Raw genomic sequence first — 55,221 nt, 5'->3', positions numbered from 1 at the left:
AGGCCGGCCGTATCGAGCAACGTAACCGGCAATCCGGCCAGGTCCATTCGCACTTCGATCACGTCGCGGGTGGTTCCGGCGTATTCGGATGTGATTGCTGCGTCGCGCCCTGCCAGTGCATTTAGCAGCGTGGACTTCCCCGCGTTCGGAAGGCCAACGATAGCCACCTCAAACCCGGTTCGGATACGTTCGGCAATTTGGACGCCGTCCGCTTGTTTTTGCAGATCAGTCAAAACGCCAGACATCAGTGCGCGAACCTCGGGCGTGACGTCCGTCGGTACCTCTTCATCCGCGAAGTCGATCACCGCCTCCAACAACGCGGCCGCCCGGATCAGATCCCGCCGCCATCGCTCCACCAGAGACCCCAGCGCTCCGGCCAAAATCGATTGCGCCTGCTTGCGCTGTACTTCGGTTTCAGCATCAATCAGATCTGCCAGGCCTTCGACCTGCGTCAGATCCATCTTTCCGTTTTCCAGTGCCCGCCGCGTGAACTCTCCAGGTTCAGCCAAGCGCAGTCCATCGATATCGGAAAGGCAGCGCATAACCGCGTCGGTGGACGCTGTGCTGCCGTGGATCTGCAGCTCGGCAACGTCTTCTCCGGTAAAGCTGGCCGGGGACTTGAAGGTCAGGACCAATCCGTCATCCAGCCGAGACCCTTCGGCGTCGTGCAGGCTACACAGCTTCATTCCGCGAGAAGGCAATTCCTTTCCAGCCATTCTGGAAGCGGCAGAATGGGCAAGCGGACCCGACAGTCTTATAACTGCTACGCCAGCTTTGCCCTGCGCGCTGGCCAAGGCGAATATCGTATCCATTCGGCGGCCCCGCGTTGCTCAAGACCCGGATCAGGTGTTCATCGAATCGAAGAACTCACCGTTTGTCTTGGTCTGTTTCAACTTCGACAGCAGGAATTCGATCGCGTCGGTGGTCCCCATCGGGTTGAGGATACGGCGCAGAACAAAGGTCTTGGCGAGATCGCCTTTGTCGACTAGCAGATCCTCTTTCCGGGTGCCGGACTTGAGGATATCGATGGCCGGGAACACGCGCTTGTCCGCGATCTTGCGGTCCAGCACGATTTCCGAGTTACCGGTACCTTTGAATTCTTCAAAGATCACCTCGTCCATCCGGCTGCCGGTATCGATCAGTGCGGTGGCGATGATGGTCAGCGAACCGCCCTCTTCGATATTCCGCGCCGCACCAAAGAACCGCTTGGGTCGTTGCAGCGCATTGGCGTCCACACCACCGGTCAGAACTTTACCTGATGATGGCACCACAGTGTTAAACGCCCTACCAAGTCTTGTGATCGAGTCCAGCAAGATCACAACATCTCGTTTATGTTCGACCAAACGCTTGGCTTTTTCGATCACCATTTCCGAAACGGCTACGTGGCGGGTCGCGGGTTCATCGAAGGTCGAGGAGACAACCTCACCCTTTACCGACCGCTGCATATCGGTCACCTCTTCCGGGCGTTCGTCGATCAGCAGGACGATCAGATAACACTCGGGATGGTTCTGTTCGATCGAGTGCGCGATGTTTTGCAAGATCACGGTTTTACCGGTCCGCGGAGGCGCCACGATCAGCGAACGCTGGCCTTTACCGATCGGCGACACCAGGTCGATTACACGAGCCGATTTATCCTTGATTGTGGGATCTTCGATTTCCATCTTCAGACGCTCATCCGGATACAGAGGCGTCAGGTTATCGAACAGGATCTTGTGCTTGGCTTTCTCGGGGTCTTCAAAGTTGATCTTGGTGACTTTGGTCAGCGCAAAATAGCGTTCGTTCTCATCGGGTGCCTTGATCTCGCCCTCGACGGTGTCGCCAGTGCGCAGCGAGTGCTGGCGGATCATATCAGGCGAAACATAGATGTCGTCAGGGCCGGGCAGATAGTTCGCCTCGGGCGAGCGCAGGAAGCCAAAGCCGTCTTGCAGCACCTCAAGCACGCCATCGCCACCAACAGTCCAGCCTTCATCTGCGCGTTCACGCAGGATCTGGAACATCATCTCGCCTTTGCGCATGGTCGAGGCGTTTTCGATCTCAAGCTCTTCGGCCATCGCCAGTAGATCTTTGGGGCTTTTGGCCTTGAGATCAGCCAGATTCAGAGAGTCAGTCGACATGATAGATACCTTCACCGCTGACAGCGCGGCTTGCAGTGGAATTTCAGTACGGAAAATACGCCGCCCGGACGGGCGTGTTATTCGCTAAGTAATCTCTTACATGCCAAGAGTCAAACAGCCCCTCAGAACTTCAGAACGACCGCCAGAACGATGATAACCATCAATACGGTCGGAACCTCGTTCATCATGCGATACTGCCGCCCACTGAGCGTATTTCGCCCCGCAGCGAAGTCCTTGCGGCGTGCCAGCAGCCAATGATGAAACCACGTCATCGCAATCACCGCCGCACCCTTCACCCAAGGCCAGCTCCAGTCCCAACCGACAACACCAGGCGTGAACACCATGATCAGACCGCAGACCCATGCCGCAATCATCGCCGGGCGCATGATCACACGCAGCAGTTTTTCTTCCATTTCAAAGAAGATTGGTTCCGCACCTTCGACAGCTTGCGCCTTTTCAACGTGATAGACGAACAGGCGCGGCAAATAGAACAAACCTGCCATCCACGAAATCACGGCCATGATATGCAGAGCCTTCACCCAAGGGTAAATTGTAAAAAGAAGGTCTGTCATCCTGGCTCCGGGCTCTGGTCAGGTCATCCCTAATAAAAAAATATAGAAAGAAAAAGGATGATGGTTTTGTAGGGAGGAGAAATTCCGTGGATTAGTTTTTTACTCAGGGCTTTTCCCCATGAGGACAAATCCTAAAGGCAGATTTTCCGATCCCGTGATTCTTTGAAAAGAATATTAATAACAAATACTTAATCGACCTCTGATCCTTCCCTTCTGGGGATAAGTCCTGGGGAAAAACGGGACAAGTCACTTATCCATACTGATGGACTTATCCTTGTCCCGTTTGGATTGAATTGGAACGACTCGCAGATGTTTTCAGCAAAATTCCCGGGCTTGCGTGTCAACAGGAAAACCATACAAACCATCCCGGACCACTCAACGAATTGCTCAGGGGGTTTTCCACATGTCTGTCCCCATTATCCTTGCTTCGGGCTCGGCCATTCGCGCGCAGATGTTGCGCAACGCTGGCGTGCCGTTTGACATCCAGACAGCCCGGGTGGACGAAGACACCGCCAAACGCGCTCTGCTGGCAGAAGGTGCGCCGCCGCGCGATATTGCGGATACGCTGGCCGAGATGAAAGCCCGCAAGGTCAGCGACAAGAACCCCGGCGCTTTGGTGCTGGGCTGCGACCAGGTGCTGGATTTCGAAGGGCACCTTCTGTCGAAACCCGAAACCCCTGAGGAGGCGTTGGCGCATCTCAAGATGATGCGCGGCAAGCGGCATATGTTGTTGTCCGCCGCGGTCATCTACCAGAACGGCGAGCCGCTTTGGCGACATGTCGGTCAGGTCAGGTTGCGTATGCGAGCCAGTTCGGACGCTTATCTGCGCGACTATGTTTCGCGCAACTGGGACAGCATTCGCCATGCGGTTGGAGCCTATAAACTCGAAGAGGAAGGCGTACGCCTTTTTGCCACAATTGATGGCGACTATTTCAATGTCCTGGGGATGCCCTTATTGGAACTTCTGAATTTTCTGGCGGTGAAAGGTGTGATTGACCAATGACGGACCATCGTATTCCTCTGGCCGGTGTCATCGGTCACCCCGTGGCGCATTCCCGGTCGCCGAAACTGCATGGTCACTGGCTAAAAACATATGGATTGTCAGGGCATTATGTCCCGATGGACGTGACGCCCGCCGACTTGGAAGAGGTTTTGCGGACATTGCCAAAGATGGGTTTTGTCGGCGCAAATGTCACTGTCCCGCATAAAGAAGCCGCGCTGCGCCTGGCCGATCACGTGTCTGATCGCGCATCAGTCATTGGCGCTGCAAATACGCTGGTCTTTCGCGAAGATGGCTCGATCCATGCTGACAATACGGACGGGTATGGCTTTCTTGAGAACCTGCGTGCCGGCGCTCCGGACTGGGTTCCACAAGACGGCCCGGCGGTGGTCTTTGGGGCTGGTGGCGCCGCGCGCGCGATCCTATGGGCGCTGGCAGATGCAGGCGTGCCCGAGATTCTGTTGACCAACCGCACCCGCACCCGCGCGGACCATTTGAAAGAAGAGTTCGGCCAGCGCATCACCGTTGTTGACTGGGTGCAGGCCGGGAATGTCATCGAAACCGCCGAGCTGGTGGTCAACACCACGTCGCTTGGCATGCAGGGACAACCGGAATTGCGGGTGCCTCTGGACGGGCTGCAACCGGGCGCAGTGGTGACCGATCTTGTCTATACCCCACTCAGAACCCGCTTGCTGCAAAGCGCAGAAGAGGCCGGATGCACCACGGTCGACGGCCTGGGCATGCTGCTGCACCAGGCGGTTCCCGGCTTTGAACGCTGGTTCGGCGTGCGACCGCAGGTGGATGCGGCAACACGCGCTGCGGCTCTGGCATGAGTTTCGCACTTGGCCTGACCGGTTCCATCGGCATGGGCAAAAGCACAACCGCGCAGATGTTCGTCGCCGAGGGCTGCGCGTTGTGGGATGCCGACGCGGCCGTTCACCGGCTATACGCCGTTGGCGGCGACGCGGTTGATCCTATCAGAGCTGCGTTTCCAGCCGCAGTCGTCGACGGGTCCGTCAGCCGCGAGGCACTTAAACGGATCATCTCGGATGACCCGTCTGCGCTGAAGGCGATCGAGTACATTGTTCACCCTCTGGTCGCGCAGGATCGGGCTGCGTTCCGGGAAAGCGCAACGGCGGATATTCTGGTTTTCGACATCCCGCTGCTGTTTGAAACCGGAGGTGAGGCCACGATGGATGCGGTGGCCTGCGTGTCGGTTTCCGCCGATGAACAAAAGCGCCGCGTCATGGCGCGCGGCACCATGACCGAGGCGCAGTTTGACCAAATCCGTGCCAAGCAGATGCCGAACGAAGAAAAATGCGCGCGCTCGGATTATGTGATCGTGACAGACACGCTGGACCATGCCCGCGCGCAGGTGCAGGATGTGGTCAGGCAGATCAGGGCGGGAATGGCAGATGCGTGAGATTGTACTCGATACCGAAACCACAGGATTCGATCCCGAAGGTGGCGACCGGATCGTCGAGATCGGCGCGGTCGAACTGTGGAACCATGTGGCAACGGGTGAAACATATCACGTTTACATCAATCCCGAACGATCGATGCCGGAAGAGGCCTTTGGCGTTCATGGCATCGGGCCGGACCTGCTGGAAACCCCGCGCCCACCCGAAAAGGGTGAGGTCACGCTCAAGGACAAGCCGGTTTTCTCCAAGGTTGGCCAAGGGTTTCGCGATTTTATCGCCGACGCGAAGTTGGTGATCCACAACGCAGCCTTCGACATGAAATTCCTCAACGCCGAGCTGGGATGGATGGGTGTTCCGCTGATTCCGATGGAACAGGCCATTGATACGCTTGCAATTGCGCGCAAAAAATTTCCGGGCTCTCCGGCATCGCTGGATGCATTGTGCCGCCGGTTCAATATCGACAATTCAAACCGGGTACTGCACGGGGCACTGCTCGACTCGGAAATTCTGGCCGAGGTCTATCTGGAGCTGATCGGCGGGCGACAACCGGACTTCGGGCTGTCCTCGACAGCCGCAAGCAACAGCGGCGGCGCCGAGGATTGGAGGCCAACACCCCGCGCAACGGCCTTACCCGCGCGGATCACCGAAGACGAGCGCGCTGCGCATGAGGCATTTGTGGAAAAACTGGGCGAAAACGCCCTGTGGACCCGCGCCTGACGTCAGCCAGGCGCGGGTCAAAGCATCAAGCTTCGGTCTTTTGTGCCTGCGCAGCCTGGCGGCGCGCCAGCTCGTTGCGGTACAGCGCGACAAAGTCGATATTGTCCAGGTTGACCGGCGGATAGCCACCGTCACGTGTGATGTCGCTGACAACACGGCGCAGGAACGGGAACAGCATGCGCGGGCATTCGATCAGCAGGAACGGGTGCATTTGATCCTCGGGAACGCCTTCCACGTGGAACAGACCGCAATAATCGATCTCGCACAGAAACAGAACGTCATCCATGCCTTTGGCCTTGGAGGTCAGTTTCAGCTTGATCGATACTTCATACTGATGGTCCGGCGCGCGCTTCTTGGCGTCCAGATTGACCTGTACGTTGATCTCGGGCTGCACTTCGCCCGAAACGCCCTTCTGCGCCATAACGTTTTCAAAAGACAGGTCGCGAATAAACTGTCCCAGAACGCGCATCTGAACCTGCGGGGCGGCCTTTGCCGCGGTGTTTTCTTTGGCGTCTTCTTCGGCCATGGAGCTACTCCAAAAATGAAATTTGCCACTGCTTAGCAAGTTGGGCGGGGCACCTCAATGCTGGTGCGGGCCCTCCACCCATTTTGAGGGTTTTGACGGGTCCCTGCGGGGCTTGACCTCGGAAAACTCTCCGTCAATCACGTCGCCCTGGTCATATTGCGCTGGCCCGTCACGAAACTGTGTGCCGGCACCCATGCGGAACTGTGTCACTGTTACCTTGGATTTCAGATAACGGAACACAGCCACCCGCACGCCCGGAATTAACAAAGCAAAACCAACCGCATCTGTAAAAAATCCGGGCGTCAGCAACAAGGCACCGGACAGCAGGATCATGGCCCCGTGCGCCAGCGGCTCGGTCGGGTCGTCCAGCTCGGCAAAGGACCGCTGTAAGCTGGCCAGCGCCATGCGACCTTGTGTCCGCACCAAAAAGGTGCCCAAAACAGCGGTCAGGACCACGATGGCAAGCGTTGGCCATAGCCCGATCAGACCGCCAACCTGAATAAAAAGCGCGATCTCGATGATGGGCACCAACAAAAATGCCAAGAACAGATACATTTGCGTTATCCTTTACCATAGGCCGGGCTGTGGACTTGCCCCCCGGTGTCACCTACATAGTGGCTTGAGGCCGTGTACACAAAGTCCCGGCGCTGAAAAGAGTATGAAATGAGCGACAACCCTATGATCCAGTTGCTGGTCCTGGCCGGAATTGCCGTTTTCCTGATCCTGCGCCTGAAAAGCGTATTGGGCACGCGCGAAGGTTTTGAGAAACCACCCTTGCAGCAGCAGCCAGATACCAACTCTGCGCGGCGTGATTTCGAAGTGATCGAAGGTGGTCCGGATCATGACATCACCGACCACGTGGCCGAAGATAGCGAACAGGCTCAGACATTGGCCGCGATGAAGCGGGTCGAGCCCAGCTTTTCCGTCAGCGAATTTGTTCAGGGTGCACGCGGCGCTTATGAGATGATCGTGATGGGGTTCGAGAAAGGGAATCTGGATGAAATCCAGCCTTTCCTGTCCGAAGAGGTTTTCGACAGCTTCGTTTCGGTCGTGGCTGATCGAGAAGACAAGGGTCTGACAATCGAGGCCGAGTTTATCGGTGTGCGCGAAACCACATTGGCGGATGCCCATTTCGACAAGGACACCAACCAGGCCGAGATCACCATGCGGTTTATCGGCGAGCTGACATCGGTCGTGCGGGATCGCGGTGGTGATATCATCGAAGGCAACCCCAACACCGTCAAACGCCAAAAGGACAGCTGGACCTTTGCCCGCGTGATGGGCACGGATGATCCCAACTGGCTGCTTGTCGCAACGGACGCATGATTGCCACGCTCCGGTCGCTTTTTCTGGTGGGCGCAATGACCGCTGCCAGCGCCGCCGGAGCCGAGGCGACGCGGACAATCCTGTCATTTGACGCTCTGGATGGCTGGGCCGCCGACGATCACGGGGCGGCCCTTTCGGTGTTCCTCAACACCTGTGGTGATTTGAAAGACCCTGATTGGCAGGCCCTATGCGCGGTGGCCCGTAGTTATGAACCCGAGGCCGCGCGCGCGTTCTTTGAGCTGTTCTTTCGCCCGGTTCTGATCGAGGACGGCAACGACGCCCTGTTCACCGGGTATTTTGAGCCCGAACTGGACGGGGCGACCTCGCCTTCGGACAGGTTCCGCTATCCGCTATACCGTATACCGCCCGAGGCACGGCAGGCCGGACAATGGCTTAGTCGGCGTGAACTTTTGACCTCGGACGTGATGAAGGGCCGCGGGCTCGAGATCGCCTGGGTCGACGATCCGGTCGAACTGTTCTTTCTGCAAATTCAGGGCTCTGGCCGTATCCGCCTGCCGGATGGCAGCGCCCTGCGGGTGGGATATGGAGGCGCAAACGGACACCCCTACCGCTCGATCGGGTCCGAACTGGTGCGGCGCGGCGCGCTGGGCGCACATCAGGTCAGCGCCCAGATGATCCGTGCCTGGGTCCGTAAGAACCCCGAAGCCGGGGCCGAATTGCTGTTCCATAACCCCTCGTATGTGTTTTTCCGCAAGATCACCCGGGTCGCACCTGAGTTTGGTCCGCTGGGGGCGATGAATCGATCCGTGACCACATTGCGCAGCATCGCCGCCGATCCAGCATACACGCCACTGGGCGCGCCTGTCTGGATCGAGAAAGATGGTCAGAACCCGATGCGCCGCCTGATGATTGCGCAGGACACGGGGTCGGCCATCAAGGGTGCGCAACGTGCGGACGTATTTTTTGGCACCGGCGACGAGGCGGGCGAAGCCGCCGGCCGCCTCAAAGACCCCGGTCGTATGGTTGTTCTGCTGCCGATCCAACGCGCCTATGCTCTGCTTCCGGACGAATTCTGATGACCCGGCGCAAACTGACGGCGGACGAGATCGAGCTTTGGCGCAAGGTTGCAAAACAGGCCGAACGAATGCATCCCGAGGTTCCGCAATCCATACACCCCACAGTGTTGCCCAAGCCCAAGCCCGCAAAGCCTCCGAAGCCGAGGGTCGAGGCGTTTGACGTTGGGCAAAAGGCGACGCCCGCTCCGGCCCGACACACTCTGAAACCATCACTTGCAGAAGAACTGCGGGGCAGCCCGGTGCAGATGGACCTCAAGGCGTTCGGGCGCATGAAGCGCGGCAAGCTGAAACCCGAGGGCCGGATCGACCTGCACGGCATGCGCGTCGACACGGCGCATTCGTCGTTGATCCGGTTCATTCTCACTGCGCAGGCGCAGGGTAAAAGGTTGGTTCTGGTGATCACTGGCAAGGGCAAGGACCGCGACGAACCTGGCCCGATCCCCACGCCACGGGGGGTTCTGCGCAATCAGGTGCCGCGATGGCTGGCGTTGCCTCCGCTGGCACAGGCAGTGCTACAAATTGCGCCAGCGCATATCAGCCACGGCGGAGATGGCGCATACTACGTCTATCTGCGGCGCAGCCGTTAACCGGTCGGAATTGCGTTACTACCAGGTATCGTTTGAGCTAAGGCTACGCTCGAACGACATGGTCCGCGGCTGTCCGGTACCGACCACGAGTATCAACTATCAGGCGGGCATGCTTTTTGATCAGGTCGTAGTCGAAATCATCGTGGTTAGTTGCCAGTATGACGGCGTCCTGATCCGACAAGATTTCAGGCGTGAGGTCTGAAGAGGAAAGTTCAAAGAAATGTTCCCGCATTATCGGGAACTCGGGCACGTGGGGGTCGGAGTAGCTGAGCACGCCACCATTGTCACGGATCAGTTCCATCAATGTGACAGACGGGCTTTCGCGCATGTCATCGACATTCTTTTTGTAGGCGATGCCCAAGACCATAATTTTGCTGCCTCTGACCGATTTGCAGCGCTCGTTTAGGGCACTTGCCAGCTTACTAAATACATACTCTGGCATAGCCGTATTTACCTCGCCGGCAAGCTCAATGAAACGCGTGTTGATCCCGTATTCACGTGCCTTCCACGTCAGATAAAACGGATCAATCGGAATGCAGTGTCCGCCAAGACCAGGCCCTGGATAATATGGTGTGAAGCCAAAGGGTTTTGTGGCAGCGGCTTCTATGACTTCGAAAATATCGATGCCCATTTTGTCGGCGACAATCTTCATTTCATTGACAAGGCCAATGTTTACAGCCCGGTGAATGTTCTCAAGAAGCTTGGTCATTTCCGCAGTTTCGGTTGAGCTCACAGGAACCAGTTTGTCGATGGCCTGTTCATACAGCGCTAGACCGACCTCAAGGCAGGCTTCGGTATGCCCGCCGACAACTTTAGGGATTGTATTCGTCGTAAATTCTGGGTTTGCCGGGTCTTCTCGTTCAGGTGAATACACCGCAAATACGTCTTGGCCGACCTGAAGCCCATTCTTTTGCAGTCGCGGCAACACTTCTTCTTTAGTTGTTCCGGGGTATGTGGTGCTTTCCAGGGCGACGACTTGTCCCGGCCTCAGGTAGTCTGCGATCTGATCGCAAGTATTCGTCACAAAACTAAGGTCGGGTTCGCGGTATTGGTTCAGCGGGGTCGGCACACACAACATGATGCCGTCGGCCTCGGCAATCCGCGAAAAATCCGTCGTCGCTTCAAATCCCGCATCGCATGCGGCCGCTATTCTGGTATCCTGAATGTGCTCAATAGCGCTGCGACCCGCATTCAGTTCATTGACCTTTGTGGCGTCCAGATCAAAGCCGATAACTCGATAGCCGATCTCGGAATACCGCAGCGCCAAAGGTTGTCCGACGTAGCCCAGACCGACGATACCGATGACGGCTTTCCTTTCAGAGAGTTTTTCAAGCAAAACGTTCAAGGTTTCTTGTGTCATAAATACGCTTCTCTCAATCTGTGCTTGCAAACCCGGGACGACCTGGAATGCTAACTTCAGTCCACAGCGGGGACCGTGGTTCTCATAGTCGCTTCGACAAAAAACGCAATGAATAATTGTTTCGTGATCCTTTCGCCGCTAATCGCTTGATGGACACCGTCCGGTTTTCGGAAGAGTTTCTAAGTGAAGATGGTCGAATCGCGGTCTGTTGGCACCCACTTGATATTAGTCGCTGCATCGAAGGCGATGAACTATAGGTCAGAATCGAACAGATGATTACCGCTCTGGTGCCGAACCGAAAGCATTCCTGCTTCTGCCAAGAAAGCACTGGCAGACCACGCATGACCCAAGAGTCGATTTAACTCGCTTCACAGTCTCGCCGGAGACGTTTTGCATCGGCCGCAGTGGCCCGACCACCTCTGAACGGAATGTGGCTCAAACCAGCATTGGTGCAACACAGAAATGAGACAGTTTCAAGATATCCGTAGAAAGCTAAATGGTGATGTGTTAGCGCATGATTCAAAGAACTCTCAACATGGATCAATCGTGAAAATTGCAGTAGTAGTAGGCGCCCGCCCACAATTCATTAAACTCGCCCCAGTCAGCAGAGCGCTCCGTTCATTTCCGACGATTGAAGAGACCATAATTCACACCGGACAACACTATGATAACTCAATGTCCAGTGTTTTTTTCGACGAGCTAGGCATAGCTGAGCCTGACATAAACCTTTCCGTAAATTCCGGTGGTCATGGAGCTATGACCGGGCTTATGATGCAAAAACTTGAGCCGGTCCTAACAGATTCCAGACCGGATGCGCTTCTTGTGTTTGGTGACACGAATTCTACACTGGCTGGAGCGCTTGTAGCAGCAAAACTCCATATTCCAGTTGCTCATATCGAAGCGGGACTGCGGTCGTTCAATCGAAAGATGCCCGAAGAGACCAACAGAGTGCTTACGGATCACGTTTCTGAGCTACTCTTCACTACCTCTGTTGATGCTGTTCAGAACTTGCAAAACGAAAACATTGCGGCTGAAAAAATATTTAATGTTGGCGATGTTATGTATGATGCAGCGCTGCAATTTCGCGAATCTGCTCGAGAAAAATCTAGTATAATTAATGATATAGGGGTTGATGCCAAGGGCTATGTCCTCGCCACTATCCACAGAGCTGAAAACACAGACTCACCTCAGTTGTTGGCCAATATCGTCGATGCCCTAGAAACTGTCGCAGAGACTTGCCCTGTTGTGTTACCGCTACATCCACGTACGGCAAAACGTCTAACTGAGACAGGCCGCCAGTTTCGTAAGGTGAAAACCATAGATCCGGTTGGTTACCTAGATATGGTTGCCTTGGAAAGCAATTCGACCCTAGTTGTTACGGATTCCGGAGGGGTTCAGAAAGAGGCGTATTTTTATGACGTTCCCTGTGTGACCTTGCGAAATGAAACTGAGTGGGTCGAACTTGTAGATAGCGGTTGGAATCGTCTCGTTTCTCCGTCCGATAACGATATCGCAGAACAGATCCTAGGAGCGATTGGCACCAAAGGTGAACAAGTTGAGTTCTATGGCGATGGAACTGCGTCTGAACAGATTGCAAAGGTATTGGCGGCCCAAGCTTAAATTGTTTCGTACACCGTTGCTAACCTCTTAGCTTGTGCGGGCCAGCTATATGTTTCCCAGAGCTTTTCAGTGTTGCCGATCGTCATTCTATAGTTGTCTGGATGATCCAGAACATCTCTGATGGCATTGGCAATACTCTTTGGGTCTGTCTGATCCATGACTCTGCCGAAGCCTAGATCTTCCGCAAATCTCCGCATCTCGGGAAGGTCGGAAATGCAGATAGGAAGACCTGCAAATGCGGCCTCGAAGAGTTTGTTCGGCATCGCGTAGCGGTGGTTAAGTGACACGTCCTGGAAAGGGCATATTGCAAGGTTGGCCGTGCTGATTGCCACCGGGACGTCTGGCGCGGCCACAGGTGGGAGCAAGGTAATCCTGTCGCTTACACCAATATCGCGCGCCGCGTTCATAAACCACTCGTCGTTCACTGCGTGTCGCGGGCCCATGGTAGCCAAATGAACATCAGGCAGATGAACTAAGGCTTCCAGCACTTTGTCCATGCCACGATGAGCCATCTGGACTCCGCCAGTAAAGATCACCAACGGAGTTTCGCCAGAGACTTTGGCTTGGGCACGTATTGAAAGCTGATCCAGAGCCTCCTTCTTTCTTTGCGCAACGAAGTCGGGATCTATTTCCGGCGCGTTGAGGATAAGGGTCGGTCTGTTCTTGAAGCGTTTTGAATAGAAGTCAGCAAATGATGGTGAAACCGTAATCATATGATCGACATATTCAAGGCAATCGTCTTCAAGCTCTTCGGCGAAGTTCGATCCATCCGAAGGGTTCTTTGTTGCTCTTGCAGGTTCATATTCGTGGGCGTCATACACCAGTTTGGCTTTGAACTTCTTAGCAAGCAGTACCCCGGCGGGTAGGCAATAGATATCGTGGGCGTGGATGACGTCCGGAACTTCGTCAAACCGTAGACTGCACAGATTTTCCGCAAAGATTAGCGAACTGAGTTGGTATAGTTCGCGTCTGCCCTTGTTCCGCGCACGTCCTTCGGATTTCAAGAGCTTCAGCTTTTGGGCAGCATCGACTGAACCATGCTTGAATCTGATCTTTAGTCGCAGCAACTTATGTTTGAACTTTCGAGCCCTTCGCTCTTTCCCTGTGAATTTCTTGTAATATTTTGGATCCAGGACCGGCACGTCTTCGACAGGAAGATGTTTCTCAAACCACCGAGTTAGCTCGTTCACCAAGATTGCGCTTTTAGCATACGGAACAAAGCGTTTGTTTACCTCGTCAGAGATCTTGTTGGCGAAAAAGAACCGCTTCAGCGTATCAGCTGAGATTTGCTCAGGCGACTGCCAATCGAAACGCGTGATGCGGATGCCGTCGATATCATCCTGACGAGGAAATCCTTCTGGCCAATCACAGAAGATATGAACGTTGTGTCCTGCCGCCTTCAAAGCCCGGGCTTCTTTCAACACTCGTGCGTCGGCTGTAATCTCATGATAAGTCAAACAAAAAACAGTTTTTGGCTTGGACGTGATTACAGAGGACATTAGTTTATTCACCAATTCAGTTAGGTAATTCTTAACGTGCTCTAGCAGAGCCTGAGCCCTGTTGCCAGAACGATCGGAACCACCGAATACCAAAAGCGAACTATTGACTTCGACGTAGAATTCTTAGATGCGCAAAACTACGGTCATCCAAACTGGACTATACTTGATGAGCAATTTTGCATTGATAGGAACCGCTGGCTATATCGCTCCGCGTCACATGAAGGCGATTACTGACACCGGTAACAACTTGCTGGCGGCGTTGGATCCCAGTGACTCGGTCGGGATCATAGACAGCCACTTTCCCGCGGCGCACTTTTTTACAGAATTCGAACGGTTTGACCGTTTTGTCAGCATGTTGCGACACAGCGCTTCAGAAAAAATCGAATATGTTTCGATCTGTTCGCCCAACTATCTTCATGACAGTCATATGCGTTTTGCACTCCGTTCAGGCGCTGATGCGATCTGTGAAAAACCTTTGGTGCTTAATCCGGAAGATATCGATGGGCTCGAAGTTGTTGAGAAGGAAACCGGTCAGAAGGTCAATACGATCCTTCAGCTACGGGTCCACCCGTCAATCATCGCACTGCGGGAAAAAATCCAAAACAGCCCTAAAGACACCAAACACGAAGTGGATCTGACTTATATCACGTCGCGTGGGCGCTGGTATTTGGAAAGCTGGAAAGGTGATGTGCGCAAATCCGGAGGTATTGCCACGAACATCGGTGTTCATTTCTTTGATATGTTGCACTTTTTGTTCGGTGATTTGCAGCAGAACAATATCCACATGAATACGCCAACAAAAGCTGCTGGTTACCTTGAGTTCGAACACGCACGTTGTCGTTGGTTTCTGTCGCTAGACGTGGATGACGTTCCAGTTGATGCCCGGAAAAGTGGGGCTCGGACCTACAGGTCGATCACAATTGATGGAGAAGAAATCGAGTTCTCAGGCGGTTTCGCAGATTTGCATACCCGCAGCTACGAGGAAATCCTTGCCGGCAACGGGTTCGGATTAAACGAAAATCGGCCTGCGATTGAAATGGTTAGCAGTATCCGCAACTCTCCGATCGACGTGACCAAAGGTGAGTTGCATCCGAAAATAGCTGCCGGCACGGGCAGATGATCGCTGTATTTGCCTATGCGTTCGCCCATCGTAAGTCGCATGATTTTCTGATTGAGTTAGCGTTGGCGGGTTACCAAGAGGTAACCGTTATCGGAGCGCCGTTCCAGAAATTACCGGCGATGGATCGTACAGTCTATTTTACGCGCACCCTGAATGCTGTTCCTCCTATCGACACCAAAGAACTTTGCAGTCGCCTGGGCTTTGGTTTTGTCGAGATGGCACACGATAACATTGAGGCAATCACGAGTCTGGTTGCCAAACGTAACTTGGAGCTTGGCATCATCTCAGGCGCGCGTATTCTCAAGCGACCAGTGATCGAAGCCTTCAAGCAAGGTATTGTAAATTTTCATCCTGGAAAGATCCCTGAAACGTCCGGGCTCGACGCTTTTTTCTACACCATCAAGAACAACGTCGATGCAGGAATTACCGCTCACCTGATTGATCCAAGAGTGGACGCGGGACATTTCCTTGCATTTCATGCTGTTAAGGTCGGGTTGACTGATACCCCCGAAATTGTTCAGGAGAATACCTACCGTTTACAGATAGTTGCGCTTAGGCAGTTCCTTGAAAGCTGGAAAAAAGGGGCCCTTTTACCCAAAGAACTTCACCGGCCGCAAAAAAATATTCCGATGGAACCGGCGGAGAAGTGGCAGATGTTGTTGCGGTTTCCGAGTTGGCTTGCGGCGCGCAATCGAATGCAGACATTTGAGAGATTGCGAGTTGCGTGTGAATCCGGAGATACCCAATCGGCCTCAGAGATTCTAAACGATCAACCGAACCTGCTGGAGGAACAAACCGCCGAAGGATGGACGCCGCTAATTCTGGCTGCCTTCCACCAGAACGTTGATGTTGTTCGAATATTGCTTAACATGGGTGCAAATCCAAATGCCACCGGGCGGAATGGCACGTCTGTGTTAATGTATGCCAAAACTGCCCTTATGGAACGGCCAGAAGCAGATTTCGATTTGCTGGATATGTTAATAAAAAATGGTGCAGATATACATCGCGCTGACAAGCACGGGTTAAATGTGCTCGATTACGTTGCGCAGGCGGGTGCTGATCACCTGGTTCAGTATTTCAAAGGAATAGGAAAGGCGCAGTAGAACGATGCAGTTTATCGATCTGGGAAAGCAGCAAAGCCGTATCAAAGACCAGCTGGATGAACGTATTTCTGCGGTACTGTCACACGGAAAGTATATTCTTGGCCCAGAAGTGGTACAGCTCGAAGAGAAGCTTGCGGCGTTCACAGGTGCCAAGTACTGTATTACTTGCGCCAATGGCACTGATGCTCTGCAAATTGCATTGATGGCTCTAGGTGTCGGTCCAGGTGATGAGGTGATTACGCCTGGGTTTTCCTATATTGCAACGGCCGAGGCCGCTTGTGTGTTGGGAGCAGCGCCGGTCTATGTCGACATTGAACCGGTTACCTACAATTTGGACCCCAATAAGCTTGAGGCAGCGATCACACCGAAGACAAAAGCGATCATACCCGTGTCGCTCTACGGGCAGCCTGCGGATTTCGACGAAATCAACGAAATCGCTTCAAAGTACAATTTGCCCGTGATCGAAGACGCTGCCCAGAGTTTTGGAGCGATGCTAAATGGAAGACGTTCAGGAAATCTGTCCACGATTTCCTGCACGAGCTTCTTCCCCTCTAAACCCTTGGGTTGTTACGGGGACGGCGGCGCAATTTTCACGTCAGATGAAGAGCTTAGTGTTGTCCTTCGCCAGATCGCGCGTCACGGTCAGGACCGCCGTTATCACCATATTCGCGTCGGAGTGAACAGCCGTCTGGATACCGTGCAGGCCGCAATTTTGCTATGCAAACTCGATGTCTTTGAAGAAGAGCTTGAACTGCGCAATGAAGTGGCGGATCGATACAAGACACTGCTGAAAGATGCTGGGCTGGTCGCTCCAAGTCTGACAAAAGGCGCAACAAGTGTTTGGGCGCAGTATACCACTCGCGTCGAAAATCGAGAAATGGTTCAGGCCAAGCTTAGTGAAGCGGGTATTCCGACAGCTATTCACTATCCATTGCCCTTGAATAAACAACCTGCGGTTTCAGACCCGAATGCAAACTTGCCAGCCGGGGATTCTGCTGCAGCGCAGGTCATCAGCCTGCCAATGCATCCCTATCTGGAGCAAGAATCACAGGTGCAGATTGTCGAGGCTTTGGCGCGCGCCGTCAGACATTGACTAGCAGGAATGTATCGTCAGCGCGTTAGTGACGCGGCTAGATCACGGCGCGCTGACCTGAGCCTGCCCGGTTTCTGTCAGTACGATCTCAGTCGCGCCGTCGGGGTTGCGCTCGCTGGCGGGTACAAGCACGTCGATACCGGGTCGGTCAGGTCCAAACGTGTTGCTGACGCGGCGCACCGAGCTGAGAATCGCCAACAACGCCGGAGAGGTTGCTGCCACGAAATGCGACGATCCTGCGTCGCTGTTGAAGGCCGTCGTGTCGATCACGTTGATCGGATAGTCCGCCAAAGCCTCGACCGAGCTGATATTGCCCAGACGCTCACTGTCTGCGGTGCCGCGCAACCGGGCCGAGATATTGAGAATTTTGTCTTTCTGCGACACCATGACCACGAAGGGCTCGGGCGGAGACTTGATGCTGTCCATCTGCGAGCGGAACAGATCGACGTCCAGATCGGGCGAGATCAGAATGACCCCTTCGATATTTCTTGCGGACCAGCCCGGTTGCCGAAGTTCCGCCTGTCGCATCATCTCCATCGTCAGGGCGCTGCCCATGGAATGCGCTATCACGACCACGCGCTTCACGCCCATCGACTTCAGCGTGCGAATCGTCTGTTCCAGCCCGTCGCGGGCGAACAGCATGCTGTCCAGATCATAGGCATAACCGGATCCCTTTGCGCGGCTTGGCCAGGAATAGATCAGGGTCGAACCGGGGATCCCGATGTCATGCGAAAGCTGAGCGGCCCGAAAAGCGGTTTCTGTCTGCGTCGCGTTGTAGCCGTGGACAAAGATGGACACTTCGTCGACACCGCGCAGACGTGATGCCAGCGCCTGCGGTCCCGAAAACTCGGATACGTCGGCCAGTACAAACTGCTTTTTGGGATTCGGGTTGGCGTATGAAAAATCCAAGGTTCCCGGCGTGTGGTTCGGTGGTATCGAAACCGTCATTTCCAGAAACCGCAGGCCATCGCTGCGACGATAGCCATAAGAACCGTCCGCCTCGCGCGCGCGTGTGGTTGCGGCAAAGACGGTTTCGGGGACTCCGATCCGCAGCGCGTCTGGTACCGTCTCGGACACCGAGCGGTCGACACAGGCGCCCAAAAACGCAAGCATCAGAGACAGGATCAGGTAGCGCAGCACGTCATGACCTCAACGAAGACTGGTTGCCACGCTACCGCATTCTGAACCCGCGTCCAGAGACGGTTTCAAGAAGTGCAATCTGAACCGGCAAGAACCGGCTGCCATTGTTACAGAACGTAACGGCTGAGATCGGAGGATTTGGTCAGTTCACCCAGATTGTCGCTGACGAATTGAGCATCAACGGTGATCTCGGCACCGGCTTTGTCGGGGGCCTCGAACGAAAGCTCTTCGAACACGCGTTCCATCACCGTGTAAAGCCGCCGCGCGCCGATATTCTCGACGCTTTGGTTCACATCCGCCGCGATACGCGCAAGGGCTGCGATGCCGTCTTCACTGAAGGTGACCTTGACCTCTTCGGTATCCATCAGCGCGGTGTATTGCAGGGTCAGGGCGTTGTCGGTTTCGGTCAGAATGCGCACGAAATCCTCTTCGGTCAGCGCCCGCAGTTCGACCCGGATCGGCAGGCGACCCTGAAGTTCCGGCAGCAGGTCCGAGGGTTTGGCGATATGAAACGCGCCCGAGGCGATGAACAGGATATGATCGGTCTTGACCGGGCCGTGCTTGGTGCTGACGGTCGTGCCCTCGATCAGAGGCAGCAGATCACGCTGCACGCCTTCGCGGCTGACATCGCCGCCGCGCGCATCCGAGCGGGCGCAGACCTTGTCGATCTCGTCCAGAAACACGATGCCGTTCTGTTCGACGGATTCCAAAGCGATCCGATTGACGGTTTCGTCATCCAGCAGTTTGTCGGCCTCTTCCCCGATCAGCGCATCATAGCTTTCCGCGACGGTCATGCGCTTTTTCACGGTCCGCCCACCAAAGGCTTTGCCGAAGATATCGCCAAGGTTCATCATGCCCATTTGCCCACCAGGCTGTCCGGGAATGTCAAACATCGGCATCGGGTTCGAGGTGTCGGCTAATTCCAGTTCAATCTCGGTGTCGTCCAGATCACCCGCTTTCAGCTTCTTGCGGAACATCTCGCGCGTGGCTTCACGGGCGTCGGTGCCGGCGATGGCCTCGATCACGCGATCCTCGGCGGCCTGATGCGCCTTGGCCTTGACGTCTTCTCGCATCCATTCGCGGGTTTGCAGGATCGCGGCATCCGCCAAATCACGCACGATCTGTTCCACGTCGCGACCGACATAGCCGACTTCGGTGAATTTGGTGGCCTCGACCTTGATGAAGGGCGCGCGGGCAAGCTTGGCCAGGCGGCGGCTGATCTCGGTCTTGCCGACGCCGGTGGGGCCGATCATCAGGATATTCTTGGGATAGACTTCCTCGCGGATATCATCGGACAATTGTTTACGCCGCCACCGGTTGCGCAGCGCCACGGCGACGGCGCGTTTGGCATCTTTCTGGCCGATGATGAAACGGTCCAGTTCCGAGACAATCTCGCGCGGGGTCAGGTCGGTCAAGGTGCGGTCCTTTCGGTCGGCATGGCAAAGCTTGGGCTTAGGTAGTCACGCGCCGCGCGAAAACAACAAGCCCTTTTCCTTGGCCGCGTTGGTTAGCAACGCCCCACCCGGTTTGCAAACGCTTTCCATAGGTGAAACGCAATGGCTCTGATACAGTGATTTCAAGGTGTTGTGGGTCAGGAGCGCGCAGATGACGAAAATTGCCAAGATCACCCTGCTGTTTGTGGTCTTCGTCGACCTGATCGGGCAAGGGCTGGTTTTCCCCATCATCAACTCGTTGATCATGGAAACCAAGTCCGGGTTCCTGCCCGAAAGCACGCCGGATGGCCGCCGTCATTTCTACTATGGGCTGGTGATCGGATGCTTCTTCCTGTCTTGGTTTCTGGGTGTGGTCTATGTCTCAAAGGTATCAGACTCGATCGGACGCAAGAATGCGCTGCTGGTCTGTTTGGGCGGCGCTTTGGCTGGCTACGCGATCACCATCGCCTCGCTGTACATGGATAGCCTGTTGCTGCTGATCCTGGGGCGGTCGATCACCGGTTTCACGGCTGGCAATCAGCCCATCGCGCAGGCTGCGATGATCGATGGCAGTACCGATGCCGCCGACCGAGACCGGAACATGGGTTACATCGTGACCGGTGTCAGCTTTGGCCTAGTGGGTGGCCCGATTATCGGAGCGGTCCTGTCCGATGCCGCCCTGCTTGGCAGCATCGCAACGCTCAAGACGCCCTTCTACGGTGCGTTCGTATTGGTACTGATCGCCATTTTCCTCGTGCTGTTCTTTTTCAAGGATACCCGGACCGAGCGTGCACCGTTCGTTTTCCGCCCTCGCGACATCACCGACAGCCTGATAGCAGTGCGCGGGCATCCGATGGTTCTGAAGATCCTGCCGGTCTATTCTTTCTTCATGATCGCAAACGTCACCTTCTATGTGTTCGTCGACAACTTTCTGACCAGCCGTTTTGGCTATGGCGTGATCGGCGGCAGCGTGGCGATGGTGGTAATCGGCTTTGCGCTGGCGTTCTCGAGCACATTCCTGGTGAAACCGGCGCAGGAAAAGTTCAGCAAGCACCAGATCATCTATACCTCGCTGATCATCATGGTGATTTGCGGCGTGGCTTTTGCGTTCAGCCCCAATGGTGTGCTGAGCTACGTGCCGGTCTTCTTCTTCTATTTCTTCTTCGGCGTCTCTTATCCGACCCTGCTGGGCCTGTTCTCATCCAGCGTGGCTGAGACGGATCAGGGCTGGGTCATGGGGGTGACCACAGCCGTCTTCTGCCTGGCCGGGGGTGTCATGTCCCTGATCGGCGGTGGGTTGATGAGTATCGATATCCGCGTGCCCTACTACATCGTGGTCATCGCTGCGATCTTTGGTCTGATCGGGATGCACCGACGTTGGAAAGGCAAAGAGATCAAGGCATTGTTAGCCTGAGATCGTCTCGACCGTCAGATTGCCGTTGGTGTAGACGCAGATATCGGCGGCAATCGCCATTGCCTCGCGCGCAACAGCCTCTGCCGGTTTGTCGCTGTCCATCATCGCCCGCGCCGCTGCCAGGGCAAAGTTACCACCCGAACCGATGGCGGCCACGTTATGTTCAGGCTCCAGCACATCCCCTGCCCCGGTGATAACCAGAAGGTCCTTGCCATCAGTGACGATCAGCATCGCCTCAAGCTTTTGCAGGTACTTGTCGGTGCGCCAGTCCTTGGCCAATTCAACCGAGGCGCGGGCCAGCTGACCGGGGGTCGATTCCAGCTTGGCCTCGAGCCGCTCCAGCAAAGTAAAGGCGTCTGCGGTGGATCCGGCAAAACCCGCGACAACCTCGAACCCGCCGGGTGACAGGCGGCGTACCTTGCGGGCGGTGCCTTTGATCACGGTCTGGCCCAGGCTGACCTGTCCGTCACCTGCGATGACCACCTGGTTGTCCTTTTTGACGCCGATGATCGTCGTCCCGTGCCATCCGGGAAAATCGCTGTCTGCCATGGAAGCCTCCGTTCTCACAGTCGCTATATATGGGCCGGGCGCGGGGTGGGCGCAACCCGTTCCAAAACTGCCCAAAAGATATGCAAAAAATGCAGATCGGGGCTGTTGAACCAGCATTTGTGAGTCTCGGTGCGCCGTCTTACATGAGCATCACAACCGACAACGGGTCGGCTGTTTCAACTCAAAGGACTGCGCACATGGCACACACAGCAACAAAACATGCGCCGCTCGGAGCAGCTAGCATCCTGCACATCGCGGACGTATTCATCTCGGCCTTCGACAACGTTGTCGAATGGAACCAAACCCGTAAGACCCGCGCGATGCTGAGCGAACTGACGGACGCACAGCTGAACGACATTGGTCTGGATCGCGCGGATATCGCAAAGATCTAAGCTGTCTACGAGATCAGCAATCTGGAACAGCCGCCCGGACCCCCGAGCGGCTTTTTCTTTTTTTGACAATAATGACATCTGACACCGTGATCAGTTATGTGCTTAGTTTTCAAAGCAGCAAAGGCCAGACAGCTCGCCATAAATTTCAAAGTCAGAAACCGGATGCTCTCAACAGATTCATAATTATCCGCTGGGCTCACAAGTGTGTTTCGGCGAGGACGCGGTAAGTCAGATACGTCGCAAAAATCCATCCGGAGCTACCGATATTTGCAATTTGTGATCAATGGATTTGTCGATTGCAAACTCGGGATTGTCTTTTAGCCAAGCATGAACTGCGGTTTTGGGATTGTTTCCGGGAGCCCATGGCCGGTCGGAGAACATATCCACCGGCATGTCTTCAACGATAGTATCGAAAACGATGCAATAGCTACCAGGTGAAACCAGTGAGGCATAGGCGTTCAGTTCGGCTAGAACATGCTCATGGGTATGGTTGCTATCCAAACAAACCAAAACACGTTCGTACTTTTGAGCGACAGCGCGGACCTGGTTAACAATAGACTCCTCAATGGAAGACCCCTGAATCATTTCGATCCTAGTTGCCATTGGATGTGCTTCGATGGCCGCACGATTGTGCGCCCTGATATCAATATCTACGCCTAGCACTTTGCGTCTGGGATTGGCTGGATCAAGCATTGTGCCCGCCTCGGCAGCGTCGCAGTAATCAAGCATCGCAAGAAGGGAAGCAGAATATATAAGAGACCCGCCATGCGCTATGCCGGTCTCGATGATCAGATCCGGGCGAACGTCCCAGACAATTTCCTGCAGCGCTACGATGTCCTGCGGGTACTGAATAATTGGTCGCCCCATCCAATCAAAATGATAAGAGTACTTTAGAGAATTGGCGTGCTCGAACCATTGACTTGTAAGGTCAGCAAACTTTGGGTCCTGACCGGCTTTGATAATTTCTTCTTGACGTTCCAGCTGGAATTTTTCGTGTGGTGTCATGTCATTTTCTCGCAATTTCTACTCTGACCTCATACGCACCATCTCCGTCTTCGAAGGTGCAGGCCGGATGTCCAGGAAAGGTTCGGGCTCGTAAGAGATTAAGCAGTTCTCTTGCAGTGGTGGTTTCGTCTAGATCGATCCTGCTCGCCGGTTCCAACTCTGAGGCAAGGTGAAACGATCCCAAGTTGTAGTTCTGTTTGATTGGCTGAACTTGCTCTGTACGGAGTGCTTCCCAATTGTTGATAACCAGATCAACCATTTCGTTCTGCGCTTTTTCATAAAGCGTGCCGCCTGTATCGGTCCAGTCGTAAGATATTTGTGACTGTGCGATTATTGGGCCGTCGTCAATTCCAGGCGTAACCACGTGGAGTGTTGCGCCAAATGGCGCTTCTTCGACAATTGCCCAGAAATTATAGTGTTTACCTCGGTTATACGGCAGCAAGCTTGGATGCGTGTTCACAAACCCCCGATTTGTTCGGGACAGCAGGGATTCGCTGATCAGATATGGCCACCATGCCAGGAAACCAATTTCGAACTCTTTCGATCCTAACCAATTGAGCAACTCATTTTCGTCTTCGAAGTTGGTTGTGGGGATATCCGAGCTGCGCGCGAGTTCTGAGATTTCGTTTTTGCTTGCAGTGATCACAACTGCAATGTCCTCGGGATAATTCCGAACTAGATAGCTCGCAATTTGAAACCCTACACGACCGTCGGCCATGAGAAGCGTTTTGCACGGAAGCGAATTCATAGCGTACGCGAACTAACTATGGTTGCGGAAATCACTTTGACGACCCTCTCAATTTGTTCATTCGTCATTTCATGATAGCTGGGAAGATTTATGGCTCGACCAGGGATGTCCCAAGCTTGGGCGTTCTCAGGGCAGTCTTCAAACATATCGAGTGAGCTTAGCGGCCAGAAGAATACACGTGCATCTATGTTGGCCTCAGAAAATGCCTTTTGCAGAACTTCGCGGGTGACTCTTGTTTCGGGATCAAAAACAGCTGTTGGCATCCAAGCGCCGTTTAGACCAACTTGTGGCTCAGGGTTCATGGATACACCTGACACATCGGATAGCCTGGATTTGTAACCGTCAAGTATCTCGCGTTTTCTGGATGTAAGCTCATCTATGCGCTGGAGTTGCGCGCATCCGATCGCTGCCTGGATGTTTGACATCTTGTACTTGAATCCGATCATATCAGCCCAGAATTGTCGGGTCTGACCGCGGGCACGACCGTGGTTGGACAATGTTAAAACCCGCTCGTACAAGCTGGTATCTTTGGTGGCAAACAATCCACCCTCTCCGGTTGTCAGGGTCTTGGTGCCGTGGAACGAGAAGGTTGAAAACAGCCCCATAGATCCCGCGCGCTGGTTATACCATACCGAGCCGAGCGCTTCGGCGGCGTCCTCAATCACCGGAACGCCATACTCAGATCCAAGGGCCAACAGAGCGTCCATATCGGCAAGGTTGCCGTAGATATGTGTAGCAATGATCGCTTTGGTGCGGGGAGTTATCGCCGCCGCTGCAGCTGTCGGGCTGATGCACCATGTAAGAGGATCAATATCGACAAAAACAGGCGTCGCCCCGAGATGCACAACAGGCGAAACTGTGGCAACCCAGTTGGTATCTGCTAGAATGACCTCATCACCCGGTCCGATGCCAAGAGCGGCAAGGCCCATATGCATCGCGCCAGTGCAGCTGGATGTCGCAATGGTATGCGGAACATTCAAATATCGCGCAAACCCTGCTTCGAATTGATCAATATAGGCATAGCACTGAGCACCCCAGCCATTGGTTGCCGCGTCGGTTGCATTGTCGATCTCGGCCGGCGTAATAGACGGCTTAGTGTAAAGAATCCGTTCCATCACCGCACCGCCAATTCAGGAATGAAAACGATGAATGACGTTCCGGACTGTTGAAGTTCCGAAAGTTGCCCGCAGATCTCGTCCGCAATGTTCCACGGCAAAATGACGATATAATCCGGTTTGGCTTCGCGGATGGCATCGGCATCAAGGACGGGGATGTGGCTACCTGGCAGATACTTGCCTTGTTTCGCGGTCGCGGCATCTGACACAAACTCGATAAGGTCCGGCTTCACCCCGGCAAAGTTCAGCAAGGTGTTACCCTTGGCTGCAGCACCGTAGGCTGCAACATGTTTACCTTCTTTCTTGGCTTTCAACAGGAAGGAGAGCGCTGCATCCTTTACCGCCTCTGCCCGCGCTTGGAATTCCTGATAGGGAGAAACGGTATCCAAACCGGCGGTCTTTTCCGCATTGCAAACCTCTTGAACCGAAGTTGTTTGTATATGGCTTGCGTCCTCGTGGCAGCCATATACACGCAGACTTCCTCCATGGGTTGGCAATTGCTCGACATCGAAGACGCGTAAACCGGCTTTGGCAAAGATCGACATAGTTGTGGCCAAGGATAGGTATGAGAAATGTTCGTGATACACTGTGTCAAACTGACATTCTTCCAACAGCTTTAGTAGATGTGGAAATTCAAGTGTAACAACACCTTCGGGCTTGAGAACTGTCGCCAAACCTCGCGTGAAATCGTTGATGTCAGGCACATGAGCGAAGACGTTGTTGCCGCAAACCAAATCTGCCTGCTGGCCTTCGGCCACGAGTTCAGTTGCGAGCCCTTCGCCAAAAAACTCTCGCAATACAGGAACTCCCACTTCCTCTGCTTTGGCGGCAGTGGCATCGGTAGGCTCGATACCCAAGCATGGCACACCTGCGGCGACAAAGTTTTTCAGCAGATATCCGTCATTTGACGCGACCTCGATCACGAAGGAGTCCGCAGTCAGAGAAAATCTAGATGAAACGTTTCGGGCGAAGTCCGCTGCATGAGCCAGCCATGATCGAGAGGTTGACGAGAAATAGGCGTAGTCTTCGCGAAAGATTTCATCTGCGCGTGCATAGTCTTCGGTTTGTACCAGCCAGCAGGAATGACAAACCCGCAAGCGCAAAGGGTATGTGATCTCGGGGCCAAACAACTCGTCCGCAACCAGGTAATTGTTCGACGGAGGCGCGAAACCCAGGTCGAGAAAGGCTGGACCAAGCTTAGATTGGCAATGTCTACATTTCATGGTGCAAGTGGTTCCAGTTCCGATAGTGCGGGTAATTCCAGATCCCGTGGCGAAATAACGGTGACAGGCGAAGGCCAGTCGACGCCAACGTGAGGATCGTCGAACCGTAGTCCTCCGCTTGCTTCGGGCGCAAAAGCGACGGAATGCAGATAGGTCATCTCGACATCGCTTGTCAGTGTTTGAAAGCCATGAGCAAACCCTTCCGGAATGTAAAGCGCAGCCCGATTGTCCGCTGTCAATTCCTGAGCCAACCAAGACCCATAACTTGGCGACCCAGCCCGCAGGTCAACGACGACATCAAATATCGCGCCACGCACAACGCGTACAAGCTTTGCTTCTGCAGCTGGAGCGCGCTGAAAATGCAATCCCCGAACCGTACCCATGGCAGAGGTGTAAGATGTGTTAATTTGCGCGATGTTGCCGAAGAGCCCCTGTGCCTGAAATGTCTCCGCGCAAAACGCGCGTGCAAAGAACCCGCGTTCATCTTGTAAGGGGTCAAGTTCAATGCGTTTGACACCGGCCAGGGCAAGGTCGATGAAAGTCATGACTGCGCTCCGCAATACTCTGCTATCTCAGCATCTGCTAAGGCACGGGCATCTGCGCCTTCATAGAAGGCGCGGTACCAGTTTACACTTCGGGTTACAGCCTCATTGAATCCCCAGCAGGGGGTCCAACCCAGAACACTGCGAGCCTTGTCGATGCTCAGAGCAAGGCGTCCAGCTTCGTGTGGGGCATCGGAATGTGTTTCGAATACGACGTCGCCCGCCCAAGCCGCGCGCGCGACATCAACCACGTCGCTGACGGGTCGCTGATCCTCTTGCAAAGGGCCAAAGTTAAAGGCGGATTCCAATTCTTTGCGTTCAGCCAGTAATCCTTCGGCCAAATCCATGTACCCTTTCAAAGGCTCCAACACATGTTGCCAGGGCCTGATTGCATGCGGGTTGCGTATTCTTAGAGGACGACCATTCGAAAATGCCCGAGCTAGATCCGGGATGATACGATCTTCGGCCCAGTCCCCGCCACCGATCACGTTACCAGCCCGCGCCGTGGCGATGCGAATCGGTGTATCGACAAAAAAAGAGGATCGAAAACTGGACGTTACCAGTTCAGTGGCTGCTTTGCTGGCGCTGTAAGGGTCGTGGCCACCCAGACGATCATCCTCTCTGTAGGGGATTTCATGCTCAAGATTTTTGTAAACCTTGTCGGTGGTGACGATGACAACAGCGGTTGGTTTGGACTGCGTCCGCAGTGCATCCAACAGATGAACTGTACCCATCACGTTGGTGGCCATGGTTTCTTGGGGAACCCGGTAAGATCGCCTCACCAATGGTTGCGCGGCCAGATGAAACACAACATCCGCGTCCGCTTGTCTGACCCGCGCGGTCGTTGCCTTGGCATTGCGCAGATCACATACTTGGTGATCGACGTGCGCAATGAGATTCAAGGCGTCAAAAAGATTGGGGTCGCTTTCAGGAGGCAGAGCAGCACCAAACACCATGGCGCCCGCAGAGCTGAGCCAATGACTCAACCATGACCCTTTGAAACCTGTATGGCCTGTTACAAGCACTCGGCGCCCACGCCAGGGATTAACTGTCGATGATTGGTTCATGCCCAGACGCGCCAGGGAGCATTGCCGTTGGCCCACAAATCTTCCAGAAATGTTCTGTCGCGAAGTGTGTCCATCGCTGCCCAGAATCCGCTGTGTTTGTAAACTGCAAGCTGACCGTCGGCCGACAATGCCTCAAGCGGCTCGCGTTCCCACAATGTTTCGTCGCCTTCGATGCGATCTAGAACCGAGGTTTCACAAACAAAGAAACCACCCGAAATCCATCGACCATCCCCTTTGGGTTTTTCAAGAAAGTTCTTGACCCGCGCGCCTTCAATTTCGATCGAACCGAAGCGCCCGGCCGGCTGGATTGCCGTTACTGTTGTTTCGGCACCTTCGGCCTCGTGAAAAGCAATAAGCTTGACAATATCGACGTTACTGACACCATCGCCGTAGGTCAGCAGAAACCTGCCATCCAGATGGTCGCGGACTCGAGCAATTCGTCCACCAGTCTGGGTCAGCTCGCCCGTATCCACAAGTGTCACGCGCCAGGGCTCGGCTTTGCGCTGGTGCACTTCCATCTTGTTCTGGCTCATGTCAAATGTCACATCGGACATATGCAGGAAGTAGTTCGCAAAGTACTCCTTGATCACATAACCCTTGTAGCCACAGCAGATCACAAAATCGGTTATACCATGATGGCCATACATCTTCATGATGTGCCATAGAATTGGGCGTCCACCGATTTCAATCATCGGCTTCGGCTTGAGGTGTGATTCCTCGCTGATACGAGTGCCAAGCCCACCCGCAAGAATTACCGCTTTCATGGTTGCGTGGCCTTTTCTTGATTATAGGCGGCTAGACGTTGGGCAACAACGCGCTGAAGCCTCAATGAATTTGAAACTGCATCAGACACCGCATTAGTCGTCCAGTTTTGTAAGCGAGTTTGGCGAAAATGAAATTGAGAATCTAGGGTCGAGGTTCTCGCTAGAAGGTTCCTCGACTTGTTTCCGATCTATTGCCTTCTCGCTTCGCTTTCTTTTCTTAAAGAAATCTGACAGCTTCGTTTCTTTTGTACTCTTCATTTGCGAACTCCTGATCCGGAAGCTGAGCTTCGGCTACTTTAAACATCTGAGCTAGCTGGGTCGATTAGAGCCTTTACGGACGTATACCTCTCAGGCTCGCCATAGTTGTCTGTATTGGCTTTAAAAATATCTTGCATGGCATCGACGATCAGTCTCAGATTTTTACCAAGCCGTTCTCGCGTGGGCGTTCCCTCAGAAAATAGTTCCTGAAATGCCTGATATTGCGCTCTTACGTTTTTCTCAGCGAACAAGGGCGACGTTCCAAAACCTTTCTTGCCTTGAGGTACGCCGCCGGCAAAGTGTGAGATCCTCATACCTATCAGTCTGTCGGCAACATCTTCCGCCTCTTGCAAATCAATTCCAGGCTTCGCACTCAACTGCTCTTTGTAATACTCCCGCAATTCTAGAATTTGCTTTGCGTTTTCAAGGTAGTGAAGGCGCGACGGTTTCTCGAGGCGACTGTGTGTGGGAAGTTTTGTTGTAAAGTAACAAATCTCGGGCAACGCCCTGATCTTCCCTGCGAGACAATCATGAAAAGCGACGTTGTAGTCTCCAAAAAGTGTCATACAAGCCAATTCAATATTGCGGCAACGTTCAAGATAATGGGTTCGTAGTGTGGCGGCATAGCTTGTTGCGAACGGCCACTGGCCGTATCGGATCATACGAATACTTGAAGTGGCGTTTTGAATTGATCGTCCTTGTAAGAATTTGGCACTATAGCGATCAGTGTCCTCCATAAACAGGCTAATAATCCCACCGATGGCCAACACATGGTCGTCATGCTTACGCAGGAAGTCTACTGCTCTGCTCAGCGCTTCCATGACGGGAAAGTCGTCATCTGCTCCGACAATAACTATGTCGTCTTGAAGCCGGCTGACACAATCGACCATGCGGTCAGCAAATGGCAACTCGTGGGGATACCGTTCGTACTCAATTTTAAGTTTTTCTGAGTTTGCGCTTACGACGGCATCGTATTTGTCTGCGTAAGAGGGGTGACTGCCATCCGCTATCACTACTCGCTGACCCGGGTACAGCTCGCTGAGATAGGATAGAAGATATCCCAAGGACATAGGGCGATTTCGCGTTGGTACTACTAGTGGAACCAATTCATTCTCTCTTTTCAGGCCAATAGAAGACCGGGATTTCTCATTCTCGTGGCTCCTGCCAGGCAGGAACAACTTAGGATGGTTGCAATCGAGTTGTTACATATTGCTGAAGTATTTTTCTGTCTAGCCTTCAGATTAGCTACGCCAAAGGTGATCAACCAGCTAATGGACACATAAGCGCTCCGGCATAATGTGTTCGCTTCCCGAGATACTAAGCAGCTACTATTTCTGTCTGCTTTCAATGTACTTGCCGGTCTGATCCGGCAGAAACGCTTCGATTGCGGCTGTGGCGACGACGTGGCGCGTACCAGCCGGTTCATCAACAACATCCAGCCCACCCTTGACCGCGCGCACCTGGGCGCGGCCCCGCGGCAGATCGGCGGCTACCTTTTCGCAATTGACATCCTCGGGCTTTTGAACGCCTATAGTCACCTGAACCCGCATCTCGGAGTGGTCGAGTCCCAGTTTCGAAAACAGCGTGATCGAGGAATGATGCAGCGCGTCCTGCACCGCCCGGCGCGCGGCCTTGGTGTAGTCCCGTCCATACAGGTCATTGCCGGTACCCATTTCCAGAATGATACGTTTTTCGGTCATTGGACGGGCTCCATATCGAACGAAACGACAATTGCGGCGTTGGCGATGACCGCGCGCCCCTCTGTATGCGGTTTGTCGATGTCCAGCCCGCCTTGCGTTACCGTGATGTTGGGCTGACCGTAAGGGAAGATCGCTTTCAGCGCCCCGGCATCCACCTTGTCGGGCTGTTGTACACCGATCTCGGCGTCTATGATCATTGCCTCCTTGGGAAATCCAAACAGCTCGGCCATATTCACCGAGTTATGCCACAGCGCGTCCTTGAGCGCGCGCAGCGCCGCTTCGGTATAATCCTCGCGCCGCAGGGACGTGCCCATACCGAATTCCACCAATACCCGTGTTTTGGGCATGTCGCCTCCTTCTTTTGTGTGTCCCGACAATCTGCATGGGTTTTTCCGAATTGAAAGAACCAGAACGCGAATGTGCATCCGGCCACAGGCAAAACCGCGAATGTTTGATACCTGCGATTATTGTGGTTTAGAATCCCGGTAGATTTTGTGATCGATCAAAGAAAGGTTTGTTTCCATGACGTTTTTTCGATTCATGCCATCGACATTGTTGTTTGTGCTTCTGGCAGCTAATGCGTCTGCAGAAGTCATCGAAAACAAATCGAAGTTCATGCAACTGATTGCCGGAAAAACGCTTGTCCAGGGCGAGACTCGGGTGACAATTTTCAGGGATGGGACAGTTGAGGGCAAGCGCCCCAAGGGTGGCAGCATCAGCGGTTCTTGGGAATGGAATGACAAGTATTACTGCCGAGATATTGTGATCGTCGACGTGGCAATGCCCCATGACTGTCAGGTGGTTTCGGTCAAGGATGATACTGTCACATTCACTCACAAAGATGGTGCCGGAGTATCGGTTAGGTGGACCATCGAATAATCCGACCTTTGGACAGGTAAAACCTGCGACACAAAAAAAGGCGCCCCATCCGGGACGCCTTCTGAAATCACACTTTGCGAATGTCAGATGGATTCGTCGATCCAGCTTTGCAGCGCGGCCTTGGGCGCAGCGCCTGCGCGGTTCGATACAACCTGCCCGTCTTTGAAGATGAACAGCGCCGGAATACCGCGGACGCCCATCGCAGCGGCCGCATTCGGGTTGCTGTCCACGTCGACCTTGGCGATTTTTACCTTGCCGCCATATTCGGTCGCCAGCTCTTCCAGAGCGGGGCCGATCTGTTTGCAGGGGCCGCACCATTCGGCCCAGAAATCCACCACAACGGGGACATCTGAATTCTTGACTTCGGCGTCAAAGGTATCGTCGGTTACGGCAACGGTCGACATATCATGTCTCCTGAATGGGATAAGCTTGGGCACTGAACCTAGGTGCGCGGATTTGCAAGGTCAAGACACCGCCGCCTGTGTCAAAGCGTCTGTCACAAGATCGTGTGGCAGCCACATCAGGCTGGCTGTTCGCGTCCACAGGATCGCCGTGCGAATGCGGCGGTCGGGGTAGATCTGCGACAAGGCGTGGGCATAGGCCCCCATCTGCCGCAACAGACCGTCGGGGCAGTTTTCGGGGCGATCCGGTACCGAGGCGTTTGATTTGAAATCAATGGCTTGTACTTCTGTGTCCGTTACGATCAGCCGATCAATCACTCCGTGAATCCTTTGGCCCCCAAGCGCGGCCGAAACAGGCACTTCGGGCAACGCGTCGGGCGCAAAAAGTGGCTGAAGAGCCGGCTCAGACAGAACGTGCAGCACTTCCTGCAAAAGATCATCACGCTCAATCGGCTGCATATCCGGCAGCAAACGGGCGCAGAGCTGCGGCCGTGCCTCTGCGGCGACCTCGGGCAAGTGTTCCAGCAAACGGTGCAGCCTTGTGCCACGAAGTTTCGCGGCCTCTTCGTCCTGACCGGCATCACTTGGCAAGGCCTTGGCCCCACCCAGATCGGACGGGCTGAGCGTGGCAGCCGTCACAGCCGGTTCTGGCGCAGGAGATTCGAAGTAGGCTGGCAGGTCCTGCTGCGGTGTCGAGGTTTCGGCGTGCTGGGACAAGGGTGGCGCGTCCCACTCGCCATGGGAAAGGCGTTTGACCTGCGATCCAGGGATTGCTGCCGCCCCTGCCCGCTCCATCGCCGCCTCGACCAGTTGATACCAGCTGCTGCCATCCTTGCCGACATCGCCGGCGGCAGCCACGATCAACCACTTTTCCGCCCGTGTCAGAGCCACATAGAGCAGGCGCAGCCTCTCATTCTCTTCCCGTTCGCGCGCCGTATCTCGTGCCTGCGCGATCAGCTTGGGTGATGCGTCTGCGGGCAGTTTCCACACCGGGGTATCACCTGCCACCATGATCTCGGCGTCGCGGGGCGGTTGCCGTTTGCCGGTATCGGGCAGGATCACAATCGGGGCCTCGAGACCTTTGGACCCGTGAACGGTCATCACCCGGATCATGTCGCCGACGCCGGTCATCTGGCGCTTTATTTCCAGATCGTCGGTCTGCATCCAGACCAGAAATCCGGTCAGGCTGGGAATATCTGTCCGCTCATAGGCCAAAGCCTGCGACAGCAACGCGTTGATCCCGTCTTCGGCCTCGGCGCCCAGACGGCCCAACAATTTGCGCCGCCCGTCATGGCGCGTGAGTATACGCTCGATCAAATCATAGGGTCGCAGGAAATCGGTCTGCCCGCGCAAATCGTTCAGCACCGCCAATGTGTTTGGGAACTCGTCGGCCCTCCTGCGCAGCGCGGCCCACAGATAGGTCTCCTCTCGCCGGTGGGCCAGATCAAACAGTTCCTGTTCCGACCATCCAAACAGCGGAGATTTCAGAACCGTGGCCAGCGACAGGCTGTCTTCGGGTGTGGCCAGAAAACTCAGCAATGCCGCCAGATCCTTGACCGCCAGTTCCGCGCCCACCTTCAGGCGGTCTGCACCGGCGATGGGTAGGTCAAGGGCCTTGCAGGCGCGAATGATCTCGGCAAACAGATCCGAGCGGCGCTGCACAAGGATCAGAAAGTCACCCGGCCGCACCTTGCGGCATTGGAATGTACCAGGGGTTTTGCCGTCCTCGGGGATGGTTTCGCCATTCTCAAGCATGTCCTTGATCGACCCGGCGACCTGCTCGGCCAGCAGAACGGTATGATGTCGGGCGCCGGGTCGGTCGACCGGATCGGTCCAGTCACCCTCTTCATCCGCGTCGACCTTTTCGATCACCGGCCACAGATCGACACGACCCGGAAGTTCCGCCTTGAAGGCGCGATGCAGCGACTCTTTCTGGAAGCCCGCTGCAGACTGATTTTCAAACAGAATATCAACAAGACTCAGAATCGCGCTGGACGAGCGGAACGAGTATTCCAGCGTCGAATTCCACAGTTTAGAGCCTGATTCCTTCAGCCGCTGACCAAACTCGGCCTGCATCCGGTCGAAGGCCTGCGGATCAGCCCCCTGGAAGGAATAGATCGATTGCTTCTTGTCGCCGACCACGAAAATCGTGCGTTCGACACCGGACCGCGCCCCCTCACCGCTGGTGAATTCCTGCGCCAGTTTTTCCACCACATCCCATTGGTCCGGGCTGGTGTCCTGCGCCTCGTCGACCAGAATGTGATCGATACCGCCATCCAGACGATACAGCACCCATTCAGCCACGGCCGGATCATTCAGAACCTGCCGCGCCCGCAGGATCAGGTCGTCGAAGTCGAGCCAGCCGCGCAGTTGCTTTCGGCGTTCGTATTCGGGCAGGAAGGTATTGGCAAAGCGGTGCAAAACATGGGTTTTTCGTGCCGCTGATAGCGCCAGCCGCTGCTCGCGTGCGGTTTCGACCCGCTTCATGAAGTCATCCAGCTGCGGCATCCGATCCGCCAATGGGCCTTCGCGCAATGGTTTGGTGGGGAAGCTACCGGTTTTGGCGGCAAACGGTTCTTTGGCGGTCTTTCCAAACAGAAAGACGCTTTCCAACACGGGAAGCCAGTTCAGTTCTGGCGTGGTGACCAAGGCGAGCTTGGCAGCGGCCTTGGCGTTGTTGCCACCGCTTTCGATCAAAGTTGGCAGAATTGACTGCAGCAATTCAATCTCACTACCCAGAAAGACCTGCCTTGATACGGCGTCTTCGTCTAACCCCTCGGGCAAATCGAACACGTCCAGCAGTTCCGACCATTGCAAAGACCGCCCGAACAGCGTTCGCCGTTGCGCAATAGCCGCTGTGAGCTTGTCAAAGCCCGTGTCGGTGACGAACCGCGCGACCTCTGCTACCAAAGGCGCTTGAGGTCCGGCGGCAAAATCCTCGAGAATCTCTTCGCGCAACAACGCAGCGGCACGGTCTTCCATCTCTGAAAACTGCGGGCTGACCCCGGCCTCGAGTGGAAAGCGACGCAACAGCGCCGCGCAGAAGGAGTGGATGGTCTGGATTTTCAGACCCCCCGGTGTCTCGATCGCGCGGGCAAACAAGGTGCGCGCCTGCGCCAGACGGTCCTGATCGATACCGCCATCGACGCCCAAATCTTTCAATTGCGCCAGCAGATCACCGTCGCCCAACATGGCCCATTCACCCAGCCGCTTGAACAGCCGGTTCTGCATCTCGCTGGCTGCGGCCTTGGTGTAGGTCAGGCACAGAATGTGCTGTGGCTGCACGCCGCTGAGCAACAACCTGGCAACGCGGTCTGTCAGCACACGCGTTTTGCCGGACCCGGCATTTGCCGCCAGCCAGGTCGAGGCATCGGGGCGCGCGGCCTGCACCTGCCGCTCGGTCGCATCATTGCGCGCGCTCATGTCAGATCCTCGGGCTTGGTTTCGGAGGTGCGGTCCCACTCGCCGAACCGGGCGAGATGGTCATAGTCTCCGATATCGGTATCCTTGTGCAGCATCCGACGGGATGAAAACCCCTGATCAGGCTCTAAATAGGCTGAAATTAGCTGTTTCAGCTCGGACAGAACTTTGTCGGCGGGTTCCTTGTCCAATGGTGCAGCGACTTCCTTATAGCTGCCGCCCATCCCGATAAAGACCGCTTGTGCCACGGGCAGCGGGTCGAAGCCTTCGACGCCGCCCTGCTCGGCCACGGCCGCTTCGATCAGCAATTGTTTGTCGAACTTCGCTTGCTGGCTTTCTGTTGGCGGTACGCCGGTCTTGTAGTCGACAATTCTCAGCGCGCCCCGGCTGTTGACATCTATCCGGTCGGCGCGCCCGCTGAGGGTGAAACCCAGCGGTGGCAATTCCAGCTTGAGCGCGGCTTCAAACGCGACCGGACCACCGTCCGTCCGCCGCGCCCGTTCGGCAGGTAGAAACTCATCGGTGATGCGTTCCAGACGCGCCAGCCAAAGTGCCCGTGCCGTGGGCCATGCGACATGCCAGGCCAACAGCGCCTCGGCCCGTTTCAGAAAGTTCTCGCGGGTCAGCAAGGCTGCGTCCAACACGCTGTCCTTGACGAAATGTTCGAGAATTTCGTGAATGACGATCCCGCGCAGCAGGGCGTCGGGCGCTTGCACCAGTGGGTCCAGCGGTTTCAGCCGCAACACATGTTTCGCGTAGATCGCGTATGGGTCGCGGATCAGCCGCTTGATTTCTGTGACCGAAAGACGCCTTGGCCGGGCCGCAACGGGCGGGCGCGGTGAGGGGCGGTGCGCGGCAGAGATCCGGGGTGCCTCTTCCAGCGTCTCGGCCCAGCCCAGCCACTGGTTTCCGCGGCCCTGCATATCCGCAAGTGCCTGTGGCCCGCCCTGATCCGGCAGGCCCTGCAGCAGATTGGTCAAGCGGTTCAGCCAACGCGAGGCAACCGTTTCCGCATCATCCGAGCGAACCGCGCGGGTCAGCCAGACCTCCGGCGCGCCGACCGCCTGTTGAAAATCATGGGCCGACAGACCAATCCGCCGCTCCGGCAGCAACAATCCGGCCTTGTCGCGCATTTGACGGTTCAGCCAAGGATCAGGGGCGGGGGCCTCGGGCCAACTGCCTTCGTTAAGGCCACCCAGAATCAGCAGATCCGCGCCCTGAACCCGCGCTTCGAGCGTACCCCAGATCATGATATGCGGATGCGGCGCGTCGCGGTCGCGCACGTCTTCGCCCGCAAGTAGCGCACCCAGCAGGTCGGCGAAATCATGGGCCGACATCGACCCGCCGTGATGCGCCTCATCCTCTAGCGCGGTCAGAACGGACAGTGCCTTTTGACCCGCGTTTTTCTGCCACAGCGTACCGGACTCGCCGGTTGATCCGGCCGAGATTGCCTGTGCCAAAACCCGCAATTGCGCTACCCAATCCGCCAGCGGGCGATCACTGGGGCTGTACTGGTCGCAGAAATGATCGATGACCCAGGCCAGCCAGGTCTCGGACACGCCTTCGGTCTGGCCATAGACGTGCAGGCTGTCGCGGGTCGGCAAGGGCGGTCCGTTGCGTCGTAGGTGCAGTTCCAGATCGCGAGTCTGCAACAGGTGCGTCCCCCGATCATCCCCATCATGACACAGCGGATGCTTCAACAGCGTCAGTAGTGCCTCGCCATCCAAACGCCGGGTGAACAAACCGGCGACGTGGCGCAAAAATCGCCCGGGCGGGGAGAGCTGCAGCGGCAAACCGGCGCTGTCATCCGGCAGAATGTTCCAACGATCCAGCGCGGCGCTGACCTGACGAGTCAGCATCCTGTCCGGCGTGATCAGGGCAGCCGTTTGCCCGGTCTCTGCCGCCTGCCGCAATCGCAGCGCAATGGCCAAAGCCTCGGCCCGCGGCGAGGGTGCCTCGACCAACGTAAGATCACGCGTGGCGCCCTGGATATCCTCAAGCAGCGGTCCTTCGGCCATCCAGGCGTCGGTGATGGGCGCAGGCCGTAACGCTAGCGAAACCAGTCGGTTACGGGCAGGTGAGGGGGCTTGTCCCCCGGTCCAGCGCTGGATATCGCGCGGCCCCAACTCAAGTTCGCGCATCAGCTTGCGAAACCGGTATTGCGGATGATCTTCGCAGCTGAGCGCGTCGTCCAGACTGTCCCAAACCGCGTCCGGCTGATCGAAATCAAAGCCCGGCAGGATCAACGCCCCTTGCGGCAGAGAGGCCACCGCCCGCATCAGCATCAAGGTCGTCCCGCGCGAGCCGGTCGATCCGGCAAGGATAACCGGATGTTGCGGCGGGCTGTCCTGCCATCGTGCGATAAGCGCCTCGACCACGCGGCGCTGTCGGGCCTGTGCATCCAGCGCCTCATCCCCGGAGGAAACCACCTGATCCGCGATCCCGATGAACTGCTGCGCCCGCTCCCAATGGCCCGAGAGGTCACTGACATCCAACTTCCGGATGGCGTCTGCCGAAACCCCCTCGCCCTGCATTTCGTCAATCAGTGCTGCCAGACTGTCGGACAGATCAAACAGCGATGACCGGGCCGCCAGATCGGGTTGTTGATCTAGCAGCTTTGCGATCAGCTGGGTCAGCTCAAGACGGCGGCGCAGGGCAGGGATGGCGGGCGGTATGTGCCCGAGGTCCGCGTCTGCGCCCAGATCGGTGACCAGCGAAAGCCGTGGCAGCAGGCACGGCGCGCCCTGATCGAACAGGTCTCGTATGCGCCGCGCCATGCGGCGGGTGTTGACGACAAGTTGCACACGGGCCAGCGCCTCGGGTGGCAGGGCAGAGCTGCGCGCCCGCAACCCGTCGACTAGCGCTTTGGGGAAATTTGCGCCCGGCGGAACGGCAAAGACCCGGGGCGATGCACTTTGGTCAAACATCTGCGATCAGACCCTCTGCCAACGCGATCCCTTCGGGTCGTCCGACGTCGCACCAGCGACCCGGGTATTCCAGCGCAAACAGCCGCCCGGCATCATGCATCCGGTTCCACAGCACGTTCAGCGAGAACACGTCATCCACGATGTCATGCAGCCCGTCGGTTTTGACAATCTGCGCGCCACCATAGATCAAACCGGGGCCGCGTGTGATCCGGCCCGAGGCATCCCGGGTAAAGTCACCTGTCCCTGAATGTCCAATCGTCTGCGCCACGGGAACACACATGAGCAATGCGTCCATCGTGTCGGGATCCCATGCTTCACCAAGTAATTCCAATGGATTAGGGCCGGCCCAGATCGCATCTGTGTTCAGGGTAAACACCGGTCCCGAGCCCACCAAAGGCAAAGCGGACCTTAGCCCGCCGCCGGTTTCCAGAATGTCGGGTTGTTCGTTCGAGATCAGCACACCCTTGGGGGCCAAATGAGCAATCATCTGATCGGCCAGGTAGTGGACATTTGCCACCGTGCGCGGGGGATTCAGGCCGTCGACCAAATCCAGCGCGTGGTCGATCAGAGGCCGGCCGGATACTTCAATCAGCGGCTTGGGGCGGTTCTGCGTCAATGCGCCCATGCGGGTGCCGAATCCGGCGGCGAACAGCATGACGGCGTCCGGTTTCTCTTTCATTGCGGTTTCAGCCTTGCCAGATGGTCGGCACTGGGCGCGGGCAACGCATCGCGAATGGTCTGTGCGATCGGGGCCAGTGCGGGATGCTCAAGATCCCGCATCAGATGCGCCCAAACAGCGGGGATCAGGTCGACATATTGCGGCTTGCCGTAATCCGTTGCCAGACGCGCGAACCCACCCAATATGCGCAGGTTGCGCTGGGCGCCGAGCACGCTGTAGGCGGTTCGGAAATCGTGGCTGTCGACACCCGTGGCCTCGATATAGCGGTTGATCATGCGCATCTCGATCCCGGCCGGGACAGAGCGGCGGACGTCCTGCAACAATGACATCAGATCATAGGCCGGATGTCCAAGCATGGCGCTTTGGAAATCCAGCAGACCCACACGGCGCAACCCGTCGAGATCCGGCAGCCAGATCAGGTTTTCCGCATGATAGTCCCGTTGCACCACCACCCGCGTACCACCCGTTTCCCGGTGCAGAATATCGGCAAAACGCAGTTCGAACCGTTGCCGCGCGTCCGAGTCGTGGCTGCCCAGAACGCCCTGGGCATATTTGGTAAATGCCAGAGCCGAATACTCGGTCATCAGCGCCGGATCATAGCTATCCAGCGACAACACAGGCGCGGCGTGCAGATGCACCAATACATCCGTTGCGGCCTCGTACAGCGTGCGCTCCAGGCCAGGTTTTTGTATAAGCACACGCGCAAAGAGGGCGTCGCCCAGATCCTCAAGCAACAGAAAGCCGTATTGCAGATCTTCAGCATAGATCTCTGGTGCGCTCAGCCCGATGGATCGCAGATAGTTTGCCATGCGGACAAAGGCACCAATGTCTTCGTTTTTCTCTGGCGGGGCATCCATCAATACTGCGGTGCGCCCGCTTTCCGGGTCCGTCAGGCGTTCGTAACGGCGGTTCGAGGCATCGCCGGCCAAAGGCATGCGTGCAGCATTGGCCCAAGGGGTTTGCGCAATCAGCGCCTCGGCCAGAACGTCACGATTGGTCATTGTACCCCCTTGAGTCGGGCATGCCATTTCGGATCGGTCCAGCTTAGCTGGATATGTCGCGTGTCCTGTTCGTCAGCATCTGATCGAAACCGCAGAGTCAGGGCCGATGGCGGGGTCAGCACCCCGAGCTTTTCCGGCCATTCAATCAGGCAAACGGCGGTATCGAAGGCGTCGGTAAGACCCAGTTCCTCGATCTCAGAGATGTCTGTCAGGCGATACAGATCCGAATGCCATACCTCGCCGATTTCCGTGTCATAGACCTGAACCAATGTGAACGTGGGCGAGGGCACGTCTTCGGGCACCTGCATCAGCGACCGGATCAGAGCGCGCGCAAAATGGGTCTTGCCACCGCCGATCGCACCGTCCAACAGCAGCACGTCTCCGGGCTGCAACGCAGCGCCCAGTTGCACCGCCAATGCGGCAGTTTCTTCCGGTGATTTCAGGGTGATCGGCGCGGCTTTGGTCATGGCGCCACAATGGACCTGCGCCCGGTGCGCCGCAACCCGGTCAGGCGCTGATTTTCTGCATTTCCGCAGCTTGTTCCGGCTGAGCGTCGAGCGTGAAGCGAATGATCGTTGCACCGTTCTGCATCGGACTGATCGTGCAGGTCATTTCTGTGCCGTCGCGTCTGATCATGTCCGCCGACCATTGGGTGCGGTTATCGCGCATTTCGACAAAATCCCGAATCTCACCCAGTACCGGTGTTGCCATACATTGGTCCTGCCAACCGCGCGTGACGTCCAGAACCGTCGCGGGTTCAAAACCCGTTTCCTCCGACTCACCCCAAAGCCTTTGGTAGGCGTAATTGGTCAGGGCCAGCGTGCCATCGTCGGCAAAGACCGCAATTGCATCGGCCAATTTGTCCAGGATCGATTGCATCAGGTCCATTTCCGAGCGGAACCGGCGGGTCAGCGTAATCTCGGCGGTAATATCTTCGAACAGAAAGGCCACCGCGCCATCAGGGTGCGGACGCCCGCTGACCGAATAGACCGACCCAGACGGGAGCGACCACGTTTCTTGATAATTTCCGTCTTGCGCCGCTTCAAGCAGGTCATTCATCTGGCGCCGCCAGTCACGGTAATTCTTGGGTTCGGGCATCATATGCTGATCGCGCATTCTGTCGAAAAAACTGGACAGGCTGGGGCGGCAGCTCAGGAAATCGGGGGACAAGCCGGTCAGGTCGATCAGGGCCGGGTTGAACAGGGCCAATTGGCGGTTCCTGTCAAATATTGCCAATCCGATGGACAGTTGCGCAAAGGTTTTGGTCATGGTCTGCACGAATTTGCGCTGCGCCGCTTCAGCCTCGACAATCGCGTTGATATCAATGGCATAATTCAGCTGACCGTCTGCGCGATCGACATGCGTCAGGTCAAACCACAGTTTGTTTTCACTACCCGAGACCGCAACAGACACGCGGGTCTTTTTGCCTAGATGATCCTGTTCTTTGACCCGGGGGAACAAAGGGACTGTCAGATCAGCGTCGCGACCCTTTGCCTTGCGCACAAGCGAGACATAGGCGGCATTGCACCACTGAACCGTATCTGACCCGTCCAGTAACCAGACAGGATAGGGGGCCAGATCCATCGCCAGGCGCACAGGGTCGTTGCGATCGCTGCGAACCGCGCCAGTATTGCCCTGAAGGTCACGCAGCTGCACCCGTACGATACCGTCTATCCATTCGCACAGAACCTCGCGGTCGATGGTGCAATCGATTGCGGACACAATTACAGAGCCTTCATCCCGCACGGTTTCCGGCGTCTCGGGGAATGTCGTAAAGTCGCGTTTCAGCAAGCGTCGCAAATCGCCCCAATTATGGACCGCCTCATAGCCCGCAAGCGCAACATCAGAATGGCTGATCAGGCGGTTTCCATCGAACAGGAACACCGCATCGAACAGAGAGTTGGGTGTCGCCAAGCCATAATCGCCAATCCATGCCGGCCGGCGCGGCATCAGCCACCGAAAGGCCAGGCAGGCCGAAATCAAGCTGATCGTCGCCAAGATGATCCAGTCAGCCATCACACACTCATCCCTTCAAACCACCGCGCCGACTATGGGCATCAATGGTTAACGAGGGCTTAACTCAGATCTGGAATGGTTGATTGGCACCGGAGGGCACAGGTGAATCGCCAAGTTGCGCATCGACCAGCTTGCGTTGCCAGGACACCTGAACAATAGCCCCGCGCCGCTCTGGATCCGAGGTCAGGTTTTGATAGGGGTCAGAACCATTGGCAAATTTCAACTCGGCCCCGCTGCGTTCCAGTAAGGTCTTGGCGATGAACAACCCCAGGCCCATGCCCTCGTATTCCGGCCGCGTTGACATGTCGGTGTCCGAGCGCCGCCGCCGCATGAACGGGTCACCGATGCGGCCAATCATCTGTGGCGGGTAACCGCGACCGTCATCCATGATGCAGATCGTGATCCGGGTCGGAGTCCATTCGGCCTCGACCCAGACATTCGCCTGCGCGAAATCGACGGCGTTCTGGATCAGATTGCGCAGCCCGTGAATGATCTCGGGCTTGCGCAGGATCGATGGCTGCTGAACGTCCGCATCCTCAACCGGCCCCTCGCTGAAATGCACAGCTTTGCCCCGACCCATATGCGGCTCGGCGGCCTCGTGAATCACGGTGGTCAGCGGTGCCTGGCGCAGATGCAGGTCATCTTTTCCGGCCCGGCCCATATCGCGTAAAATATCCCTGCACCGGTCGGCCTGCTCGCGGATCAATGCAGCATCGTCCCGCAGGTCGGGCTGTTCGTCCAGCTCTTCGATCAGTTCCGAGCTTGCAAGCTTGATGGTGGCCAATGGCGTCCCCAGTTCGTGCGCAGCGGCTGCAACGACGCCACCCAGATCTGTCAGCTTCTGTTCACGCGCCAGCGCCATATGGGTGGCTGACAGGGCCTCGGACATCGATTGGACCTCGGAACTGACGCGGTGCGAATAGGCTCCGATGAAGACAATGGCGATGATGATCGCGACCCAGTTTCCGAACAGCAAAATCGCGGGCACGTCCAGAACAAGCCCAAGATTGGTACGCAGCGGCAGATGGAATTGCGCCAACAGGCTGGTCAGAATGATGGCCACGGCCCCCACGATCAGCGTTGAGCGGGTGCTCATGACATTTGCCGAGATGGTGACCGGGCCAACCAGCAGCAGCGCAAACGGATTGTTCAGCCCGCCGGTCAGATACAGCAGGAAAGACAGCTGCAGTAGGTCGAACAGCACCATCAGAAAGTTCTCGAACTCTGACAGGCGCTTGTTTTCCGGGAACAGCAGGATCGCAGTCAGGTTGCCCATGACCGAAACGCCGACGGCAAAATAGCACAGGCCCAGTTCTAGCTGCACATGATAGGCCTGCTGCGCCACCGTGATGGCGGTAAGCTGACCGATGATGGCGACCCAACGCAAAAGGATCAGCGTACGCAGGCGGATCCAGCTGCTGCGCTCCTGTCCTCGCCAAAGGCTGGTCTTGGAAATTGCCATGGGTCGATTATGTCCTGTTGCGTCGGCTGAGTATCTTGATAGGTGTCCGGGCCGAAACGATCAACAATCCCTGCGTCAGGACAACGCCATGACTCGCCTTTATGCCATACTCGCAACCATCGTTCTGGCCGTGGCTGTCGGTGCCATGTGGTTGTTGACCGGGGGTGCGGGTTCGGATGACAAGTTCGCCCAGTGTCGTACCAGCCAGATTGCAGGCGGTGCGGCGGCCATCGGCGGGCCCTTCGAACTGGTGAACGGCAAGGGAGAGACGGTGACAGACACCGACGTTATCACCGAACCGACGCTGGTCTATTTCGGATATACTTTCTGTCCCGATGTCTGTCCGTTTGACATGTCCCGCAATGCCGATGCGGTGGATCTTCTGGCCGAGCGCGGCCAATCGGTGACGCCGCTGTTCATCTCGATCGACCCGGACCGGGACACGCCCGAAGTGGTCGGGGACTATGCTTTCAACCTGGGCGGCAAAACCATTGCGCTGACCGGATCGCCGGAACAGGTTAAGGCCGCCAGCAAGGCGTACAAGACCTATTACAAAGCCCATGACAAAAGCGATGAGTACTATTTGGTCGATCATTCGACCTTTACCTATCTGGTCACGCCACAGGACGGATTCATCGAGTTCTTCAACCGCGACGACACCGCCGAGCAAATGGCGGACAAGGTCGGGTGCTTCCTGGACAAGATATAGGCTGGAACCATCGGTTTGACCTTTGGGATGGCGCTGCTAATACTCATGTTCGAGCCAATGGCGTGAAATAGCGGAAAGAACAGAATATGGCGGACAGCTCTGACCTCGACATCGGTCCCGACAAATCCCTGCTTTTGGTGGACGATGACGAACCGTTTCTGAGACGTCTTGCCAAAGCCATGGAAAAACGCGGCTTCGAGGTTGAAACCGCAGGTTCGGTCGCTGCAGGTCGCGCCATTTCGACCGCCCGGCCGCCGGCCTATGCCGTGGTTGATCTTCGGCTTGAAGATGGCAACGGCCTGGATGTGGTCGAAGTGCTGCGTGAAAAGCGCCCCGACAGCCGGGTCGTGGTTCTAACCGGCTACGGAGCCATCGCCACCGCCGTCGCCGCCGTCAAAATCGGCGCAACCGATTATCTGTCGAAACCCGCCGACGCCACTGACATCACCAACGCGCTGTTGGCCAAGGGCGACGAACTGCCCCCGCCGCCGGAAAACCCCATGAGCGCGGATCGCGTCCGCTGGGAGCATATCCAGCGGGTTTATGAGCTGTGCGACCGGAACGTCTCCGAGACCGCGCGACGGCTGAACATGCATCGCCGGACGTTGCAGCGGATTTTGGCAAAGCGTAGCCCTCGGTAGGCTACCGTATGGAAATGGTGCCCTAGAGCCTATACCCAAATCGGGCAAAGGTTGCCGCGACGGAAAAGCTGGCAATTCTGCATTTGGACCAAATCCGTCAAACTGCCGCTGAAATGATACAAGACAGCAGTTTTTGGCAGGCGCGACTGGTTTTCCCGTCTTGATCCAAGCGCCCGTTCCATCCGCTAAGCGAAAGCGCACACAGAGAGTTTCGAGAAGCGAACGTCGTGCATTTTTCGATAGTGACAGAGAGACTTGGTCCGTTCGCCACAGGATAGTTGTTAGCGGGCACCTCCTCGGCGTCGATTACGTCGTTGTCGATGTGGAGATATACTGGTCTGTCGAATGCTAATTCGTCCAGACGATCTACCGGAATTCGGTTAACTTGGGATGAATTGAGAGCGACTTCTTCAAGCGGGTCCAGGTCGCGAGCATCAATCAACCAAACATCGCTTTCTTTGACAGGTGTGTGCCCTGATTGCGCGGCAATCGAAAGATCACCGCGCCCCACCATCATTGCCAATGGCATGCCGCCCAAAAAGCCCGAATGCGATGTCTCCGCCGTATTGAAATCTCCGTGGGCATCAATCCAGACAAGTATCGGCTCCTTACCGGCGCGTTGCAATCCAGCCATAACCGGCAGGCTCGCCGCGCAGTCGCCAGCGATAGACACAGGAATATCGCCCCTCTCGACAACATTGTGGACAAAATCCGCGATAGGTCTGTGCAGTTTCGCCATGCTTTCTGGCGTCCTGTCCACCACCCCAGTCGGGTCATTGGTTGTGTACGTCAAGGGCGACGGTACAGCCTTGCCCAAGTTGTTATCATGTTCATCAAAGAAATAAGGAGTGACTAACCAAGCTGTGTTCATGTGGTTTCATTTTGATTCTTTGAAAGCATCATTCAACATTCGAATGAGCTGGCTGGCGACATTTGATCAATCGGAAATTCTATAGGAGCGCGATCAACTCCTTGTGTCGTACCCCATACGCCTGCCGAACTTCAACAGGTGGACGCAATCTAATATTCAACCCCTCCATCACCGCCTTATCCGGACGGCCAAAGAACTTCGTCGCCTCGGCCTCGGAAAACCCGGCGATCTGCGTCGCTTCCATCCAAGCGCTGATCTTGTCGGCCTTCTTGATTTGCCGTTTCACCGTCTTCGGCACCTCTGCGGGTAGGCCGAACCGGATGTGAATTGCCGCCGCCAGGCGGTCATCCAAGGCGCCGTAGCCTGGGCCAACAGCCGATTTGACGGGCGAGATCATGTCTCCGATCACATATTCCGGCGCGTCGTGTAACAGGGCGGCCAACCGCCATTTGACCGGTGCCTTGGGGGCAATCCGGCCAAAAAGCTCTTCGACCAGCAAGGAATGCTCGGCGACGGAATAGGCGAAATCGCCGCGTGTCTGCCCGTTCCAGCGGGCGACAAAGGCCAGACCGTGGGCGATATCGTCGATCTCGATATCCACCGGGGTCGGGTCCAGCAGGTCCAGCCTGCGGCCCGACAGCATGCGTTGCCACGCGCGGGGTTGTGTTGCCATTCTGCCATGCCTTGTGAAGTTGGACACATAAAATCCCAGATTTTGTGGTATGATGTATCTGTCCGGATCACCGGCTGCCAACAATTTCTTGAGCACTTGTGCTTTGAAACGATGGAAAACGATCCCGACATTAGGACTGAGGGGGTGCAGACACCTCTCGGTCGCGCGCCCTCTCGAAACGAAACTCGTATCGAAAGGAGCTTGTCATGTTCAAGCGTTTGTTTGCAATAGCACTGACCTTCGGAATGGCCGCCACGGCACCGCCGGCCTTCGCCCAGAATTGTGCGCAACGCGATCACGTCATTGCCAAACTCAAAGACAGCTATTCTGAAGAACTGGCCTTTGGTGGTTTGCAGAAGACACGCGGCGCGCAGTCGGTCATGGAGGTTTGGACCTCGAAAGAGACGGGCAGCTACACCGTTCTCGTGACCCATGCGAACGGCATGAGTTGTATTGTCGCCGTTGGCACAGATTTTTTTGAAGCAATACCGAAAGACACTCCGGATGGCATCCCAAGCTGACCCTTACATGTCCGGGTCCGATCTGCGGTTGGTTTGGATGACCGTCAGATCGTCCGGAAACCGGCTGAGGTAACGCTGCGTTTTTGCGCCTGACAGGAAGTGTTTTAGCAACATCTTACGCATCTTGGTGCTGTTGGGTTCCAGCGGCCTGCGTGTGGGCTGAAACACGTCGAGTTCAGGGAAATACCTGTCGGCAAAGACTTTCATCGCGTTTGCAAACCGGGGGCTCAGTTCGCCTTTGGGGTCTTTCCAGGGTTTGGTCTTGCCGATGAAATGCACCAGATGCGGCTCGATCTGCATCGCAAACAGCAGTGATGACCAAGTAAACTGCCAGTTCCACATCGGGCTGAGTTCGGCCCAGTCGCCCTGCAGGACCGAGTTATAGAGGTTCTGGTCGTGCCGGATCATGACCTCGGCATTGGCCTTGCCCAGCGTAAGGCATCGGTCCAGCAGGTTTTGGGCATTATACCGCTCAACATCCATCAGAATGACGCCCGCGTTGAAATACGGGGCCGCAGGCAGGTTAAGTGTCTTGAATTGTTTCGGCCTGCGCGCGGGTGTGCGCCACTGGGTGTTGTCCCGTACCGCCGCAATCGCATGTGAGCCGATATCCACATCCAGAAGGGCGCTGAAATCGCCGCCCTGAATAAAGATGTCGCTGTCCATATACAGGATGCGGTCATAGTCCTCGGCAAAGGCTGCGGGCAGGGCCAGGCGCAGGTAGACATCGTGGCTCTTTCCGCGATCCAGCCGTAGTCCATCAAACAGCCCCGAGGTCTGCACCTGGCACAGGCGGATGTTCAGATGGTCCAGCGATGGCGGGATTGTGACTGGACGCTCGTCATAACAGATGCAGATATCAAAATCGCGCTGCGGATGCAGCGCGGCAATCTGAGACGCCGCATGTGCCGCAAAAACCAGATAATTCTGGTCGCAGCAGAACATGATCGCTTTTCGGTTGGCGGCGGGTCCTGAGGCGGACAAACTCAGCTTTGGCATCGTTTCATTCCTCAGAATTTGCCTGCGACGTCCGGGCAACTCGCGTTTGGAAAGGGTGCGTTGCAATCGGTGCCATTCTGCCCCGGTTACGCATTGCAGGACAAGGATGTCAATGCTAGACGGCCCCTCAGTTAAATCGGAGAGGTCCTATGGGCAGTGACTACATAGTCAAAGACATTTCGCTGGCCGCGTTCGGCCGCAAGGAACTGGATATCGCTGAAACCGAAATGCCGGGCCTGATGGCACTGCGCGCGGAATACGGCGACAGCAAACCGCTGAAAGGTGCGCGGATCGTCGGATCGCTGCACATGACCATCCAGACCGCAGTTCTGATCGAAACGCTGGTGGCGCTGGGCGCGGATGTGCGCTGGGCCTCGTGCAACATCTTCTCCACTCAGGACCACGCGGCGGCGGCAATCGCGGCGGCGGACATTCCGGTATTCGCCATCAAGGGCCAGACGCTGGAAGAGCATTGGGACTACCTCGACAAATCCTTCCTGTTCGAAGACGGCCCGAACATGATACTCGACGATGGTGGCGATGCGACGCTGTACATCCTGCTGGGTGCCCGCGCCGAAGCAGGTGAGGACATCATCCCGGTTCCGGGCTCGGAAGAAGAAGCTGTCATCAAAGCGCAGATCGCCAAGCGTATGGCGGCGTCCCCGGGCTGGTTCACCAAGATGCGCGACCAGATCCAAGGCGTGTCCGAGGAAACCACCACCGGTGTGAACCGCCTGTATCAGCTGGTCAAAGACGGCCATTTGCCGTTCCCGGCGATCAACGTGAATGACTCGGTCACCAAATCGAAATTCGACAACAAATACGGCTGCAAGGAATCGCTGGTCGACGGTATCCGCCGCGCCACCGACACCATGATGGCCGGTAAGGTCGCAGTGGTCTGCGGATACGGTGACGTGGGCAAAGGCTCGGCCGCGTCGCTGCGTGGTGCCGGTGCCCGTGTGAAAGTGACCGAAGTTGACCCGATCTGCGCGCTGCAGGCCGCGATGGACGGGTTCGAGGTTACCCTGTTGGAAGACGAAGTCGCATCGGCGGATATCTTCATCACCACCACCGGCAACAAGGACGTGATCCGCATCGAGCATATGCGCGAGATGAAGGACATGGCCATCGTCGGCAATATCGGTCATTTCGACAACGAAATTCAGGTCGCCAACCTGAAAAACCACAAGTGGACCAACATCAAGGAACAGGTGGACATGATCGAGATGCCCTCGGGCAACCGCATCATCCTGCTGTCCGAAGGCCGTCTGCTGAACCTCGGCAACGCGACCGGTCATCCGTCCTTTGTGATGTCGGCGTCTTTCACCAACCAGGTGCTGGCGCAGATCGAGCTGTTCACCAAGGGTGATGAGTACGAAAACAAGGTCTATATTCTGCCCAAGCATCTGGACGAGAAAGTTGCGCGTCTGCATCTGGACCGCATTGGCGTCAAGCTGACCCAAATGGACAGCGAACAGGCGGCATATATCGGTGTAAGCCCGGAAGGGCCGTTCAAGCCGGAACATTACCGCTACTAAGCCCAAAGACTCATGAGCAACCAACCGCGACGTCGCCGATTCCTGCTATCGGCGGCGTCTTTTGTTTTCAGGATCGCGGTCGTCGCTATCTTGGTCGGAGGTGGCGGATGGTGGGTTTTGGCGCATCCTGAAACCCCGGTACCTTCGCATTGGAACCCGCTGCGAGAACTCAAGGTGACTGCGCCCGTTACTCCGATCACCCGGTATCAGCTTAACCGCGCGCTGGCGGACGAAGCGAAATGCAGGGCAACCTTGACCGAGGCAGGGGTTTCATTTGAGGCGATGGAAGACCTGATCGTCGATGAGAATTGCGGCATTCAGGGGCGCGGCCTGCTGTCAGCATTGGTAAAGTCCACAGTCGATCCGGTCGAAACCAGCTGCACCACCGTTCTGCGGCTGACCATGTGGGAGCATCACGTGGTGCAACCTGCAGCACAAGACCTTCTTGAGACGCCGGTCAGCCAACTAATGCATCTGGGCAGTTACAATTGCCGCCGGATGCGCGTGGCGCAGGGACAGGCAAGTGGTTGGAGCAGCCACGCGACAGCAGATTCCATCGATATCATCGGTGTTCAATTGGCTGATGGGCGCAGCCTGTCCTTGCTGTCAGACTGGGGCATCGAAGGGGCCGAAGCCGCGTTTCTGCGCCAGATCTGGCGCGGGGCCTGCGATTGGTTCCGCGTCGTATTGGGACCGGACTTCAATCGCTTGCATGCGGACCACTTTCACTTACAAGGCCCCGGCTGGGGGTATTGCCGCTAAGCGACACTACGCAGGGATGGAAAGAAATCTCCGCGCCCTTGTGGCGTTAGATCCAGGATATTCCACAATGGCCATGCCGAATCCACGTGGCGAGGGTGCCAGTCGCTGGGCTCAAAAAACAGCTCGGAACTCCAGAAATGATGGATCCCGTCGGCGTCCTGCTGAAAGACGTTCATGATGGGTAACTGGCTGCCGTCTTTGGCCTCGGCCAGATAATCTCTCTGGTAGTCCGTCCCCAGCGCCGAATAGAGTGGCAGATTATCCCAAGCCATCCGCGATTTGAGTTCAGACAGCTTTTCGGGTGAATTCTGCGCGACAATGGCGAAGCCGATTTTCTGCGAAATATGCGGGATCTGCCCGTTCAGCCCGTCCAGAAAGGCCGAGCACATGGGGCAGGGTGCCTTGGCTTCGGGGCCGTACATCAACGAATACACGGCCAGAGTGTCGTGCGTGCCAAACAGGGAAGACATCGGCGTAGGTTCGGCGTTCACTGTGCGAAAACCGTAGTCTTTGGGGATTGCTCCACCTTTGGGAAGATTGCGCCGCAGGTCAGCGACGGATTCGATACGTGCCCGCAACTCGGTTTCCGCTGCCAACAAGTCGTTGCGCGCCGCTCTGTATTCGGCGCTTTCGTTAGGAAAGGACACGGTCATGGGGGCCTCCTGAACTGTAGATAACTAACATTTAACAAAAATGTTAAATAATAATTCGGCAAAAATCAAGATCAGGCAAGGCCAAGATTTGCTTAGGGGGAAACCTCAGGATTTTTCCCTTTGTGCGAAGGGTGCTTGTGGCTAACCTTTGCGCACCTGACCCTCAGGTTTGATCTGAACACTGCAATAACTGTTTGACGGGAGAGTTTTCATGGGCAAGCGCGACGAACTGATCGCAAAATACGCGGATGATCTGAAATCAAAATGCGGGATGGACCCCGATATGGACCTGTTGACCAAGGTCACAATCGGTTGCGGCCCGGCGATCTATGACGCGGATGCGGCGACCGTCGCGGCCAGTCAGGACTCGGAACTTGAGACCGTCAAAAACAACTTTCTGATCAAGAAGCTGGGTCTTGCTGACGGTCCCGAACTGATGGAGGGGATCAACAAGGCCATGGAAACCTATGGCATGTCCGAGCGCAACAAATACCGCGCTGTGGTGTATTACATCCTGACAAAACATTTCGGAAAAGAATCCGTTTACGGCTGACCGGGCACGACGATACCCCAGACGCTCGCTATCCCCATTGGCGAGCGTTTTGAATTTTAAAGAAAATCTATGGACTTGGTGTTTGAACTTACCGTCCAAACCGGGCTAGGTTCGGAACATGACCAGGACGGTCAGGACCAGAGATTTCCATACGCGTGTGGTGAGTTGGGAGCACGCGGGGGTAGGGAAGGTTCTGACCTGTCGGGACCTTCCCTTTTTCAATCCGCTTGGGTTTGACCCAGACCGCAGATGACGGCCCATTCGGCCTCTGTCACCGGCTGTACCGACAGGCGCGAGTTCTTGACCAGAACCATGTCACCCAGACGTTCGTCAGCCTTGATCTGGTCCAGCGTGACAGGTTCGACGAACGGACGAACCGCCTTGATGTCCACGCATTCCCAGCGTTCGTCATCGGTGGTGCTGTCGGGATGGGCCTCTGCACAGACTTCAACAACGCCGACAATCGCCTTGTCTTTCTGCGAGTGATAAAAGAAACCGCGATCCCCGACCGCCATCTGCCGCATGAAATTGCGCGCCTGATAGTTGCGCACACCATCCCATTCTTCGCCCGCCTCGCCCTTGGCAACTTGTTGATCCCAGCTCCAGGTCGAGGGTTCGGATTTGAACAGCCAATACGCCATCAGCCTATCACCTTCTTCCACGGGATCAGGTCGACCGACTGAAACAGACCGGCCTTGGCATAGGGATCATTGTCGGCCCAGCTTTGAGCGGCGGTCAGGTCCTCGACATCCAGAATGACCAGCGACCCGATCATCGCGTCCCCGTCCAGCAGCGGCCCGGCCTGCGAAACGACGCCTGTTTCTTCGATGTAAGCCAAATGGGCCGCACGGTTGTCCAGCCGGGTTTGCAACGCGCCGTCCTTGTCTCGGGCGATGAGGGCAATCAGCATTCTATTCCTCCTTGAGTGGGCGATTGAGTAATGTGTCAATCGCGTCATTGACGTCAATCTGACCGCTGCTGAGCGCGGCAACGACTTTACTGATAGGCATGTCCAACCCTTCGGCATCTGCCAGGTCGGCCATGGCGCGAGCGGTTGCGACGCCTTCGACCGTCGTGTTGCTGTCAAAGGGACGATTTTGACCCAAACACAGGCCAAAACGGTAGTTTCTGGACAATTCGGATGAACAGGTCAGGACCAGATCACCCAATCCTGACAGACCCATCAACGTGTCACTATGCGCCCCGCGCCGCATTGCAAAGCGCTGCATCTCAGCAAACCCGCGTGTCATCAAAGCTGCCCGGGCACTATCGCCCAAACCTGCGCCGATGGCAGCACCACAGGCAATCGCCATCACGTTTTTTAACGCCCCGCCCAACTCGGCTCCGATGATGTCGCCGGTACGATACAGCCTCAGGTTCGAGGTGGTCAGTTCGGACTGCAAAGACTGGCTCAACTCATCATCCGCGCAGGCCAAAGTCAGTGCCGTCGGCAAGCCTCGCGCGATGTCGTCTGCAAAGCTCGGGCCGGTCAGCAGCGCGGGGCGTGCGGTTGGCACACCCTGCTGGATCACCGAAATCGGTCCCAGCCCGGTCGTCAGTTCAATCCCCTTGCAGCAGGCGACAAGCGTCTTGTCGGCCAGTACCCCGGCATGTTCGGTCAGCGCCGCACGCAGCTTTTGCATTGGAACTGCCAAAAGTATCACATCGGATTTGACCGCCAGCGCGATCTCGGCCGTGACCGCGAGTGTCGAAGGCAGGCTCACCCCCGGTAACCGGGCTTTGTTTTCCCGCGTCGCCAGCATTTGTGAAACCTGCTCGGAATCGCGCGCCCAAAGTGTTACTCGCCCGTTTCCGGCCAGCGAAATGGCCAACGCTGTGCCAAAGGCACCCGACCCAAGTACGGACACGCTCATGCCTTGGCTCCCTTTTTGCCACTGCCCAGCATTGCCGGGCTGGTCTGGTCAAGTGGCCAGCGCGGGCGTGCCACCAGATCCAAACCATCGCGCGTACCGGTCCTGAAACGTTCAAGCCCGGCATAGGCGATCATGGCGGCGTTATCGGTGCACAGGCTCAGCGGAGGGGCGGTAAACTGTGCGCCGCTTTCAGTGCAAACCGATTCTAATGCGGAACGAATGGCCGCATTAGCCGCAACACCGCCCGCGACGGCGATCATAGGCTCGGCTGGCTCGTATTCCAGATAAAGCGCGATGGCACGCCGTGTTTTCTCGGCCAGCGTATCCACGATCGCCTGTTGAAATCCCGCGCACAGATCGGCGCGGTCCTGCCGCGTCAGTCCACCCTTTTCCGCAACAATCTGATCGCGCGTCCGCATCAACGCTGTCTTGAGCCCGGAAAACGAAAGGTCGCATCCGGGGCGATCCAGTAGCGGTCGCGGGAACCGCAGTCTCTTGGGATCGCCCGATTGCGCCTCGACCTCGACTGATGGGCCACCAGGTTGCGGTAGACCCAAAAGGCGGGCGGTTTTGTCGAACGCCTCGCCGGGGGCGTCGTCGATGGTGCCACCCAGGCGGGTGAACTGCTCGGGCCCGTGAGCAATCAAATACTGACAATGACCACCTGAAACCAGCAGCATCAGGTAGGGAAAAGTGACCCCGTCCGTCAGGCGCGGCGTCAGCGCGTGCCCGGCCAGATGGTTAACCCCGATCAGAGGCAGCCCGGTCGCCGCGCTTAGACCTTTGGCGCACATGACACCGGACATGACACCTCCGATCAGGCCTGGACCAGCGGTTACGGCGATGGCGTCCAGATCGCTTAAGCGCAGACCGGCATCCTTCAATGCCTGCACCACACAGACATCCAACTTTTCCGCGTGGGCGCGGGCCGCAATTTCGGGCACGACGCCGCCATAGGCGCTGTGCAGATCGGTCTGACCATGAACGATCGAGGACAGAATCTCGGCCCGCGCGCCATCAACCTGGCGCACGACAGCGGCGGCCGTGTCGTCACAGCTGCTTTCCAACCCAAGGATCGTAAGTGTTTGCACCATTGGTCTGATCCGTTGCATCATGACTGCCATGCGGGGTATCACCCTGCGCGGATGCAAACAATCCCAAGGCCGAAGGCGCCGCCTGTTGTATTTGTTGATGACCCGCCCTCGCGCCGCCTCCGAGAGGTTCGTTGCGCAGCTTCCCACACGCACCCGCTCGCGTGTCACATTGGTTCATTCGCCTTTGCTCGAAATTCGGCCGTTGGAGGTGCATCTGGTGACCCACGCAGCACGGGGGTTGATCTTTACCTCGGCGAACGCGGTCAACGCGGCGGTGACTTTGGGGGTCGATCGGGATTTGCCGGCCTATTGCGTGGGCTCTGCGACCACCGGGACCGCGAAAGGCGCCGGGTGGACCGCGCAGATGATGGGTGCAACAGCCGAGGAGCTGGTGGCGAATCTGCTGAAATTGCGCCCCCAAAGCCCGCTGCTCCATCTGCGAGGGGAACACAGTCGGGGTCATGTCGCGGAACGATTGACCGAACTTGGCCTGACCGCGCTTGAACAGATCGTCTATCAACAACGCCTGCTGCCCTTGACCCCCGAAGCCGCCGCCGTCGCGATGGGCGATGAGCCGGTCATAGCGCCGATATTCTCGCCGCGCACGGCGCGACAATTTGCCGATGTTTGGGACGGGGCGGCACCGCTTTGGCTGGCTGCGATCAGCGATGCAACCGCCGAGCCCCTTAAATCCTTGACCTTCCGGCGTCTGAAGATCGCCAAAGAGCCAACGCCCAAGAAAATGAGTAAAGCCGTTAAAAAACTTGTGAAACATGCCTTGCGGGTTGAGGGTGGACCCGGCGCGGATTAACTTGGATGCGTATGTACTTCGGGTATTTTTGGAATCGATAAGGGGAATATGGCGGTGGCTGATAACAAGAAAACCGATCAGGAACCGGTAGAAGACCCCAAATCGGACGAGATGACCGAGACTGCGGCGACCGACAGCAGCGCTACCACAGACGAGACATCCCTTGACGCGTCAGACGATACGGACGAGCTGACTGCCGAAGCCGAAGCCGAAGCCGAAGCCGAAGCCGAAGCCGAAGCCGAAGCCGAAGCCGAAGCCGAAGCCGAAGCCGAAGCCGAAGCCGAAGCCGAAG

The 55,221-nt window shown here is 56.4% G+C and carries 57 protein-coding genes and 1 pseudogene (1 of these 58 only partly in view); 22 read left to right on the top strand and 36 right to left on the bottom strand.

Annotation, left to right across the window (positions count from 1 at the left end):
- The 3 genes from mnmE to ACR0JA_RS16270 form a co-directional block, all read right to left on the bottom strand.
- Nucleotides 1-812: the 5' portion of a tRNA uridine-5-carboxymethylaminomethyl(34) synthesis GTPase MnmE gene (gene mnmE / locus ACR0JA_RS16280; protein WP_480577090.1), read on the bottom strand. The gene continues 475 nt to the left of window position 1, outside the view; the window shows 812 of its 1,287 coding nt (coding positions 1-812); its start codon is at nucleotides 810-812; the stop codon falls past the left edge of the window.
- 30 nt (nucleotides 813-842) lie between these two features.
- Nucleotides 843-2,114 (bottom strand): transcription termination factor Rho, encoded by a 1,272-nt coding sequence (gene rho / locus ACR0JA_RS16275; RefSeq protein WP_480577087.1) that lies wholly within the window; start codon nucleotides 2,112-2,114, stop codon nucleotides 843-845.
- 122 nt (nucleotides 2,115-2,236) lie between these two features.
- Nucleotides 2,237-2,686 (bottom strand): CopD family protein, encoded by a 450-nt coding sequence (locus tag ACR0JA_RS16270; protein ID WP_480577084.1) that lies wholly within the window; start codon nucleotides 2,684-2,686, stop codon nucleotides 2,237-2,239.
- Between the two features lie 403 nt (nucleotides 2,687-3,089).
- Here ACR0JA_RS16270 and ACR0JA_RS16265 point away from each other — a divergent pair, with 403 nt between their 5' ends.
- The 4 genes from ACR0JA_RS16265 to dnaQ are packed head-to-tail and all read left to right on the top strand — an operon-like array spanning nucleotide 3,090 to nucleotide 5,824.
- A complete protein-coding gene (locus tag ACR0JA_RS16265; RefSeq protein WP_480577081.1) occupies nucleotides 3,090-3,689 on the top strand; it encodes a Maf family protein in 600 nt (199 codons plus the stop codon).
- Complete coding sequence (locus ACR0JA_RS16260) at nucleotides 3,686-4,519, top strand: shikimate dehydrogenase (protein ID WP_480577078.1); 834 nt, start codon at nucleotides 3,686-3,688, stop codon at nucleotides 4,517-4,519. Before ACR0JA_RS16265 ends, ACR0JA_RS16260 begins: the two co-directional genes overlap by 4 nt.
- The gene (gene coaE, locus ACR0JA_RS16255; RefSeq protein WP_480577075.1) at nucleotides 4,516-5,109 is read left to right on the top strand and encodes a dephospho-CoA kinase; all 594 of its coding nucleotides are present in this window, start codon (nucleotides 4,516-4,518) and stop codon (nucleotides 5,107-5,109) included. The genes ACR0JA_RS16260 and coaE overlap by 4 nt, the downstream gene beginning before the upstream one ends.
- Nucleotides 5,102-5,824 (top strand): DNA polymerase III subunit epsilon, encoded by a 723-nt coding sequence (gene dnaQ / locus ACR0JA_RS16250; RefSeq protein ID WP_480577072.1) that lies wholly within the window; start codon nucleotides 5,102-5,104, stop codon nucleotides 5,822-5,824. Before coaE ends, dnaQ begins: the two co-directional genes overlap by 8 nt.
- Before the next feature lie 25 nt (nucleotides 5,825-5,849).
- Here the strand turns inward: dnaQ and secB are convergent, their stop codons facing one another.
- Together secB and ACR0JA_RS16240 are read right to left on the bottom strand one after the other, a co-directional pair.
- Complete coding sequence (gene secB, locus ACR0JA_RS16245) at nucleotides 5,850-6,350, bottom strand: protein-export chaperone SecB (protein WP_480577070.1); 501 nt, start codon at nucleotides 6,348-6,350, stop codon at nucleotides 5,850-5,852.
- A 54-nt stretch (nucleotides 6,351-6,404) separates the two neighbouring features.
- A complete protein-coding gene (locus tag ACR0JA_RS16240; protein ID WP_480577067.1) occupies nucleotides 6,405-6,905 on the bottom strand; it encodes an FxsA family protein in 501 nt (166 codons plus the stop codon).
- A gap of 108 nt (nucleotides 6,906-7,013) precedes the next feature.
- Between ACR0JA_RS16240 and ACR0JA_RS16235 the strand changes: the two genes are divergently transcribed.
- From ACR0JA_RS16235 to ACR0JA_RS16225, 3 genes are read left to right on the top strand one after another with little or no spacing between them, the layout of a single operon-like run.
- Entirely contained in the window at nucleotides 7,014-7,676 is a 663-nt protein-coding gene (locus ACR0JA_RS16235) for a Tim44/TimA family putative adaptor protein (RefSeq protein WP_480577064.1), read from the top strand.
- On the top strand, nucleotides 7,673-8,713 hold the full coding sequence (mltA, locus tag ACR0JA_RS16230; protein WP_480577062.1) for a murein transglycosylase A: 1,041 nt from the start codon (nucleotides 7,673-7,675) through the stop codon (nucleotides 8,711-8,713). The genes ACR0JA_RS16235 and mltA overlap by 4 nt, the downstream gene beginning before the upstream one ends.
- Complete coding sequence (locus tag ACR0JA_RS16225) at nucleotides 8,713-9,300, top strand: Smr/MutS family protein (protein WP_480577059.1); 588 nt, start codon at nucleotides 8,713-8,715, stop codon at nucleotides 9,298-9,300. The genes mltA and ACR0JA_RS16225 overlap by 1 nt, the downstream gene beginning before the upstream one ends.
- Before the next feature lie 43 nt (nucleotides 9,301-9,343).
- Here the strand turns inward: ACR0JA_RS16225 and ACR0JA_RS16220 are convergent, their stop codons facing one another.
- Nucleotides 9,344-10,660: a nucleotide sugar dehydrogenase gene (locus tag ACR0JA_RS16220; protein WP_480577056.1), complete on the bottom strand. Its 1,317-nt coding sequence runs from the start codon at nucleotides 10,658-10,660 to the stop codon at nucleotides 9,344-9,346.
- A 462-nt stretch (nucleotides 10,661-11,122) separates the two neighbouring features.
- Between ACR0JA_RS16220 and wecB the strand changes: the two genes are divergently transcribed.
- On the top strand, nucleotides 11,123-12,280 hold the full coding sequence (gene wecB, locus ACR0JA_RS16215; RefSeq protein ID WP_480577054.1) for a non-hydrolyzing UDP-N-acetylglucosamine 2-epimerase: 1,158 nt from the start codon (nucleotides 11,123-11,125) through the stop codon (nucleotides 12,278-12,280).
- Here wecB and ACR0JA_RS16210 read toward each other — a convergent pair.
- The gene (locus ACR0JA_RS16210) at nucleotides 12,277-13,779 is read right to left on the bottom strand and encodes a glycosyltransferase (protein ID WP_480577051.1); all 1,503 of its coding nucleotides are present in this window, start codon (nucleotides 13,777-13,779) and stop codon (nucleotides 12,277-12,279) included. The two genes, wecB and ACR0JA_RS16210, sit on opposite strands and share 4 nt — an antisense overlap.
- A gap of 166 nt (nucleotides 13,780-13,945) precedes the next feature.
- On the opposite strand from ACR0JA_RS16210, the gene ACR0JA_RS16205 reads away from it, so the two are divergent.
- The 3 genes from ACR0JA_RS16205 to ACR0JA_RS16195 are packed head-to-tail and all read left to right on the top strand — an operon-like array spanning nucleotide 13,946 to nucleotide 17,095.
- On the top strand, nucleotides 13,946-14,899 hold the full coding sequence (locus ACR0JA_RS16205) for a Gfo/Idh/MocA family protein (RefSeq protein WP_480577048.1): 954 nt from the start codon (nucleotides 13,946-13,948) through the stop codon (nucleotides 14,897-14,899).
- On the top strand, nucleotides 14,896-16,002 hold the full coding sequence (locus ACR0JA_RS16200) for an ankyrin repeat domain-containing protein (RefSeq protein ID WP_480577045.1): 1,107 nt from the start codon (nucleotides 14,896-14,898) through the stop codon (nucleotides 16,000-16,002). The genes ACR0JA_RS16205 and ACR0JA_RS16200 overlap by 4 nt, the downstream gene beginning before the upstream one ends.
- 4 nt (nucleotides 16,003-16,006) lie before the next feature.
- Nucleotides 16,007-17,095, top strand: a complete 1,089-nt coding sequence (locus ACR0JA_RS16195; RefSeq protein WP_480577042.1) for a DegT/DnrJ/EryC1/StrS family aminotransferase — start codon at nucleotides 16,007-16,009, stop codon at nucleotides 17,093-17,095.
- A gap of 42 nt (nucleotides 17,096-17,137) precedes the next feature.
- On the opposite strand, the gene ACR0JA_RS16190 is transcribed toward ACR0JA_RS16195, so the two are convergent.
- Both ACR0JA_RS16190 and hslU read right to left on the bottom strand, forming a co-directional pair.
- Entirely contained in the window at nucleotides 17,138-18,235 is a 1,098-nt protein-coding gene (locus ACR0JA_RS16190) for an alpha/beta hydrolase (RefSeq protein WP_480577039.1), read from the bottom strand.
- Nucleotides 18,236-18,342: 107 nt separating this feature from the next.
- Nucleotides 18,343-19,650, bottom strand: coding sequence for an ATP-dependent protease ATPase subunit HslU (gene hslU / locus ACR0JA_RS16185; protein WP_480577036.1), 1,308 nt, complete (start codon nucleotides 19,648-19,650; stop codon nucleotides 18,343-18,345).
- Between the two features lie 190 nt (nucleotides 19,651-19,840).
- On the opposite strand from hslU, the gene ACR0JA_RS16180 reads away from it, so the two are divergent.
- Nucleotides 19,841-21,082 (top strand): MFS transporter, encoded by a 1,242-nt coding sequence (locus ACR0JA_RS16180; RefSeq protein ID WP_480577033.1) that lies wholly within the window; start codon nucleotides 19,841-19,843, stop codon nucleotides 21,080-21,082.
- Here ACR0JA_RS16180 and hslV read toward each other — a convergent pair.
- Nucleotides 21,074-21,631, bottom strand: coding sequence for an ATP-dependent protease subunit HslV (hslV, locus tag ACR0JA_RS16175; RefSeq protein ID WP_480577030.1), 558 nt, complete (start codon nucleotides 21,629-21,631; stop codon nucleotides 21,074-21,076). The genes ACR0JA_RS16180 and hslV overlap by 9 nt on opposite strands.
- 197 nt (nucleotides 21,632-21,828) lie before the next feature.
- On the opposite strand from hslV, the gene ACR0JA_RS16170 reads away from it, so the two are divergent.
- On the top strand, nucleotides 21,829-22,023 hold the full coding sequence (locus ACR0JA_RS16170; RefSeq protein WP_480577027.1) for a DUF1127 domain-containing protein: 195 nt from the start codon (nucleotides 21,829-21,831) through the stop codon (nucleotides 22,021-22,023).
- Nucleotides 22,024-22,251: 228 nt separating this feature from the next.
- Here the strand turns inward: ACR0JA_RS16170 and ACR0JA_RS16165 are convergent, their stop codons facing one another.
- The 10 genes from ACR0JA_RS16165 to ACR0JA_RS16120 form a co-directional block, all read right to left on the bottom strand.
- The gene (locus tag ACR0JA_RS16165; RefSeq protein WP_480577025.1) at nucleotides 22,252-23,028 is read right to left on the bottom strand and encodes a cephalosporin hydroxylase family protein; all 777 of its coding nucleotides are present in this window, start codon (nucleotides 23,026-23,028) and stop codon (nucleotides 22,252-22,254) included.
- A 1-nt stretch (nucleotide 23,029) separates the two neighbouring features.
- Nucleotides 23,030-23,746, bottom strand: a complete 717-nt coding sequence (locus ACR0JA_RS16160) for a formyltransferase family protein (RefSeq protein ID WP_480577022.1) — start codon at nucleotides 23,744-23,746, stop codon at nucleotides 23,030-23,032.
- Nucleotides 23,747-23,772: 26 nt separating this feature from the next.
- Nucleotides 23,773-24,891, bottom strand: a complete 1,119-nt coding sequence (locus ACR0JA_RS16155; RefSeq protein ID WP_480577019.1) for a DegT/DnrJ/EryC1/StrS family aminotransferase — start codon at nucleotides 24,889-24,891, stop codon at nucleotides 23,773-23,775.
- A complete protein-coding gene (locus ACR0JA_RS16150; protein WP_480577016.1) occupies nucleotides 24,891-26,114 on the bottom strand; it encodes a methyltransferase domain-containing protein in 1,224 nt (407 codons plus the stop codon). The genes ACR0JA_RS16155 and ACR0JA_RS16150 overlap by 1 nt, the downstream gene beginning before the upstream one ends.
- Nucleotides 26,111-26,659, bottom strand: coding sequence for a dTDP-4-dehydrorhamnose 3,5-epimerase (gene rfbC, locus ACR0JA_RS16145; RefSeq protein ID WP_480577012.1), 549 nt, complete (start codon nucleotides 26,657-26,659; stop codon nucleotides 26,111-26,113). Before rfbC ends, ACR0JA_RS16150 begins: the two co-directional genes overlap by 4 nt.
- Nucleotides 26,656-27,723 (bottom strand): CDP-glucose 4,6-dehydratase, encoded by a 1,068-nt coding sequence (rfbG, locus tag ACR0JA_RS16140; protein ID WP_480577009.1) that lies wholly within the window; start codon nucleotides 27,721-27,723, stop codon nucleotides 26,656-26,658. The genes rfbC and rfbG overlap by 4 nt, the downstream gene beginning before the upstream one ends.
- Nucleotides 27,720-28,487 (bottom strand): glucose-1-phosphate cytidylyltransferase, encoded by a 768-nt coding sequence (gene rfbF, locus ACR0JA_RS16135; RefSeq protein WP_480577007.1) that lies wholly within the window; start codon nucleotides 28,485-28,487, stop codon nucleotides 27,720-27,722. Before rfbF ends, rfbG begins: the two co-directional genes overlap by 4 nt.
- Nucleotides 28,488-28,783: 296 nt before the next feature.
- Entirely contained in the window at nucleotides 28,784-29,851 is a 1,068-nt protein-coding gene (locus ACR0JA_RS16130; RefSeq protein ID WP_480577004.1) for a TIGR00180 family glycosyltransferase, read from the bottom strand.
- 222 nt (nucleotides 29,852-30,073) lie between these two features.
- Nucleotides 30,074-30,445 carry a Lin0512 family protein gene (locus ACR0JA_RS16125; RefSeq protein ID WP_480577001.1) on the bottom strand — a complete coding sequence of 124 codons (372 nt, stop codon included), beginning with the start codon at nucleotides 30,443-30,445 and terminating at the stop codon, nucleotides 30,074-30,076.
- Nucleotides 30,442-30,792 carry a Lin0512 family protein gene (locus ACR0JA_RS16120; RefSeq protein WP_480576999.1) on the bottom strand — a complete coding sequence of 117 codons (351 nt, stop codon included), beginning with the start codon at nucleotides 30,790-30,792 and terminating at the stop codon, nucleotides 30,442-30,444. The genes ACR0JA_RS16125 and ACR0JA_RS16120 overlap by 4 nt, the downstream gene beginning before the upstream one ends.
- Before the next feature lie 175 nt (nucleotides 30,793-30,967).
- On the opposite strand from ACR0JA_RS16120, the gene ACR0JA_RS16115 reads away from it, so the two are divergent.
- On the top strand, nucleotides 30,968-31,324 hold the full coding sequence (locus tag ACR0JA_RS16115; protein ID WP_480576997.1) for a hypothetical protein: 357 nt from the start codon (nucleotides 30,968-30,970) through the stop codon (nucleotides 31,322-31,324).
- Between the two features lie 83 nt (nucleotides 31,325-31,407).
- Here ACR0JA_RS16115 and trxA read toward each other — a convergent pair whose 3' ends face one another.
- The 8 genes from trxA to regB form a co-directional block, all read right to left on the bottom strand.
- Entirely contained in the window at nucleotides 31,408-31,728 is a 321-nt protein-coding gene (trxA, locus tag ACR0JA_RS16110; protein WP_170712183.1) for a thioredoxin, read from the bottom strand.
- Nucleotides 31,729-31,788: 60 nt separating this feature from the next.
- Nucleotides 31,789-35,148 carry a double-strand break repair helicase AddA gene (gene addA / locus ACR0JA_RS16105; RefSeq protein ID WP_480576994.1) on the bottom strand — a complete coding sequence of 1,120 codons (3,360 nt, stop codon included), beginning with the start codon at nucleotides 35,146-35,148 and terminating at the stop codon, nucleotides 31,789-31,791.
- On the bottom strand, nucleotides 35,145-38,072 hold the full coding sequence (gene addB, locus ACR0JA_RS16100; protein WP_480576991.1) for a double-strand break repair protein AddB: 2,928 nt from the start codon (nucleotides 38,070-38,072) through the stop codon (nucleotides 35,145-35,147). The genes addA and addB overlap by 4 nt, the downstream gene beginning before the upstream one ends.
- The gene (locus ACR0JA_RS16095; RefSeq protein WP_480576988.1) at nucleotides 38,065-38,751 is read right to left on the bottom strand and encodes a nucleotidyltransferase family protein; all 687 of its coding nucleotides are present in this window, start codon (nucleotides 38,749-38,751) and stop codon (nucleotides 38,065-38,067) included. Before ACR0JA_RS16095 ends, addB begins: the two co-directional genes overlap by 8 nt.
- Nucleotides 38,748-39,752, bottom strand: coding sequence for an aminoglycoside phosphotransferase family protein (locus tag ACR0JA_RS16090; RefSeq protein WP_480576985.1), 1,005 nt, complete (start codon nucleotides 39,750-39,752; stop codon nucleotides 38,748-38,750). The genes ACR0JA_RS16095 and ACR0JA_RS16090 overlap by 4 nt, the downstream gene beginning before the upstream one ends.
- A complete protein-coding gene (gene tsaE / locus ACR0JA_RS16085; protein ID WP_480576982.1) occupies nucleotides 39,749-40,219 on the bottom strand; it encodes a tRNA (adenosine(37)-N6)-threonylcarbamoyltransferase complex ATPase subunit type 1 TsaE in 471 nt (156 codons plus the stop codon). The genes ACR0JA_RS16090 and tsaE overlap by 4 nt, the downstream gene beginning before the upstream one ends.
- A gap of 40 nt (nucleotides 40,220-40,259) precedes the next feature.
- Nucleotides 40,260-41,768, bottom strand: a complete 1,509-nt coding sequence (locus ACR0JA_RS16080) for a PAS-domain containing protein (RefSeq protein WP_480576979.1) — start codon at nucleotides 41,766-41,768, stop codon at nucleotides 40,260-40,262.
- A 64-nt stretch (nucleotides 41,769-41,832) separates the two neighbouring features.
- Nucleotides 41,833-43,230, bottom strand: coding sequence for a sensor histidine kinase RegB (gene regB / locus ACR0JA_RS16075; RefSeq protein ID WP_480576976.1), 1,398 nt, complete (start codon nucleotides 43,228-43,230; stop codon nucleotides 41,833-41,835).
- Nucleotides 43,231-43,318: 88 nt separating this feature from the next.
- Between regB and ACR0JA_RS16070 the strand changes: the two genes are divergently transcribed.
- Nucleotides 43,319-43,939: an SCO family protein gene (locus tag ACR0JA_RS16070; protein ID WP_480576973.1), complete on the top strand. Its 621-nt coding sequence runs from the start codon at nucleotides 43,319-43,321 to the stop codon at nucleotides 43,937-43,939.
- 86 nt (nucleotides 43,940-44,025) lie between these two features.
- Entirely contained in the window at nucleotides 44,026-44,580 is a 555-nt protein-coding gene (locus ACR0JA_RS16065) for an ActR/PrrA/RegA family redox response regulator transcription factor (RefSeq protein ID WP_142637470.1), read from the top strand.
- Between the two features lie 97 nt (nucleotides 44,581-44,677).
- Here the strand turns inward: ACR0JA_RS16065 and ACR0JA_RS16060 are convergent, their stop codons facing one another.
- Nucleotides 44,678-45,451, bottom strand: coding sequence for an arginase family protein (locus ACR0JA_RS16060; protein WP_480576969.1), 774 nt, complete (start codon nucleotides 45,449-45,451; stop codon nucleotides 44,678-44,680).
- Between the two features lie 79 nt (nucleotides 45,452-45,530).
- Nucleotides 45,531-46,124 (bottom strand): HD domain-containing protein, encoded by a 594-nt coding sequence (locus tag ACR0JA_RS16055; protein WP_480576966.1) that lies wholly within the window; start codon nucleotides 46,122-46,124, stop codon nucleotides 45,531-45,533.
- Between the two features lie 206 nt (nucleotides 46,125-46,330).
- On the opposite strand from ACR0JA_RS16055, the gene ACR0JA_RS16050 reads away from it, so the two are divergent.
- Nucleotides 46,331-46,645, top strand: coding sequence for a hypothetical protein (locus ACR0JA_RS16050; RefSeq protein WP_480576963.1), 315 nt, complete (start codon nucleotides 46,331-46,333; stop codon nucleotides 46,643-46,645).
- Between the two features lie 3 nt (nucleotides 46,646-46,648).
- Here ACR0JA_RS16050 and ACR0JA_RS16045 read toward each other — a convergent pair whose 3' ends face one another.
- Nucleotides 46,649-47,644, bottom strand: coding sequence for a glycosyltransferase family 8 protein (locus ACR0JA_RS16045; RefSeq protein WP_480576960.1), 996 nt, complete (start codon nucleotides 47,642-47,644; stop codon nucleotides 46,649-46,651).
- A gap of 149 nt (nucleotides 47,645-47,793) precedes the next feature.
- On the opposite strand from ACR0JA_RS16045, the gene ahcY reads away from it, so the two are divergent.
- Both ahcY and ACR0JA_RS16035 read left to right on the top strand, forming a co-directional pair.
- Nucleotides 47,794-49,182 (top strand): adenosylhomocysteinase, encoded by a 1,389-nt coding sequence (gene ahcY, locus ACR0JA_RS16040; RefSeq protein WP_480576956.1) that lies wholly within the window; start codon nucleotides 47,794-47,796, stop codon nucleotides 49,180-49,182.
- Between the two features lie 174 nt (nucleotides 49,183-49,356).
- A complete protein-coding gene (locus ACR0JA_RS16035; RefSeq protein WP_480576952.1) occupies nucleotides 49,357-49,944 on the top strand; it encodes an extensin-like domain-containing protein in 588 nt (195 codons plus the stop codon).
- On the opposite strand, the gene ACR0JA_RS16030 is transcribed toward ACR0JA_RS16035, so the two are convergent.
- Nucleotides 49,941-50,597: a DUF899 family protein gene (locus ACR0JA_RS16030; protein WP_480576949.1), complete on the bottom strand. Its 657-nt coding sequence runs from the start codon at nucleotides 50,595-50,597 to the stop codon at nucleotides 49,941-49,943. The two genes, ACR0JA_RS16035 and ACR0JA_RS16030, sit on opposite strands and share 4 nt — an antisense overlap.
- Before the next feature lie 211 nt (nucleotides 50,598-50,808).
- Between ACR0JA_RS16030 and ACR0JA_RS16025 the strand changes: the two genes are divergently transcribed.
- On the top strand, nucleotides 50,809-51,150 hold the full coding sequence (locus ACR0JA_RS16025; protein ID WP_480576946.1) for a DUF2853 family protein: 342 nt from the start codon (nucleotides 50,809-50,811) through the stop codon (nucleotides 51,148-51,150).
- A 218-nt stretch (nucleotides 51,151-51,368) separates the two neighbouring features.
- Here the strand turns inward: ACR0JA_RS16025 and ACR0JA_RS16020 are convergent, their stop codons facing one another.
- The 4 genes from ACR0JA_RS16020 to tsaD are packed head-to-tail and all read right to left on the bottom strand — an operon-like array spanning nucleotide 51,369 to nucleotide 54,118.
- A complete protein-coding gene (locus ACR0JA_RS16020) occupies nucleotides 51,369-51,791 on the bottom strand; it encodes an EVE domain-containing protein (RefSeq protein ID WP_480576943.1) in 423 nt (140 codons plus the stop codon).
- Nucleotides 51,791-52,060, bottom strand: a complete 270-nt coding sequence (locus tag ACR0JA_RS16015; protein WP_480576940.1) for a YciI family protein — start codon at nucleotides 52,058-52,060, stop codon at nucleotides 51,791-51,793. Before ACR0JA_RS16015 ends, ACR0JA_RS16020 begins: the two co-directional genes overlap by 1 nt.
- Nucleotide 52,061: 1 nt before the next feature.
- Complete coding sequence (locus ACR0JA_RS16010; RefSeq protein WP_480576937.1) at nucleotides 52,062-53,024, bottom strand: NAD(P)H-dependent glycerol-3-phosphate dehydrogenase; 963 nt, start codon at nucleotides 53,022-53,024, stop codon at nucleotides 52,062-52,064.
- The gene (gene tsaD / locus ACR0JA_RS16005) at nucleotides 53,021-54,118 is read right to left on the bottom strand and encodes a tRNA (adenosine(37)-N6)-threonylcarbamoyltransferase complex transferase subunit TsaD (protein ID WP_480576934.1); all 1,098 of its coding nucleotides are present in this window, start codon (nucleotides 54,116-54,118) and stop codon (nucleotides 53,021-53,023) included. The genes ACR0JA_RS16010 and tsaD overlap by 4 nt, the downstream gene beginning before the upstream one ends.
- Before the next feature lie 97 nt (nucleotides 54,119-54,215).
- On the opposite strand from tsaD, the gene ACR0JA_RS16000 reads away from it, so the two are divergent.
- Both ACR0JA_RS16000 and ACR0JA_RS15995 read left to right on the top strand, forming a co-directional pair.
- Nucleotides 54,216-54,929: a uroporphyrinogen-III synthase gene (locus tag ACR0JA_RS16000; RefSeq protein WP_480576931.1), complete on the top strand. Its 714-nt coding sequence runs from the start codon at nucleotides 54,216-54,218 to the stop codon at nucleotides 54,927-54,929.
- A gap of 54 nt (nucleotides 54,930-54,983) precedes the next feature.
- Nucleotides 54,984-55,221: pseudogene (locus ACR0JA_RS15995) on the top strand (hypothetical protein); the annotation flags it as partial.

The organism is Ruegeria sp. AM4 (genome assembly GCF_056540665.1).
Note: the sequence above shows the minus strand (reverse complement) of the source record. Positions and strands in the feature narration are given on the sequence as shown.

Bases quoted from the DNA above. Each gene is read 5' to 3' on its own strand.
- hslV (WP_480577030.1), bottom strand. From the start codon at position 21,631: ATGGCAGACAGCGATTTTCCCGGATGGCACGGGACGACGATCATCGGC.
- rho (WP_480577087.1), bottom strand. From the start codon at position 2,114: ATGTCGACTGACTCTCTGAATCTGGCTGATCTCAAGGCCAAAAGCCCC.
- ACR0JA_RS16055 (WP_480576966.1), bottom strand. From the start codon at position 46,124: ATGGCAACACAACCCCGCGCGTGGCAACGCATGCTGTCGGGCCGCAGG.
- ACR0JA_RS16025 (WP_480576946.1), top strand. From the start codon at position 50,809: ATGGGCAAGCGCGACGAACTGATCGCAAAATACGCGGATGATCTGAAA.
- ACR0JA_RS16045 (WP_480576960.1), bottom strand. From the start codon at position 47,644: ATGCCAAAGCTGAGTTTGTCCGCCTCAGGACCCGCCGCCAACCGAAAA.
- ACR0JA_RS16220 (WP_480577056.1), bottom strand. From the start codon at position 10,660: ATGACACAAGAAACCTTGAACGTTTTGCTTGAAAAACTCTCTGAAAGG.
- addA (WP_480576994.1), bottom strand. From the start codon at position 35,148: ATGAGCGCGCGCAATGATGCGACCGAGCGGCAGGTGCAGGCCGCGCGC.
- rfbC (WP_480577012.1), bottom strand. From the start codon at position 26,659: ATGACTTTCATCGACCTTGCCCTGGCCGGTGTCAAACGCATTGAACTT.
- trxA (WP_170712183.1), bottom strand. From the start codon at position 31,728: ATGTCGACCGTTGCCGTAACCGACGATACCTTTGACGCCGAAGTCAAG.
- ACR0JA_RS16160 (WP_480577022.1), bottom strand. From the start codon at position 23,746: ATGGCCGACGGTCGTGTAGGGTTTCAAATTGCGAGCTATCTAGTTCGG.
- ACR0JA_RS16070 (WP_480576973.1), top strand. From the start codon at position 43,319: ATGACTCGCCTTTATGCCATACTCGCAACCATCGTTCTGGCCGTGGCT.
- ACR0JA_RS16050 (WP_480576963.1), top strand. From the start codon at position 46,331: ATGTTCAAGCGTTTGTTTGCAATAGCACTGACCTTCGGAATGGCCGCC.
- ACR0JA_RS16165 (WP_480577025.1), bottom strand. From the start codon at position 23,028: ATGACACCACACGAAAAATTCCAGCTGGAACGTCAAGAAGAAATTATC.
- ACR0JA_RS16030 (WP_480576949.1), bottom strand. From the start codon at position 50,597: ATGACCGTGTCCTTTCCTAACGAAAGCGCCGAATACAGAGCGGCGCGC.
- ACR0JA_RS16225 (WP_480577059.1), top strand. From the start codon at position 8,713: ATGACCCGGCGCAAACTGACGGCGGACGAGATCGAGCTTTGGCGCAAG.
- regB (WP_480576976.1), bottom strand. From the start codon at position 43,230: ATGGCAATTTCCAAGACCAGCCTTTGGCGAGGACAGGAGCGCAGCAGC.
- ACR0JA_RS16155 (WP_480577019.1), bottom strand. From the start codon at position 24,891: ATGGAACGGATTCTTTACACTAAGCCGTCTATTACGCCGGCCGAGATC.
- ACR0JA_RS16265 (WP_480577081.1), top strand. From the start codon at position 3,090: ATGTCTGTCCCCATTATCCTTGCTTCGGGCTCGGCCATTCGCGCGCAG.
- ACR0JA_RS16260 (WP_480577078.1), top strand. From the start codon at position 3,686: ATGACGGACCATCGTATTCCTCTGGCCGGTGTCATCGGTCACCCCGTG.
- tsaD (WP_480576934.1), bottom strand. From the start codon at position 54,118: ATGGTGCAAACACTTACGATCCTTGGGTTGGAAAGCAGCTGTGACGAC.
- ACR0JA_RS16000 (WP_480576931.1), top strand. From the start codon at position 54,216: ATGACCCGCCCTCGCGCCGCCTCCGAGAGGTTCGTTGCGCAGCTTCCC.
- ACR0JA_RS16060 (WP_480576969.1), bottom strand. From the start codon at position 45,451: ATGAACACAGCTTGGTTAGTCACTCCTTATTTCTTTGATGAACATGAT.
- ACR0JA_RS16195 (WP_480577042.1), top strand. From the start codon at position 16,007: ATGCAGTTTATCGATCTGGGAAAGCAGCAAAGCCGTATCAAAGACCAG.
- ACR0JA_RS16170 (WP_480577027.1), top strand. From the start codon at position 21,829: ATGGCACACACAGCAACAAAACATGCGCCGCTCGGAGCAGCTAGCATC.
- rfbF (WP_480577007.1), bottom strand. From the start codon at position 28,487: ATGAAAGCGGTAATTCTTGCGGGTGGGCTTGGCACTCGTATCAGCGAG.
- ACR0JA_RS16235 (WP_480577064.1), top strand. From the start codon at position 7,014: ATGAGCGACAACCCTATGATCCAGTTGCTGGTCCTGGCCGGAATTGCC.
- coaE (WP_480577075.1), top strand. From the start codon at position 4,516: ATGAGTTTCGCACTTGGCCTGACCGGTTCCATCGGCATGGGCAAAAGC.
- addB (WP_480576991.1), bottom strand. From the start codon at position 38,072: ATGTTTGACCAAAGTGCATCGCCCCGGGTCTTTGCCGTTCCGCCGGGC.
- ACR0JA_RS16020 (WP_480576943.1), bottom strand. From the start codon at position 51,791: ATGGCGTATTGGCTGTTCAAATCCGAACCCTCGACCTGGAGCTGGGAT.
- ACR0JA_RS16210 (WP_480577051.1), bottom strand. From the start codon at position 13,779: ATGTCCTCTGTAATCACGTCCAAGCCAAAAACTGTTTTTTGTTTGACT.
- ACR0JA_RS16010 (WP_480576937.1), bottom strand. From the start codon at position 53,024: ATGAGCGTGTCCGTACTTGGGTCGGGTGCCTTTGGCACAGCGTTGGCC.
- rfbG (WP_480577009.1), bottom strand. From the start codon at position 27,723: ATGAACCAATCATCGACAGTTAATCCCTGGCGTGGGCGCCGAGTGCTT.
- ACR0JA_RS16180 (WP_480577033.1), top strand. From the start codon at position 19,841: ATGACGAAAATTGCCAAGATCACCCTGCTGTTTGTGGTCTTCGTCGAC.
- wecB (WP_480577054.1), top strand. From the start codon at position 11,123: ATGAGACAGTTTCAAGATATCCGTAGAAAGCTAAATGGTGATGTGTTA.
- ACR0JA_RS16095 (WP_480576988.1), bottom strand. From the start codon at position 38,751: ATGAAAGAGAAACCGGACGCCGTCATGCTGTTCGCCGCCGGATTCGGC.
- mltA (WP_480577062.1), top strand. From the start codon at position 7,673: ATGATTGCCACGCTCCGGTCGCTTTTTCTGGTGGGCGCAATGACCGCT.
- tsaE (WP_480576982.1), bottom strand. From the start codon at position 40,219: ATGACCAAAGCCGCGCCGATCACCCTGAAATCACCGGAAGAAACTGCC.
- ACR0JA_RS16120 (WP_480576999.1), bottom strand. From the start codon at position 30,792: ATGCCCAAAACACGGGTATTGGTGGAATTCGGTATGGGCACGTCCCTG.
- ACR0JA_RS16150 (WP_480577016.1), bottom strand. From the start codon at position 26,114: ATGAAATGTAGACATTGCCAATCTAAGCTTGGTCCAGCCTTTCTCGAC.
- ACR0JA_RS16200 (WP_480577045.1), top strand. From the start codon at position 14,896: ATGATCGCTGTATTTGCCTATGCGTTCGCCCATCGTAAGTCGCATGAT.
- ahcY (WP_480576956.1), top strand. From the start codon at position 47,794: ATGGGCAGTGACTACATAGTCAAAGACATTTCGCTGGCCGCGTTCGGC.
- ACR0JA_RS16205 (WP_480577048.1), top strand. From the start codon at position 13,946: ATGAGCAATTTTGCATTGATAGGAACCGCTGGCTATATCGCTCCGCGT.
- ACR0JA_RS16125 (WP_480577001.1), bottom strand. From the start codon at position 30,445: ATGACCGAAAAACGTATCATTCTGGAAATGGGTACCGGCAATGACCTG.
- ACR0JA_RS16065 (WP_142637470.1), top strand. From the start codon at position 44,026: ATGGCGGACAGCTCTGACCTCGACATCGGTCCCGACAAATCCCTGCTT.
- ACR0JA_RS16115 (WP_480576997.1), top strand. From the start codon at position 30,968: ATGACGTTTTTTCGATTCATGCCATCGACATTGTTGTTTGTGCTTCTG.
- secB (WP_480577070.1), bottom strand. From the start codon at position 6,350: ATGGCCGAAGAAGACGCCAAAGAAAACACCGCGGCAAAGGCCGCCCCG.
- ACR0JA_RS16080 (WP_480576979.1), bottom strand. From the start codon at position 41,768: ATGGCTGACTGGATCATCTTGGCGACGATCAGCTTGATTTCGGCCTGC.
- ACR0JA_RS16015 (WP_480576940.1), bottom strand. From the start codon at position 52,060: ATGCTGATTGCCCTCATCGCCCGAGACAAGGACGGCGCGTTGCAAACC.
- ACR0JA_RS16270 (WP_480577084.1), bottom strand. From the start codon at position 2,686: ATGACAGACCTTCTTTTTACAATTTACCCTTGGGTGAAGGCTCTGCAT.
- ACR0JA_RS16240 (WP_480577067.1), bottom strand. From the start codon at position 6,905: ATGTATCTGTTCTTGGCATTTTTGTTGGTGCCCATCATCGAGATCGCG.
- dnaQ (WP_480577072.1), top strand. From the start codon at position 5,102: ATGCGTGAGATTGTACTCGATACCGAAACCACAGGATTCGATCCCGAA.
- ACR0JA_RS16090 (WP_480576985.1), bottom strand. From the start codon at position 39,752: ATGACCAATCGTGACGTTCTGGCCGAGGCGCTGATTGCGCAAACCCCT.